The sequence below is a fragment of the Rhodococcus sp. 077-4 genome (assembly GCF_047782425.1).
In the GTDB taxonomy this organism is placed as follows: Bacteria; Actinomycetota; Actinomycetes; order Mycobacteriales; family Mycobacteriaceae; genus Rhodococcoides.
Window position 1 is genome coordinate 511,178 of record NZ_JAJPWC010000001.1, and the last position, 53,662, is coordinate 564,839.

A 53,662-nucleotide genomic window follows, 5' to 3' on the forward strand; every position below is an offset into this window, starting at 1 on the left:
ACGGTATCCCCGCCGAGCCCGAGAAAGTTGCCCATCGCCCGCACCCCAGCCCACTCGATGTGACCGTCAGTGGCCTTTTCGGCAGTCAATGGCACATCGAGTGGACCTTGGGCGGTCGTGTTCGAGGGCATTCGACCTGTGTGTTGAACGCAGCAGTGTTCGAGGTCCCAGTTAATCCACAGGGCGTGAGTTATCCACAGGGCAGTTCGTTTCCCCTCGTCATGTCCGATTCGTGTCGTGCGGGCAGCGCATCATCGTGTGTATGAAGCGGGGAGGCGCACGAATCGATGCGAAGGTGATCGCGGCCGCGTCGGATCGTGGATTGGTGAGGACGGCAAATCTGCTCGAGCTCGGGGTGGCGTCGAAGACAATTGTTCGACGCACCCTGCCGGACGGCATCTGGTCCCGGGCGCTGCCTGGGTTGGTGTTCCTGAAGAACCGCTCGTTGACGTCGATCGAACGTGCCACCGCAGTGTCGATCTATTGCGGGAAAGAGGCTGTCATCAGCGGTCGGGCTGGTTTGGCGTTGCACGGATTGGGCACGTCGGGGTCGTTCGAGGAGACGTTCGCGCTCATTCCGGAGTCGCAACATCGAAAGTCCGTCGGCTTCGCTGCGGTCGAGCGGACGTGGCGGATGCCGCGGGCGGAGATCAAATCGGGACTACGCGTCGCGCCGATCGTTCGATGCTTGTGCGATGCGGTTCGGCGCATGAGGAACGCCGAGCAGTGCATGGCGCTGATTGCCGGTGTCGTGCAGCGGGGAGCGGCCACCGTGGACTCGATCATGAAAGAGCTCGACGCCGGTAGTACGCGCGGGACTGCGATGCCGCGGCGAGTACTGCGGGAGTTGGCCGCCGGCGCGCATTCCGTTGCCGAAGCCCAGGCCCAGAAGCTGTATGCGCGCAGTGGACTTCCGCCGATGCAGCACAACGTCGCCATACACGACGAGAGGGGCAAGTTCCTGCTCGTCGCCGACAATTGGCTCGACGACGTCGCATTGGACTGGGAAATCGATTCACTCGAATACCACCTCTCGCCGGCTGAGCACAGGGCCACGCTGGAGCGGCGTGAGCGAGCACAGAATGCCGGTCTCATCGTGGTGACTCATCTCCCGAGCGATATTCGGGACGATCCGGAGCGGGTGCTCTCGGACCTGCGGGCTCGTTACGAGCAAGCGAGAGCGCGTCCGCGACCTGACGTCACAGTGCGACCGCGCGCGGACCCGTCCTATCGGCAATCGGGCTGATACACCCACACCATGTGTTGGCCGGTCTCGGATGCAGCCGCGATCGGTTGATGCTCGATCCTGTCCAGAACGAACCCAAGCCGCCTGGGTACGGCCTGACTTCTGAGATTTGCTGCATCACAATGAATTTCGACGCGATCGACGCCGTCCAGATTGAAGGCCTCCTGCATGAGGGCAGCGACGGCCTCGCTGATCACACCACGTCCCTCGGCATTGCCGTCGAGCCAGTAACCCAATTCCATTCCATGCGGGCCGATTCGGCGATGCATCCCGATCTTGCCCAGAAACGCACCGCCTTCGAGGTCGAAAATTCCGTAATCGAACATCTCCCCGGCATCCCACTGTTCGACGGCCTGTGCGATACGAGCGAGTTGAGTCGAAGGCTGTGTGGCTTCTTCGGTCGCCCATCCCATCCATGGCACGAGGCGAACGAGATTGCGGTCGATCACGTCGGCAATGGCAACGACATCGTCGGCCGATTCGCGTCGAATGACGAGACGGTCGGTGACAATCCGATCGGGAGGTTGGGTAACCATGGCGACAGTCTGACGGTCATCCGACGCATCTGGCGAGCGAATTTCCGTCCGCGCCGGCCACCTGCATGTCCACTCGATGTGCCATTGACCGGCGAAAAGGCCACTAGATGTCACATCGAGTGGGCGAGGGGGGCTGCGAGGGGATCAGGAAGCCGACCAGGATCGCCAGGACAATCGATCGATGATGATGACCGGACCCTCGGGTCGGTTGTTTCGATATTGACTGTATTTCGCTACCAAGGCGTCGGTGGCCGATGTGCCTTCGGTGCTGGAGGTTTCGACGATGTGGGCGTTTCCGTCGGCGCGGATCCACCAGAGTTGGGACCAGTCGTCGGTGTAGTGGTCGACGATGAGGCTGACGGCGGGGTCGGCGCGGATGTTGTCGAGTCGCTGGAGTTTCTGGGTTGTTTTGGGTTTCCAGTCGATGGCGGTGTAGATGCGGTCTCCGGTGGGGGCGACGGCGAAGACGATGGGTACCAGGTGTGGTGTGCCGTTGGGGTTGATGGTGGAGAGTTGGGCTCGGGGTGCGTCGGTGAAGCGTTGAACCTCGTTGTCGATCTTCACGTTCGTTCCTCGGGTTATGCGGATTCGCTGTGGGTGCTGTGTCGGATGATGAATTGTTCCAGTGCCGCAATGGACATGGGGCGTCCGAGTAGGTGTCCTTGGCCGAAGGTTACCCCCATGTCGGTGCAGATCTGGAGTTGTTCGGGGGTCTCGATTCCCTCGATGACGGTGTCTTTTCCGAGGGTGGTGGTGACGTCGACGAGGGCTGTGCAGAGTGTTGTCATGGCGCGGCGTCGGTGCAGGTTGTCGCTGTCGAGGTGTTGGGTGAGGGATTTGTCGATCTTGAGGGTGTCGACGGGGAGGGTGGCGAGTCGTTCGAGGGAGGAGAAGCCGGAGCCGAAGTCGTCGATGGCGATGAGGACGCCGTGGCGTTGGACGTCGCGGAGTTGGTAGTGGACGGCGTCGAGGTCGTGGAGTGTCTGTGATTCGGAGAGTTCGAGTGCGAGTCGTCCGGGTTCGATGCCGTAGGTCTCGACGACGTCTATGACGTCGGTGGCGAGGGTTCCGGTGGCGAAGTGGGCGGGGCTGATGTTGACGCCCACTTGGAGGTGGATGTTGCGGCATTGCCAGTCGGCGATCGCGTGTGCGACCTCTGCGAGTATCCACGAACTCAGTGGGACGATGAGGTCGGCGTCTTCGGCGAGGGGGATGAAGGTGTCGGGCATCAGCAGGCCGAGTTCGGGGTGGTTCCATCGGATGAGTGCTTCGGCACCGACGACGGATCCTGTCGCGAGTTCGACTATGGGCTGGTACACCATTGTCAGTTCGCGCTCGACCATGGCGATGCCGCGTAGTCGTTCGATGAGTTCGAGTCGGGTGCGATTGGTGTGATGCAGTTCGTCGGTGAACACGTGATGTTCGTTGCGGCCGACGGCTTTGGCTGCGTGCATGGCTGCCGCTGCGTTGTGGACCAGTTGGGTTGCGCTGATGTCGGCGTCGGTGCTGGAGGCGACTCCGACGCTGGCTGTGAGGGTGAGTTGCCGGTGTCCGAGTACGAAGGCGGGCTCGAAAATGCTCGCGAAGCCGGCGGCCAGGGCGCGCGCGGCTATGGAGTGGCAATCCCGCGCGATGACGACGAATTCGTCACCGGTGAGTCGGCCGATGGTGTCGCCGGGTCGGGTGGAGGCGGTGAGACGGTCGGCGATCATGCACAGCAGTTCATCGCCCTGTGCGGGGCCGAGGGCATCGTTGAATTCTCGGAATCCGTCGATATCGACCAGCAGGACGCTGAAGTGGCGGTGTGCGCTCCGGCCGTCGAGCTCGACGGCGATGAGGGTCAGGATTTCGTCGCGGTTCGGCAGGCCGGTCAGTGCGTCCTGCCGCTCCGAGCCGCCGGCCGCCGCGGAGACATGGCGGAGCGGTGCGCCGTGCTCTCGACTCACTGTTCCCCCTCATGGCCGGATAGCCACCAGTGATACTAGCCAAAGAGTATGGTTTTCGCCCATAAACAGGGAACGTGCCCTTTTTATCCAGTATTAGATCACGTCGGTCGAGGTTTGTGGCCCGTTTGCGCGCCCTGTCGATATTCGTTCTTCGACGCTCCAGATCGCGTCGTCCACGACGTCGCTCAGTCCCAGTACCCACCGGGCCGCGGACCGACCCTGATCGAACAACGACTGAGCGACGGTGGTCAACCCGGCGGCTGCGGCGGCGGGGGAGTCGTCCCATCCGCTCACGGCCAACCGTGTCGGAACGTCGATTCCGGACGCGGCCACCGCGTCGAGCACGCCGAAGGCAAGTTCGTCGCTCATCACGAGCAGGGTGTCGATCATGTTGTCCTGCAGCAACACACGGGCGGCACGGTTGCCTTCTGCGCGGGCGTTGTTAGTGGTGAACAGCGTAGGTACCGTCGACCAGTCGATGCCGAGGCGTACACACGCATCGCGGTAGCCCTCGAGTCGGGCTCGGGTCACCGGCATCGAGATGTCCGACGCGTCCGCGCCACGCACGATCGTCGATTCGCGTCGGGTATCAGGCCTGAGCGCGACGATCGCAGGGTGAGAACGGCCGCTCGACGCGGCGGTGGCCACAGCGTCGGCGGCTGCTCTGTCGTCGATGGCGATCCAGTTCAGGCCGGGGTGCCGGGGCCCGCCTTGGACGCATGTCGGTCGTCCGGTGTCGACCAGAACGTCGAGCAGGGGGTCGCCGATTTCGGTGGTCCACACGACGTACCCGTCGACCTGCGCATCTCGGATCCGCGCTATGTCGTTGTCGCGGTGCAGGTTCGGCAGCATCATCAGTGCGGTGTCGGCGTCGAGGCACGTTTCGGCGATGCCGGACAGAAAGCGTCGAGCCTGGGGATCTTCGAAGGCGTAGGTGAGCTTTTCGCCGAGGACGACCCCGATGCTGTTGTGCCGTCCACTGCGCAGCGACCGCGCTGTGCGATTGGGCCCGGCGTACCCGAGGGTGGCCGCAGCCGCGTGCACACGGCCCCGGGTAGCAGCCGACACTCTGCTCGGCTGGTTGTAGGTGTAGGAGACGCTCATGGTGGAGACGCCGGCGGACGCTGCGACGTCTGCCATGGTCACCCGGTTGTTCACGGGCCCACTGTAACGCGTCGCGAGCAACTGTGTAACGATACACAACATGTCGTCACCCTTCCCGAAGCTGTTGGTGCTCGCGTCGGCAGCATTCATCTACGTCACGGCGGAAACGCTGCCCGTGGGGTTGCTTCCGGAGATATCCGGTGACCTCGGTGTCGGCGAATCGGCAGTCGGCCTCCTGCTGACCTTCTATGCCTACGGTGTCGCCGTGATGACGATGCCGTTGATCAGGGTCGTACGAGAATGGCCGCGTCGACGCGTCGTCGTCATCACCGTTGCTGCACTGGCACTCTCGCAGCTTCTCTCCGCGGTGTCTGTCGGCTATCCGATGTTGGTGCTGTCTCGAATGCTCTGTGCTGCAACGCACGGGGTGTTCTGGGCCGTCGTTGCCCCCGTCGCCGCGTCGCTTGCGCTGCCCGGTAAGCAGGGCAAGGCCATCGCCACGGTGTACGCCGGTACCTCGCTGGCACTGGTCGCCGGCAATCCACTCACCGCGGCCATGGGCCAGTGGTTCGGATGGCGCATGGCTGCAACACTTCTCGGCATCGTTGCCGCAGTCATCGCCGTAGCACTGTATTTCGTGCTCCCGGCACTACCGGTCACCAAGGCTACCTCCGAGACCACAAAGACACCGCGGGTGCTCGACGGCACCCTGGCTGTTCTGTGTGGAGTGACGTTCCTGGCCGTCCTCGGTCATTTCGCCGCGTACACCTACTTCTCGGTGATCGTCGACCGTGCCATCGGGTCGGCGGGCACCACCCTGACCTCGATGTTGATGCTGTACGGCCTGTTCGGAGTGATCGGCATCTGGGTGATCGGCAGAACGTACGATCGGTGGCCTCGACACTCCACCATCGCCGCTCTGGGCGCGGTCGCTGCTGCGGTGGCAATACTCTGGTGCACTCTGAGTGGAGCGCCGGGAAGCTGGGCCTTGTTCGCCGTAGGGGCAATTGCGTTGTGGGGGTTGGCATTCACCACCCTTCCGGTGTGCATTCAATCGGCCGTGGTCAGAGCGGCCCCGGCCGATGCGGACAAGGCGTCGGCGATCTATGTCGTTGCCTTCCAGCTGGCGATCGCGACGGGCGCCCTGGTGGGCGGCGTGTTGATCGACCTCAACGGCATCGTGGCCGTCACCGCTGCTGCAACGGCTCTCGTCGTGGCTGCGCTGATCGTGGTGGTCATGGCACGCAACACCTTTCCGAACAGTCATGCACACGAGCCGGTGGCAACAGCGGCACGCTGACCGTTGAGGGGCCCCGCAGGATAAGGTCAGCACGCGACGAACGAGGGAATCCGGTGCAATTCCGGAGCTGGCGCGCAACGGTGACGAGCGAGAGCTCGAAGTCCGAATGCTCGTACGTCGCGATCGACCTCCATCCGCGGCTCCGCGACACGAGCCCTCAGCAGGAAGCTCTTCACGATGCGCACCACTCTCGCCGTATTAGGCGCTGTCTCCATCCTTGTCCTTGCCGGTTGTTCGTCCACCACGACTCCCGACGCGACCGCCCCGGCCAGCGGCAACTATCCGCTGACCATCGAAAATTGCGGCCGCGACGTCGTCGTCGACGCCCCGCCGCAACGTGCGGTCTCGTTGAATCAGGGTGCGACGGAAATTCTGCTCTCGCTCGGCCTCGCCGACCGTATGGTCGGCACCGCCACCTGGACCGATCCCGTCCGCGCGAACCTCGAACCGGAGAACGCGAAGGTCCCCAGGTTGGCGGACAACAAGCCCTCCCTCGAGGTGGTGCTGGACGCCGAGCCAGACTTCGTCACCGCTTCGTTCGGGGGGACGCTCGGGCCGGGAGGCGTCGCTGACAGGGACCAGTTCGAGACGCTCGGCGTGCCGAGCTACCTCTCGCCCACCGACTGCAACGGCAAGACGGACGACAGCGTCAACTCCGACGGCGCGCGTACGACGCCGCTCGAAATCGAGACCGTCTACCAGGAGATTCGCGATCTCGCGGCCATCTTCGACGTACGCGAACGCGGTGAGCAATTCATCGATGAGCTCCAGGATCGCTTCGCGAAGGCCTCCGGAGCCGTCCACGCCTCGGGGGTGAGCCTGGCTTACTGGTTCGCCGACACGGACACCCCGTACATGGCCGGGTGCTGCGGATCGTCGGGCATCATCACCAACTCCGTCGGTGCCGAGAACATCTACGCCGACACCACCGATGAATGGCCACAGGTCAATTGGGAAAGCGTTGCCGATCGCAACCCCACTGCCCTCGTCCTCGCCGATCTGAGCCGGCGAAGCATCGCCGGCGACGCTCTCGACAGCAAGATCGCCTTCCTCGAATCGAACCCCGTCACCAGTAGGCTGACCGCCGTCGAGGACGAGCGGTACATCGTCGTCAACGGCGCCGACCTCAACCCGTCGATCCGCACGATCGACGGGGTCGAGAAAGTTGCTGCTGCTCTGCAGAATTGGGGACTGACCACCCCATGAGCCGGACCGATCGCGGGTTACTGATCCCGCTTCTGCTCGGTGGCCTCGTGGTCTTGGTGCTCTCGATCGGCGTGGCCGTGACGATCGGCCCGGCCAGCGTGTCGGTGTCCGATGTGTATCGAGTGATACTGGAGCACATCGGATTCGGTACGGCAGGGGTGAGCCGGATCGAGGACGGAATCGTCTGGGAGCTGCGGCTACCACGCACGCTGTTGGCGGCCATCTGTGGTGCCGGCCTGGCCCTGTGCGGAGCCATCATGCAATCGTTGCTGCGCAATCCTCTGGCCGACCCGTTCGTGCTGGGTATCTCGTCGGGCGCGTCCACCGGTGCTGTCGTGGTCGCCGTGCTCGGAGTCGGTGGTGGAGCACTGTCGCTGTCCACCGGAGCATTCGCCGGCGCGCTGCTCTCGTTCGTTCTGGTCATGCTGCTCGCCGCCGGTGCCGGCGGTGGTAACGATCGCGTAGTGCTCGCCGGAGTAGCTGGGACGCAACTGTTCTCGGCTCTGACGTCGTTCATCGTCATCTCCTCGGCCGATGCCGAACAAACCCGGGGAGTGCTGTTCTGGCTGCTCGGCTCCTTGAGCGGTGCCGACTGGACAGATGTGGCACTGTGCGGGGCTGCGGCACTGCTGGGAATGGTGGTGTGCCTGTTCAACACCTCTGCCCTCGATGCGTTCACCTTCGGACACGACGCGGCCGCGTCCCTGGGCGTCCCGGTGAAATGGGTGCGAATACTCCTGCTGATCATCACCGCATTGATCACGGCCGCCCTCGTCAGTGCCGCCGGGGCCATCGGATTCGTAGGCCTGGTACTCCCGCACGCCGCCCGCTTCCTCGTCGGCGCGAGGCATCGAAGACTGCTCCCGACGACGGTGGTGATCGGGGCGATCTTCATGGTCTGGGTCGACACCATTGCCCGAACAGTGTTCGCACCACAGGAGATTCCCGTCGGCGTGGTCACTGCCCTCATCGGGGTGCCGGCCTTCGCGCTGATTCTCTTCCGGCTCAGGAGATCCCGATGACATTGCACGCCAGAGACATCCGATGGACCCGCGGTGGACACCCGATCCTCGACGGCATCAGCTTCGAGCCCGAGCCCGGCGAAACCATAGGCCTGATCGGCCCCAACGGCTCCGGCAAGTCGTCGCTGCTGCGCATCCTCGCCGGCATCGTGCCCCCCGACAGCGGTGAGGTCTTGCTCGACGGAGACAACCTCCGAACACTGCGTCGACGACGCATCGCCAGACGCGTGGCCATGGTCGATCAACACTCCGACACCGACGTCGACGTCAGCGTCCGCGACGTCGTCCGCCTCGGCCGAATCCCACACCACGGCATCCTCGGCGGCGACGCATCCGACGACGACGCCGCCATCGCCCGAGCACTCACCGACACCGCCATGGCATCGAAAGCCACCCGACGATGGCACACCCTCTCCGGCGGCGAACGCCAACGAGTCCAAATAGCCCGAGCCCTCGCCCAACAACCCACCGAACTCCTGCTCGACGAACCGACCAACCACCTCGACATCCAACACCAACTCGACATCCTCACCCTCGTCGCAGGACTACCCCTGAGCAGCTACATAGCCCTGCACGACCTCAACCTCGCCGCCATGTTCTGCAACCGCATCATCGTCCTGAACAACGGCGCCATCGTGGCATCGGGAACCCCGCGTGACGTGATCACCGAACACCTGGTGCGCACGGTGTACAACGTGCACGCCAGCGTCACGAATGACGACGACTATCCACAGGTGACCTACCGGCGCCTGTGACCACCCACCGCCCGGAGTCCACTCGATGTGCCATTGACCCCCGAAAGGGCCACCAAATGTCACATCGAGTGCCGGCGGAAGGGGTTGAACCCGGTGCGCGGATACGGAATCTAGAGTTGCCGCAGCTTCTTCTCGAATGCGTCGATGCGCGTTGTGTCCTCGAAGAAGTCTTCTTGCGAGACGATTTTTCCCCAGCTCGTGCGTACCAGGAGCACGGTGCGGTTGCTGTAGAGCTCGGTTCCGTCGGGCGCGTGGGCTCGGTCGTCGAAGCGCACGAGAAGGGTCATGCGCCAGGGTGCGCCACCGCTGTAGATTTCGGTGATCTGGCCTTTGATTCCGGCGGCGACGAAGTCCTGGAAAAATCTTTCGATGGCTGCGCGGCCGCGGTGGGTGCCCGACCAGCGGCTGTCACCATCGGCGAACTTGAGCACTGCGTCTCGGTGGAAGGACGACAGCAGCGGACGGTAGTCGCCGTTGTTGAGTGCTTCGATGTCTCGCTGAAGCTTGAGGGTCAGCGCTCGCATGAGCAGGAGCTTGAATGCGAAGGCCGTCGAGATGCCGGCGAGAAATCTCAGTTGCATGCCAATACGTTTGCCTACCGTTCACCGACGTGTCAATCGAGTCCGAGGTTCCTGAGCCGATGAGTGATCGTGTGCAGGTCGCGTTTCCGGCAGTCGGCGCTGTCGGTCAAGTGTGTGGGTTGTCGGTCCCGGGTGCCCTGTGCGGGTAGGTCGAGCAGCGATACAGACGTCGCGATCGGGGGAAATTTCATCCGGTCCTGCAGGCGCTCCCTGCCTCGTCGTGGACAGCGACGCGACGGTCGCAACGCCACTCGCGCTGCGGCCCGAACTCGTACTCTCTGCGAGAACCTCGTTGGGCAAGCTGCAGGCCGTGTCCGAGAGCACGGCGCGGTGGCGATCGGTCGGAGCATCGTGGACGATCGACTCTATGCGAGATGTGGACGAGCGATTCGTGGACTTCTGGCGCGACGCCGATGACAGCGATCCCGTTCGGGTTCGGACCGAGATGGACGAATTGCTCACCACTGCAGATTGTTCCGATGCTCGGGCTTTGTTCGAGCGGGCATCTCTGGAAGACTTCCTGGGCGCAGAGTCCGCGGCCGTTCCGCTGTACGAAGCATCGTTGGCGCACGGTCTGGACGTGGACAGGGAGAACCGGGCTCGAATCCAACTGGCGAGCTCGCTCCGCAACATAGGACGGCACGACGACGCTCTGAAAATTCTCGACGGGTTCGAGTTTTCGAACGACTATGTCTCTGCGCGAAACGCATTCGTCGCTCTGACCCTGTGGGACATGGGTGATCGTGCTGGGGCGCTTCGAGGCGCCCTACAGGCAGCAGACCCGGCACTGGGGAAATACCGTCGAGCCATCGGGGCCTATGCATCGGAGCTGTCCAACGACGAACAACCGTGAGAACGGAACAACTGCGTCGTCGGCGGCGTTCTTCGGTGCAGTTCGTGCAGGCTCATCCGACGACCCAGGGGGAACGATGACCGGAAGCTCCTTCGATCCACACGCGCTGCTCGAGCAGAGCCGAATCGGCGTCCTCGCCACCATCAAGGCCAGTGGACTGCCGCAGCTGTCGCCGGTCACGCCGTTCTACGACCGGGCAGCGGGCACTATCGCAATTTCGGTCACCGAAGGGCGAGCGAAAACGGCAAATCTACGCCGAGATCCTCGCGCTGCACTCGAGGTGACCAGTGCCGATGGGACAGCATGGGCAACGGCGGAAGGCACCGTCACCCTGACCGGTCCGGGGACGTCGACGGACAGCGCCGAAGTCGAGGCACTGGTCGACTACTACCGCGCCGCGGCCGGTGAGCACCCGGATTGGAACGAATACCGATCGGTCATGGTTGCCGATCGACGAGTGCTCGTGACCATTGCCGTGACGCACGTCTACGGCCAATCGATCGCCTGACGCCGCGCCCAGTCCACTCGATGTGCCATCGACTGCCGAAAAGGCCACCAAAAGTCACATTGAGTGCGCAGCCTCCAGCGGTCAGGTGAGCTGATAGACGTCCAGTTCCACGGAGTGGGGCAATCGTTCGCCGGTTCCGACGAACAACCGTTCGTTCATCCACTGCAGTCTGCTTGCTGACGAGGACAGTCTTGGTTGGCTCCGGAAGTACATGCGGTCCGCCGGGACGTGTTGTCCGCGGATGAGTGCGGCCATGTCTTCGTCGGCACCGCTTCGTATGCCGATGTTGTGGACGGAGATTCGTTCGCCTGCATCGGTCTCGAGTGCATATCTGGCGTCGAGTTCGCTGAGGGTGCTCGTTCGAAGAATTTGGTGGTCCGCACCCCCGGACAGCACTCGACCTCGCAAGTGGGGGCCCTCGACCGTGCCGCCGAGGATCGGGACGATGCGGCGGTGCCCATCAGACACCTCGCCCAGGTCGATCGGCTCGCCCACTGTCACGGACAGGTGTGCGACGAAGGTCAGTTCGGGCCGCACGTCAGTTCGTTCTGTCGGCAAATCCGTCGGGCAGATCCGCCGGCGCGACGGACACGATTGTCTCGTCGTCGACGCCGACGTTCTCGAACAGTGTGATGGTGGCGAATTCTGGGACCACGTAGATGGGGTAGGTGGGTCCGGCGTCGCGGTAGGCGCGCATCTGATCGAGGTGATCATTCTGGTACAGAACGGTTTTGGTTCCGTCGAGTTCGATCCACTGCGGGAAGAAGATTGTGCCGTGCAGGCGTCGCTTGCCGGGGATGACATTGACGACGACGGAGGTTCCGGTGGGCTCGTTCCAGGAGATCTTGTAGACGTCGTCGTCGAGCTGAACGAGGTCGACCTCCTGATCCTTGACCCACCGTCCACCGACCATGCCGGTGTGGATTCGGTAGTCGATCGTCGTCGCGTTCTTGACGTACATCTCGTACTGCCAATTGTTCGCGTAGGTGTAGATGAAGCGGTGGCCGACGATGCCGCTGAGGTCCTGAGTCGGGATCGGGTTTTCAACTGTGGTCTGGTCGCTCATAGAGTTATTTTGTCACAAAATTATGTTTGCAGCAAAACTATCTGTGCGATCATCGGACGGTGCATTCCACAGCAAGCGAACTCGCTCGACAACTGGGACCGCTGCGGCGTTCGCTGCTCCGCGCTACCCGAGAAGCCGCGCACCTGCCCGACATCCCGGATTCGCACGTCGAGGTAATGCGTGCCCTCGTAGACAGGCCGTCGATGAGTCCGGGAGCTCTGGCTGCACACCTCAACCTCGCCCGATCCACGGTCAGTAACCTGATCAAAGCAATGGTCGACGCGGGGCTCGTCGAACGATCGGTCTCATCGGATGACCTCCGTGGTGCCGCCTTAGCGGCATCGCCGAAGGCGCTGCGCCTACTTTCCGACTACGACGCAGCCAGCTCGAAGGTCCTCTCGGATGCATTCGACGAACTGACGGAGGACAGCCGTCGGACACTCGATGCGGCACTCCCGGCGTTTGTCGCCCTCGCGGCAATCTTGTCTCGCCGACCGTCTTGATTGCGCCTGTCGTCACTCCCGTAGTCCACTCGATGCGACATTGACTGCCGAAAGGGCCACCGAATGTCACATTGAGTAATCGAACATCTATGACGTCGACGGCGGGCGGGCAGCAGCATTCATGTCGCGCACCAATCGAGGCGTTCGCCTCTGCCCGACAGTGGACAGCCAACGACGTGCGGGATAAGAAAGTCGAACGACGTAGTAGTTGACGAACTCGATGACCCCGAAGAGCCAGACGGCGACGACGGCGACACCTGCTGCGACCCCGTCGGGTAGCCACACGATTACTCCCGCCAACCCGCCACCCAACAATGCAATGTTCGCGATCCGGAACGCTCGGTACCCCGCACGTACGGGAGCAGGCATGGGGTGACGCTCGACCCAGGACCGGGCCATCAGCCAATAGGCTCCGGCCTGCACAAGCACAAACAACAAGGGGACAAGCGCGGACCACAAGGCCAGACGGTCCTGCCCATGGTCGAGTCTCGGCAGCGCCATGGTGAGCGCAATCGTCAGGAACACACTGGCGGCCGCCAACTCGCCGAGCCCGAGGGACAGATATCGACGGCGCAATGCCTCGCGTCGAGTGGCCCGCATGCCGTCAGATTACCTAGCGTCCGGTAGCCGGCCCGCATCTACAGTCCACTGAATGTGTCATCGACCCCCGAAAAGGCCACCAAATGTCACATCGAGTGGACCGGGGGGCTTGAGTGGGGCGGGGGGCTTGAGTGGGGCGGGGGGCTTGAGTGGGGCGGGGGCTCGAGTGGGGCGGGGCGCGGGCGGGAGCAGCGACTATTGACTACGTTCGATCGGTATCCACAGTTCCCCCGATCCCGAGGTCCAGTCGGGTGATTTTTCGGTGATGGTGAGCAGTTCCGGTCCTGGGATCACTTCGTAGGGGTTGGAGGGGAACCATTCGCTGAAGGCGTCGGCCCAGAGTTGTTGGAGTGCGGGGGCGAGTTCGGTGTTGCTTTGCGTCTCGAATACTGCCCAGGTCGATGCCGGGACCGCGAGGGTGTTCCATTCGGGCGGCGCGGGTGCTGTGCTGGCGACGGCGAAGTAGTAGTCGAAGAGGCTGCCGTCTTCGCGTTCGGGTTCGAAGCCGTCGCTGACGAAGAGGATTTCGGGTAGTTCGGGTAGGTCGGCGAGTGTGCGCAATTCGTCGCCGGTTCCGGGGGCGAGGCTTCGGTGGAATTCGGTCATCGCGGTGTTCTCGCCGCGAAACCGGAGTGGGATTCGGGTCGATTTGCCGACGATGTGGAATGCCGGCAGTGCGACTATCCGGTATCGCATGGTGCTCCGTCCTTCGATGGTCAGGTGAAATGTCACCGCTTGTCTGGAACAGAGGTTGGCTCCGGGCCGGCGGGCCTGAGATGGTGTGATGCCGTGCAGGTCTCGGAAGGCGCGGGTGAATGCGTCGGCGGTGTAGCCGTACTTGGATGCCACGTCGAGCACGCCTGTACCGTCGAGAATGTCCGCTGCAGCCAATGTCATTCGGCGTTGTCGGATGTACAGCGACAGCGGTAGTCCGGCGAGTGCGGAGAACACCCGACGGAAGTGGTACTCGGAGGTGAGGGTGATCCGAGCCAGATCGGCCGTGTCGATCTGGCCGTCCAGATTGTCCTCGATGTAATCCAGTGCTGCGTTCCATTTGTCGAGCATGTGCCGGTGACCTTCTTTCGTTCCGATCGAAACGATAGGACCGGGAAGGTGTGGATTTCTCGACTTCCCGTGCCGCGAAAAGTCGGATTCAGATCGTACGTAGGTGACGCTGCCTCCGCTGTGAACGCATGCGGCCGAGTTCGTCCAGCGCAGAACGAGATCGAGCATCGGCGGGGCGGTAGACGATCAACCGTAAGTCCGGGTCGCCGAGTGGCGTCAAGACATCGAATGTCACGGTCACCGGCCCGACGAGTGGATGCCGCATGGGTTTGTCCCCCCGACTGCGCACCGATACTTCTCGGGACTGCCAGTAGCGGGCGAACTCCGTGCTCTCTCGCTCGAGTTCTGCTATCAACGCCGCGAGTTCTCCGTCGTGCGAATGGTTGACCCAGGCGGCACGCAGATCGGCGACTGCACCGCGGACCACGTCGTCACGCGCGTCGTAGAAACCCTCGAACCGACTGTCCAGGAAACACATTCGCAGGACGTTTCGATCGGCGACGGGACGTTCGTCGATGTCGAGCAGCAGCGCCGCCATGGTCTCGTTCGCGGCCAGTATGTCGAGTCGATGATTGAGCACCATTGCCGGCAGCGGCCCGATATCGTCGATCAACGCCCTGATGCCGTCGGGCACCTGCTCGGCGGTGGGTCGCTCGGGTGCACGATGACCGGCGAGCGTGAACAGGTAGCCGGACTGATCGGCCGACAGCTTCAATGCAAGCGACAGCGACTGCACCACCTGAGCGGACGGCCGAACATCACGCGCCTGCTCGAGCCGAACGAGATAGTCGACGCTCACCCCGGCCAACGTCGCGACTTCCTCTCGCCGCAGACCGGGCGTGCGTGATGCCCCGATCCGTGGTGGCAGGCCCACATCCGACGGGGCGAGCGCCTCGCGTCGGGCACGCAGAAATGCCGCCAGTTCGTGGCGACCGGCCTGCGGGGGCGTGCTGTTCACCTCGTCCAGGGTAGAGCAGTTCGGCGCGATCAGCCTGGTACCGCGCGTCCCAGGATGGTCACGTCCTTCCCGTTCATCGACGGGATTGCGACTGTGAGCAGGACAGAGTCACCGAGGAGAGGAACGACACGTGCCGCGCATGGACCACTACCGATTGCTCGGACGCTCCGGCCTGCGAGTTTCGCCATTGTCATTGGGAGCCATGACATTCGGCGATGCCTGGGGGTGGGGTGCCGACAAGAAGGACTCGAAGAGAATATTCGACGCCTATCTCGACGCCGGGGGCAATATGGTCGACACCGCAAACATCTACACCGACGGCCAGTCGGAACGGTACCTGGGCGAGTTTCTTCGGGGGCGTCGTGATTCGGTCGTCGTCGCGACCAAGTATGCGGCGACGCGTGATCCGTCGGATCCGAATGCCGGTGGTGCAGGCAGAAAAAGTCTTCGCGGATCCGTCGACGCGAGTCTGAAGAATCTCGGCACGGACTACATCGATCTGCTGTATCTACACGCGTGGGACGGTGTGACGCCGAGCGATGAGGTCATCGCATCGCTCGGTGAGCTGGTCCGTTCGGGAAAGGTTCTGTATCTGGGTATTTCGGATACACCGGCGTGGCAGGTGGCACGCATGCAGACCGTTGCCGACGTTCGTGGCCGGCCCTCGTTTGCGGCACTGCAGGTGGAATACAGTTTGATCGAGCGAACCACCGAACGGGAATTGCTGCCCATGGCAGCAGAATTGGGACTCGGCGTCATTCCCTGGGCACCTCTGGGCGGCGGAGTTCTGACGGGGAAGTACACCGCCGCAGACCTCGTGACGTCGGGTTCCGACTCACCGGCGGGTACCCGACGCGATCATGCGCAGGCGAACGGAACACTGACTCCGCGGGGACTCGCAATCGCGGACACGGTTGTCGACGTCGCTCGCGAACTCGGTGTGACTCCTGCTCAGGTGGCACTGGCGTGGACGCTTCACAAGCCGACCGTCGTCAGCTCGTTGATCGGCGCACGCACCCTGGAACAGTTGCAGCAGAACATCGCTGCTCTCGAGGTCGAGTTCGAAGAATCCCAACTCGAGACACTGCACGCCGCCAGCGCTGTCGACCTCGGGTTCCCGCACGAGTTTCTGATGCGCCCCATGGTGCGTGGTGTCACGACCGGCCGCACCTCCGTTCGGCCCCGTCCTGACAGGACGTGGTGAGCCCGGCATCATGACCGTGGAGCACGACGGTAGGTCAGGGGATCACCGTCGTCGACGAGTGTGAATCCGGCACGTTCGAGTACCCGACGCGACGCACTGTTCGCCCGGTACACCTGCGCAGCCATCGGGAGGCCATCCGTGAGATCCTGAGCCAGATCGAGGAGTTCGCCGGCGTAGCCACGACCCCACTGGGTCGGATGCACCCAGTAGCCGACCTCGACATGGTCGGACCGTCGAATCAGGCTGAGCAGACCGATGCGTCGTGGTTCCCCGTTCATGCCGACGTACCACCTCGGTACGTCGGGCTCCTGGTCGTCCGTCGCGCTCAGGGCGCGAGTGAACCGCTCATCGAAATAGGTTCTCGTCCAGGGAATTCCGTCACCCACCCATTGGACGACGTCTGCATCCGATGCCATCGAGTAGAGAAAGTCGGCATCGGACGGCACAGCAGGGCGCACCTGAATACGCGTCACAACTCGTGGAACTGGGAGGTCATGTTCCCACCCGCGTCCCCGGTGTTGACGGTGCCTGCTCTCTCGAACAGCAGTGCAGAGACTTCTTCTACGGCTTTGGGGCAGTGCTCGACTCCTGCCGGCACGACGAAGACGTCACCGGGGCCGAGAACGACATCGCGGTCACGCAGCTGAATGATGAGTTCTCCGCTGTGGACGAAGAACATCTCGTCGGTGTCGGGGTGTGTGTGCCAGACGAATTCGCCGAGTAGCTTGACCACTTTGACGTCGTAGTCGTTGACGCTGACGAGTCGGTGGGGTTGCCAGGGCTCGTCGATCATGCTCAATGCGTCTGCGACATTACGCACGTCATCGCCGGTTCTGCCGCTGTCGATGCTCATGGGGGGTGCCCTTCGTCGTCGGTCGAATCGGCTCTGAGAAAATTCTATCCGCGCAGGGATCTATCAGCAGCCCTGCGTACCCATCGCAAGAAGATTCACTCGTTGATCATTTCCCGGACGGGACCGAGGTGCACGGCTCGATAGACTCTGTCTCGCAGGAGGTTTGCATCTCGATCGGTCAGTGTGTGGTCGAGTGGTCGCAGCGTCATCCGGATCAACGCGTTGACCTGACCGGGTGCAAGACCGAGTCGATGACGGGTGGGTTCGGATAGGTCGTCGAATGTCGTCACGTCGAGTATCTCGACGGATTCGAGCAGGCCGCTGTCGGTATCCAGCGCGGTTCGAACGACGTCGCCGAGGACGTCCCCGTCGGTGCTCTCATGCACGACGACCGAGATATCGCGACGGATGGGCGGCATCATGGAGACGGGGCGCCACGGCTCGAGGTCGAGCATCTGCCTTCGAATACGCAGATCCTCGGCGCGAAGCAGACGGATGTCGTCGATTCCCTTGCGCAGCATCAGCGCGCGATCCAAACCCATCCCGAGCGCCAGGCCGGACCATCGATACGGGTCGAGCCCGCTGCGCTGCAACAGATCTTTCGACACGAGGCCGCACTCGGCGAGCTCCATCCAGGCGTCGCCGATCAGCACGTCGATTTGATACCCGCCGTGTGTGTACGGATGTTGCGCCGGTAACGCCCTCCATTCGGCGTTCGGAAGGACGGATCGGACGACGGAATCGATCATGGCCATCAGGTCGTCATCGGTGAGGTCCGGGTGAGATGCCAACCGCCACAAATCGACCTGATGAGGTGCCCCGACATGGGTTCGGTCGATGGCATCGCGCCGATACACCAAGCCGGGCAACACGAGGAGCTGATCGAGATCGGCTGCACTGTCGATGCTTTCGAGCACCCAGGGCATATATGCGGATGTGTGACTGCGCAGCATCACCTCGGGACCGATGTATCGGGAGTACCGTCGGTCACGCGTCACGGCAGTGGCTTCGAATCCAAGCTTGTCGTAGTTCTCTCGGACCGGCACAACGGGACTGAGTCGCAGGGTGCGGGCATCGAGATTCCACAGCGCCGTCAGACCGTCGACCACGTCGGTCGACAAGAGCTGCATCGCATGTGGTCCCTGGTCCGGATCGGTCAGGTCTCGTAGCGAGAGTTGGTATATCAGTTCGGAATTGGACAGGTAGCTGCTCATGGGTGTCCTCGTCTCGTTCGGCGGGTAGTTGACCCCTCGACCGATCGGACGCCTGGACTCTCAGCAGCGGTGCACTGGACTGCCCTGACGACCGGTACACGGCCGAGGGTAGCCAAAGGGCAGTACGATGCGCATGACCTGGACGGTACCGGCGCGAGCAGTTGGCCGCCATCGATTTTTCGTTGGGACAGCTGGCCACATCAATCTGGTCATCGTGGCCAATGCGCGCCGCGCTCGCTCGGGCGGTAGCAATCGGTGCATCGTCGGGCGGAGTTCTGCGCCTTTATTTCGGTTGGGCGCGATCAGGATTCGCTGCTGGATGGGAGCGACGATGCCGAACGTAAAGTGCGATCAGTCCGGACAGCACGACACACTGCGCGAGCATGAGCGGTAAGGGTAAGAAAATCAGATCCCAGCCCGACGCCTTTGCCCGCGTCGACCATATGACGACGGCAACGACGCCCGAGCTGGCCGCGATATGGCCGACGGCCATGAGCACACTCGGAAGTTGTCGCGTCGAAGGAACCAGGACGCCGAGGCCGACCACGGCACCGAGAAGCCCTGCCACGATGCCGACCACAGCCGGTAGGACCACCATGACCTCGACGAGCGGTCCGGGCTCGATCACTCCGATCGTCGCCAGGTACACGGCGACGTAGAAACCGATGGACACTGAGCAGACGACCGTGACGGTCGAGATGCAGACAAGTGCTCGCACAGAACACATTCTCACCTGATCGTCACCAATGCCAGGCGTCGCCCCCGACGTTCTGGATCGTTCGTTGCAGGACTCGAATGGTGGTCACGAAGTCGGCTTGACTGATGCCGTTCATGCGTTCGTCCTGCAACATTTGTTGGACGTCGGCACCGCGCCGGAACTGCTGCTCACCTTCCGGTGTGTAGTTCAGGCGCGAATTCGATTCCACGATCCAGCCTTTGGTGCGCGCGGAGTCGATGGCGTCGACGATCGCCTGGGGAGTGTCGTTGTGGCCGATCTTTTCGATCGTCCGGTCGCGATCGGCTCCCGCGGGGTGTAGTGAGATTTGATGGAGGAGCCACCATTCGGGCTGCGTTACGCCGATCTCGCGGAGCGCACCGCGAGTCCGTGCTCGAATGGCTTCCCCGGCGCGTGCTGTCCAGAATCCGATCGGCTGACGCTCGGGCGGTTGCATCGGTCTTGTCGTTGTCATGAAGCAGACCATAAAACCTGAACATAACTTCAGGTCAAGAGCGAGGCAGGATCAGTGCTACCGACACCAGCGCAGCGCTGACGGCAAGTGGGCCAACCGAGCCGAGGGTGGAGCCGTAAGCCCATCCGCCGAGGGCCGGTCCTGCGGCGGCACCGATATTCAGGCTTGCCGTTGCGAACGAACCCGACATCGTCGGGGCGTCGACGGCTGTCCGCATCACCTGGCTGACCAGGATGCTTCCGAGGGCGAACGAGAGACCACCCTGGACGAATGCAAGCAGTAGTACAACCGTCGGGAACTGTGCCAGTAACGCGAAGCAGCACCAGCCGCCGAGAAGCGCCGGCCCGCCGATCGCCGTGATTCGGGAGGCGTAGCGATCCCCGTACCGGCCTGCGGACCACACCCCACACAGGGCGCCGGCTCCGAAAAGGGCAAGCACCAGCGGAATCGAAGCTGGATGCAAGTCCGCACGGTCCGTCACGACCGGAGCCAAATAGGTGAACGAACAGAATGTGGCACCGTTGATCAGAGCGCACAGAACGAGGACGCGGATCAGCGAACGATTCTGCAAGGCAGCGCATTCGGCCGTCAGCGAGGTATCTGCTCGACGGGTCCGGCGGTCAGGTGCGGCGATTGCCACGGCGATCAACGCGGGCACCGAGAGCAACACTATTGCCCACAGAGCCGCGCGCCAGTCGAGAAGAGTTCCGACCAACGTGCCGGCCGGTACGCCGAGAACGAGTGCGAGTGTTGTGCCGGCGAGGATCATCGCGACTGCCCGCGAGATCCGGTCGGGTGTCACCAACGCCGCGACCGTGGCCAAGGTGACCGCAAGGAAGCCGGCGTTGGCGAATGCTGCGACGATCCGAGAAACGAACAACACCACGTAACTGGTTGTTGCTGCACCGATTACGTGCATGGCAATGAAGGCAGCCAAAAAAGCCGTCAAGGCGAGGCGGGGTGGTAGGCGGCGTGACGCGACAGCCATCGAGGGGGCACCCACGATCATGCCGACAGCGAAGGCCGATGTCAGCATTCCCGCAGCGGGCACAGTGGTGTCGAGGTCGGCGGCAATATCGTTCAGCAGGCCGGCCAGCAAGAACTCGGAAGTCCCCTGGGCGAAAACTGCAGTGGCAAGCAAGAATACGAGCGGTGGCATGAATGTGCTCCGAATGTGCGACGGGTCCGGGACAGTTGGACCGGCACACGGGTGCTCACCGAGAATGGCGTAGTCGAGCGCGTCTGGATTCTCGAGCTACCGGGGTGCCGGTAGCTCTGATCTGGATGCCTCGGGCGAACTCACCGACACACCGTAACGCGAGTTCTCCGCCGATGCCACCGACTTCTGTTCGGCTCTCGTGAGTAGAGTCCCGAACGTGGACAGCCCATCAGGGAAGATGCTGGTAGCGGTGCTCGCCGCTGTCGGAGCGTCGACAGGCGCTGCCGCAGCGGTGGTCTGGCATGTCGGCATTGCCGGTCCACCGGAATCGGACGTGATCTACATCCGCCCGAGTTGGTTCCCAGTGACGCTCTATCTGGTCGCAGCAGGGGTAGCGATCGGTCTCGTAGCTGCCTCGTTCCTCGTCGATTCGGGTCTGCGCATCGTCCGGGACCGTGAACGCAGTCGCATCCACCTGTTCGCATTGTTGATCGTCCTGGGTGCGGCACTGGGAGCGGGCAGTGCACTCGCCTGGACGCATTGGCCACCGCAACCAACCGAAGCTGCGTCGAATTGGTGGTGGGAGCATCCGTTGAGTATCGAGATCAACTCGCCTCCTGCAGCTGACTTCGGCTGGACGTCGATTGGTAGTTCAGTTTCGGAGACCTACGTCTCGGACACCTATATCTCGGACACCTACGTCTCGGACACGTCGTACATCACCCGAGTCGACGAAGCATCGCCTTTCACCCCCACCATCGACGATCCGTGGTTGGTGTTTCCGGTCGGCGGCGCACTTGTTGCTGTGTTGGCAGCATTCTCTCTGTCACTGCGGGACTTTCGATTGGCCGTGGTGTCGCGCTCGGACCAGGACACTGCGTAGCGAGGACCGACCTATTCGTCGGTGCGGAGTTGGTCGACCAAGGTGAACAGCCGTCCCAGATAGTCGCTGTGGAAGACCTCCGTGGCACGGATCTTGGCGTCTCCGTCGAGACCGAATTGCAGGTTGACCAGTTCGACCCCGATGGCGACGCGTCGGGCATCGAGATTTTCGAGTTCGGCGGCGAGTGCGTCGACCTTGGCAACCGGAGACAGTTCGTCAGTCATCCCGGAATCGTAGAGCTCATCCCACTGCGGCGAGGAATTCGCTGTAGAACAGCCCGAGTCCCAGCGCCGACGCGATGGCTGCGAACAGCCACAGTCGGATGATGACCGTCGTTTCCGCCCAGCCGCCCAGCTCGAAGTGGTGGTGAATCGGGGCCATTCGGAACGGCCGCTTGCCGGTGCTCTTGAACGAGGCGACCTGGATGACGACCGACGCAACTTCGGCGACGAAGAGCGCACCGAACACGAGGGCGATCAGCTCGGTTTTGCTCACCACGGACAGGCCCGCGAGCAGTCCGCCGAGGGCGAGTGAACCGGTGTCGCCCATGAATATCTTGGCCGGAGCTGCGTTCCACCACAGGAATCCGATGCAGGCACCGGCCGCAGCAGCGCACACGACGGCGAGGTCGAGGGGATCGCGAACCTGGTAACAGCCGGCAACGGGGTTGGTGGAGCACGACTGCCGGTACTGCCAGAACGTCATCACCGTGTATGCGCCGAGGACGAGGGTCATCGATCCCGCCGCCAACCCGTCGAGACCGTCGGTGAGATTGACCGCATTGGACCACGCGACGATGAGGAATACGCAGAACAGCACGAAGACGATCGGGGCCATCGTGAAGAACGTCGATTGGCGCACCAGTGAGAGTTCGACGTTGCCCGGCGTCAGCCCGCTCGCATTGCGGAACTGCAGCGCCAATACGGCGAAAATCACCGCTGCACTGATCTGACCGACGTATTTGCCGGTTGCCTTGAGGCCGAGGCTTCGTTTCATGCGGAGCTTGATGTAGTCGTCGAGAAATCCGACGATGCCGAGAGCTGTCGCGAGCCCGAGAATCAGCAGCGCCGATGCCGACGGCCCATCGCCCCCCATGGCCACGAGGTGTGACCCGAGGTAGCCGGCCCACAGACCGACGATGATCGCCACGCCGCCCATCGTCGGCGTCCCTCGCTTGGCTTGGTGGCTTGCCGGACCTTCGACACGGATCTCCTGGCCAAAGCCCTGCCGGGTGAAGAGGGCGATCAGAAATGGGGTCAACAGAATCGAGACCGCCAACGCGATTCCACCGGCGACGAGAATGTTGATCATGCGTTGAAGCCCACTCTTCCTCTGTGCTGCTGTTCCCAACCGGTGCTACCGAGCACCGCGGGATACTGTGCCAAACGAATCGGCAAAAGTCGCATTGCGTGACGAAGGCGTTACTCACGATTGGTACGCGCTCGGCGGTACTCCCACCAGCTCGGTGAACTCTCGGGTGAAGTGGGCCTGGTCGAACCACCCGTACCGCGCGGCCAGATCTGCCAGAGGACCCGAGTAGCCGTTGTCGAGATCGCTGAGGGCATCGTGAATCCGGTACCGCCCGAGTACCCACTTGGGCGTCGCGCCGACATAGCGCTCGAACAGTCGCTGCAGGCGCCGAGTCCCGATGCCACACCGCTGTTCCACTTGTGCGACGCGAATCAGCGTCCGGTCGCTCAGCATCGCCGCGATGATCTCCAGAACGGTCTCGTACTCCGGTTCCACGTCACCGGCGTAGGGCGCAAGAACCGAGTCGACGACGGTTCGGCAATGGTCTGTCTCGAGGTGTCCGCCCAGCTCGGCCAGTGCGCCGACGGTCTCGGCCCGAAACGGGGTCGGGTGGGCCACCGGTACATCGCGCAGGCTTCGTGCCACCGTTCCGGTGAAACTCGCGTAGCCGCCGGGCCGGAACTTGACGCCGAACACCCATCCGGACTCGGCGAGTACGACGTCGAATCGGCGCGTGAGCACACCCGTCACGACCACCGGATCGTCGACGCCATCGCGGGTCCAACCATGTTCGACGCTCAACGTGCACGCAGGGTGAGGGAGGGTCGAGCTGCGGTAGGACGTGCCCGAGGGCAGATTCCACTGCAACTGCCAGTAGTTCTCGACCCACGGTTCGAGGTACGTGGCACACGGCAGGCGCACGAGGTCGACGTATTGCGCCAGCTGATCCGGCCGCAGGACGCCGGCCTGGGTGGTTGTCGCGTTTTTCCTATCCGGCACGGGCGTCAGTGTAGGAGTCTGGTCCGACACCCACTGTTGAGGAGAGAGACCATGACCGAGTCACCTGTGGCCACGCTGAAGATGGTCACCCTGGACTGCGCAGACCCCGAGGCCAGTGCGACATTCTGGTCCGCGCTGTTGGGCTGGACCGTCGTCCATGCGGAGAAGGATTACGCGATGCTGCAGGGCCCGAGCAGTGCGCTCGGATTCGGACGCATCGACGACTACGTGCCGCCGGCATGGCCCAATGTGAACGGCACCAAGCAGTTTCACTTCGATCTGGCGGTCGAGGATCTCGATGCCGCAGCGTCGGCGGCCGTGGAACTGGGTGCGAGGCTGCCCGAGGACCAGCCGGGCGAGACGTGGCGCGTGCTGCTCGACCCGGCCGGGCATCCGTTCTGTCTGACGAATGCCGCGAACTGGGGTTGACTCGTCTAGCCTTCTTGCCGTGAACCCCCGCCTCGCAGCAATCGAGATCGTCGTCGCCGATATGGCCGCAGCCTTGGCCTTCTACCGCGTTCTGGGACTGGACATTCCGGCAACTGCCGATGCCGAGCAGCACGTGGAAGTGGACCTCGGCGGCGTTCGCCTGCTGTTCGACCTGCCGTCGACCATCGCTTCGTTCGACCCGACGTGGACGCCGCCCACCGGAGGCCACCGCGTCGCGCTCGCCTTCGATTGCGGGACACCCGAAGGCGTCGATGCGGCATGGGCGGCGGTGACCGCAGCGGGGTACACCGGACACCTGCAGCCCTGGGATGCGTTCTGGGGCCAGCGCTATGCCGTCGTCCACGACCCCGACGGCACCACCGTCGATCTGTACGCGAACGTCTGAGTCGTCAGTTCGCCGGAGCGATGATCTGGATCAGGTTGCCGCAGGTGTCGTCGAACACCGCCGTGATCACCGGTCCCATCTCGGTGGGTTGCTGAGTGAACCGAACGCCGAGGCCGATCAGCCGATCGTATTCTGCTGCAACGTTGTCCACCGCGAACTGCGTGAACGGGATGCCGTCTGCGTACAGCGCGTTCTTGAACGGCGCGGTCGCGGGATGACCACTGGGCTCGAGCAGCAACTCGGTGCCCTCCGGATCATGCGGCGAGACGACGGTGAGCCAGCGATCGGGGCCGCCCATGGCGACGTCGTGCTTGACGACGAAGCCGAGCACCTCCGTGTAGAAGGTCAATGCCTTGCTCTGATCGTCGACGAACACGCTGGTGATGTTGATTCTCATGCCGGTCCTTCGCCCGTCGGCCCGCCGGCCAGTTCGACGGCGATGTCGAGGTGACCGAGATGACGGGCATATTCCTGAAGTACATGAAAGCAGATCCAGATCAGCGTCGGCTGCTCGTCGCTGAATCGTCCACCCAGAGCTGCCAACTCGTCCATTCGATGTGAGCCGAGTACCTCGTCGGTGAGCCGCGCACCGTCGTGCAAACGGGCCAGTAGTGCGTCGGCGTCGACGCCAACCGGCACATGCCACGAGCCGTCCTTCTCGTCACCCCACGGCGCGTCGACTGCCCTACCGAGAAATCCCCAGACGAACCAGCGCTGCTCCATGTGCACCAGATGGGTGAGCATCTGCAGCGGTGTCCATTCCGACGGCACCGTCGTGGCGTTGAGGGCATCGTCGCTCAGCGCAGTGATGCGTCGAACCAGCTCGTCGCGGTAGAACGCCAGGTACTCGCGAACCAGGTCGGCGGGATCGGAGAGAGCGGAGTTCGGTTCGGGAAAGACTGTCAGCTTGGCCATGGTCTCACTCGTTCTTGCGTTGTTCGCGGGCGATGCGGCGCTGCTCCTCGGCGCGGGCGCGGCAACGGCGCAGGAACTCCTCGTCGCTTTCCTGCGACTGGGCCACGGCGCGGCCGGGTTTGGCGTCGTATTCGGGATAGGCCGACGCGGTACGCGGTACGCCGCTGCCACCCCAGATGCCGCCGTTCTCGGGCCGGCCGACGATGAGCCACGCAATCGACCCGGCGAGCGGTAGAACGATGACGAGCAGCAGCCAGACGATCTTCGGGAGGTGGCGGATTCCCGAATCGTCCGCGGTGATGACGTCGATCAAACAGAAGATCGACAGCAGCATGATCAGCAGGCCGAGGTAGGGCACGGGCAATCCTCCAGGGTCGAAAGACCGTGCGGTCGGTCTTCGCCGACCATCAGATCATTCGTTGTAGCGCGGATCAAGTGCTCTGAACATCGGGAGTCGTGGCTCAGCCGAAAACCAGTAGCGCAGCCAGCGTCAGCATCATCACGCCGATGCCGAGGTCCAGAATTCGCCAGGCCGCCGGTCGTGCGAACAGTGGACCGAGCACGCGCGATCCGTATCCGAGAGCGGTGAACCACAGCACGCTACCGAGCATCGCGCCGACGGCGAACCACCACCGCAGTTCACCCGGCTGCCGATTGCCGATCGAACCCAGAAACACCACCGTGTCGAGGTATACGTGCGGATTGAGCCAGGTCAGGGCCAGGCAGGTGGCGACGGCGGCGATCAGCGAACCGCCTCCGTGTACCTCGGCGGTCATGGTGGATGGGGTGCGCGCGCGGTTCAACGCCATCAGTCCGTACACGAGGAGAAACAGTGCGCCGAGGACGGTGACCACGCGCAGCGCGACGGGGTATCGGTCGACGAGCGCGCCGATACCCGCCACCCCGGCCAGGATGAGGACGGCGTCGGAGAGCGCGCACACTGCCACCACCGGCAGTACGTGGCTGCGTTGCAGGCCCTTGCGCAGGACGAATGCGTTCTGCGCGCCGATGGCGACGATGAGAGAGAGTCCGACGCCCAGTCCGGTGAGGGTCGATTGTGCGGCGGCAAGCGAGGTCATGACTGCAACGCTAGGAGTGGGGTCCGGTTAGGTCCAGCGAATGTATTTCAGGAACAATTAGCGTAGCTTCATCTGATGGAGATCGAGCAGCTCAGAGCCCTGCGGGCGGTGGTCGACGGCGGAACCTTCGAAGCTGCCGCTCGGGCGCTGTACGTGACGCCGTCGGCGGTGAGTCAGCGCATCAAGTCGCTGGAGCAGTCATTGGGCCGAACTCTGGTTCAGCGCAGCAAGCCGGTGGTGGCGACCCAGTCCGGTATTGCAGTGCTGCGTCTTGCGCGTCAGATCGACACTCTCACCGATCAGACTCGCGCAGAACTCAGTGACGACGGTATCGCCGCGCCCATTTCGCTTGCCGTCAATGCGGATTCGATGGCGACCTGGGTGCTGCCTGCACTTGCTCCACTGGCGGATACCACCACCTTCGATCTGCATCGACAGGACCAGGACCGCACCGCACAGTTGCTGCACGACGGAATCGTTTCCGCTGCAATAACATCGGTCGCCACCCCGGTGCGTGGTTGCACCGTTCGACGCCTCGGTGCGATGCGCTACCGGCCGTCGGCCACCCCGGAGTTCACCGACCGGTGGTTCGGTGCTGGGGTGACGGCCGACGCATTGCGGAACGCACCGGTAGTCGTGTTCGACGCCGACGATCGGTTGCAGGACAACTACTTACAGCGTTTCGGCGTCGAGCCGCACGAGCCGCCGCGTCACCTGGTTCCTGCCTCCGCCGATTACGCGCGTGCCGTCGATCTCGGTTTCGGATGGGGCATGATTCCCGATCTGCAGGCCCGCGACACGCTGAAGTGCTTCGACGACAACGGAATCGAAGACGTCCTGCTGTACTGGCAGCAGTGGTCACTGTCGTCTGCCGCACTTCAGCGCGCAGCCGACGCCGTCGCAGCGGGGGCAGAGCGAATGCTGCTGTAGGTCATGCGGGGCTGTCGTTCGGGACGATCTCGGGCAGCCCATCGCCGACGGGATCGAGAACGGCCGCCGATCGAGCACCCCACCGCTCGTGGGCCGACTGTCGCGACATTCCGATTGCTTGTCCGAGCGTCGCCCACGTTGCGCCCTGAACCCGCAGTACCACAACGGTTTCGATGCCGTCGAGGCCCGCTGCCAGTTGCACGCGCAGGCTCAACAGATGCCATGCGATGCTCCGTCGTGCGGGGAGATCCGTCGATTGCTCGGCCTCCCATTCCGGGGTGCCCGGCAGTGGACCGGTGCCGATGATCTCGTCGGCAATGCGTCCGGCCTCGGTGGCTGCTGCCGTCACGACGGCCCGCGTTGCAGCGGTGATATCTGCCTCGGTTGCGAGGGTGATGGGATCCATGACTACCTCCTGTGTCAGGGCAAGCCTGACAGCAGGTGAACCTGTTGTCAAGAGTTACCTGACATGGGGTCGGTGAGGGGCGAGCCGATAATCGCTGTACCCGATGAGTTTCCGTTGCTATTTTTTGCCCATGACCATTCGTTATCACGTGACCTCGGTGCTCAACCGTGAGTCGATTCGCCGGCACGGCCTCGACTGGCGTCGAATGGGTGCCGCTCGCGGTATTGCCGGTAGCCACCGGCCCGAGCAGGAAGGTTGCTTTCTGGCAGCCGATGCGGGAGAACGTGATTGGTTCGTCGGCATGAACAACACCGGTGGACCGGTCGACGTCTGGGAAGTCAGTGGCGTCGAAGACGACGATCTCCGGCAGTCGCCGGAGAACTTCTACTTCCGCCCGGGTGTCATTCCGACATCACAGATCCGATTGGCGCAGAAAGACATCGAGCCCGAGCGCTAGAGCATGCTCAGCACCCGGTCGATGGATTCGATGGCCTGGGTCAGCTCGGCTTCGGTGACGGTCAGTGCGGGGCGGAATCGCACTGCAGCATCACCGCAGCCGAGGGCCAGTACATGTTCCTCGGTACGCAACAGCTCGATCACTCGGTCGCGCGTGGAGGCGTCGGGCAGGGAGAAGGCGCACATCAACCCGCGGCCACGGACCTCGGACACTGCTGGGTGTCGAGTTGCCAGCTCCTGCAACATCTTCAGCAGTACGCCGCCGAGTTCGCCTGCCCGTTCGATGAGGTTCTCGGACTCGACGACTTCCAGTATTCGACGCGACCGCACCATGTCGGTGAGGTTGCCACCCCACGTCGAGTTGATGCGGGAGCTGACGGCGAAGACGTTGTCGTCGATATCGTCGACGCGACCGCCGGCCATGACGCCGCAGACCTGTACCTTCTTGCCGAAGGCGACGACATCCGGGACGACATCGAGTTGCTGGAATGCCCATGCGGTACCGGTCATTCCAGCTCCGGTCTGTACCTCGTCCATGACGAACAGGGCATCGAACTCATGGCAGAGGTCGCGCAACTTCTGCAGGAATCGAGGCCGGAAATGATGGTCGCCGCCCTCGCCCTGGATGGGTTCGATGATGGCGCAGGCGATGTCGTGCGGGTTGGCCTCGAACGCCGCCCGCGCTGCTGCCAGGGAGGCGTCCTCGAGTTCGTCCATCTTCGCGTCGGATCTGATGAAGGGTGACGGGATGCGGGGCCAGTCGAACTTCGGGAAGCGAGCGACCTTGTTCGGGTCGGTGTTGGTGAGCGACATCGTGTAACCGGAGCGTCCGTGGAACGCATGCTCGAAGTGCATCACCTGTGAGCCCAACGACGGATCTATGCCGTTGCGCTCGTTCCAGCGTGACTTCCAATCGAACGCGACCTTCAACGCGTTCTCGACCGCCAACGCGCCGCCTTCGACGAAGAACAGATGGGGCAGCCGAGCGTCGCCGAGGACCCGGGCGAACGTGTCGACGAATCGAGCCATGGGGACGGTGTAGATGTCGGAGTTGCTCGGCTTGTTCATCGCTGCCTGCATCAGATCCGCCCGGAACTCCGGGTCGTCGATCAGGGCGGGATGGTTCATGCCGAGCGCGTTGGACGCGAAGAACGTGAACAGGTCCAGGTATCGAGTGCCGTCCCTGGCGTCGACCATGGTGGACCCGGTCGACGCATCGAGGTCGAGGACCAGCTCGAAACCGTCGGCCAGTAGGTGCTCACCGATCACCTCGCGAACCGTCGAGGCGTCGATGGTCGCTCCTGCGCCCTGTAATACTTGCGTCATAAGGTCGAAGATACGCGTTAATATTCCGTAAGCAAGTCCATATGGCAGGAAATTATACGGTTGAGACCTCGCTCGGTAGGCTGATCTCCGACGGTTCGGTTCTCTCCACGGAAGGTGTACGCGCATGTCTGCATCCATCACCCACGACGAGTTGAGTGTGCGCACTCGCGCCATCCTCGACCGGCTGGGTGCCACGATCGCGCTCGACGCCCCTGCAGGACCGGACTCGATCACTGCGCGGTCGCCCATTACCGGCGGGAATCTGGCGTCGTTGGCATCGGCCTCGGTGGTCGACGTCGAGAGCGTCATCGCCGACGCGCACACCGCGTTCGTGTCGTGGTCGCAGGTGCCTGCTCCAGTGCGCGGTCACGTGATTCGCGAACTCGGCGAACTGCTGCGGGTACACAAGGAGGACTTGGGCGCATTGGTGTCCATCGAGGCGGGCAAGATCGTCTCCGAGGGGCTCGGTGAAGTGCAGGAAATGATCGACATCTGCGACTTCGCCGTCGGACTCTCTCGTCAGCTCTACGGCAACACGATCGCCACCGAACGGCCCGGGCACCGCATGATGGAGCAGTGGCATCCCCTCGGGGTCGTAGGCGTCATCACAGCGTTCAATTTCCCTGTTGCGGTGTGGAGTTGGAACACCGCCCTCGCGCTCGTCGCGGGAGACACGGTCATCTGGAAGCCGTCGGAGAAGACGCCGCTGACCGCCGTCGGAGTGCAGGCACTCTTCGAGCGCGCCGCCGCCGCTGCCGGAGTGGACCCGAAGATCGCTCAGCTGGTGATCGGTGACCGCGCGTCCGGTGAAGCGCTGGTGGATGATTCGCGGGTTGCGCTGGTCTCGGCAACCGGATCGACGAGAATGGGCCGGGCCGTCGCCCCTCGCGTGGCGCAGCGATTCGGCCGGGTGTTGCTCGAGCTCGGCGGAAACAACGCAGCGATCGTCACGCCGTCGGGCGATCTCGATCTGACGACGCGTGGTCTGGTGTTCTCGGCAGCGGGGACGGCCGGCCAGCGCTGCACCTCGCTCCGACGCGTCATCGTGCATTCCTCCGTCGCAGACGAGCTCGTCGGCAAGCTGGTTACGGCGTACGAGACGCTCTCCATCGGATCTCCCTTGGACAGCGACACTTTGGTGGGTCCGCTCATCGACGCCGGTGCGTTCTCCGGGTATCGGAAGGCGCTGGAGGTGGCGGTGTCCGACGGCGGAAAAGTGGTCGTCGGGGGTGAGCGGGTGAACGTGGTCGACGAATACTCGTACTACGTGCAGCCCGCGATCGTGACGATGCCTGCGCAGACCGACATCGTCAAGCACGAGACCTTCGCGCCCATCATGTATGTGCTGACGTACGAGACGCTCGACGAGGCCATTGCACTGCACAACGATGTGCCGCAGGGTCTTTCGTCGTCGATCTTCACCACCGACCTCCGCGAAGCCGAACGCTTCCTGTCCGCTGCCGGCTCGGACTGCGGCATCGCCAACGTCAACATCGGACCCTCCGGCGCCGAGATCGGCGGTGCCTTCGGCGGTGAGAAAGAAACCGGCGGCGGACGCGAATCCGGTTCGGACGCATGGAAGGCCTACATGCGGCGTGCCACCAACACGGTCAACTACTCCAACGAACTGCCCCTGGCGCAGGGAGTGAAATTCGGCTGACGGCATGATCGGCAGTATGAAAGTACTGTCGATGCTCTTCGCCGGCTTCGTCGTCGGCTATGCGATCAGCGATATCGGTCCGTTCGACTCCCTGCTGAGCCGCACGGCCCAATTCGGTTCATCGGCAACGATTGTCAATGGGCTGACCGTCCTCGCTCTGACCGCCGCTCTGGCGAGCGTCGTGTTGGCGCGTTCGAGTGCACGGGGTGTGCTCGTCGTGGCGATCGGAGCAGTACTCGTCGTCGTCTTCCGGGCAGTGGGGATGGTGACCGGAATGTTGGGCGACTGGTCCGGTGCCGTGAGTGCCGGAGTGGTGCTCGGCGCGTCCGCCGTACTGGCGGGACGAGATCGCGGCGCGCAGGCATCGCTTGCCGTCGCCGCTATCGGTGCGGGTCTTCTCGGCAATGCGCTGGATGCGCTGCTGCAGGCCGACGACGGTCCCGTCTTCGTGTGGGATGTTGTCGGTGCCGAGGACGCGGTGGCTCCGGAGCGGGCAATTGTCATGGTGATTGCGGCATCGGGTGCGGCGCTCGCGCTGTTCCTGGCGTTCCGTGACAAGGAAGTTCAGCGGTGCGAGACCCGTCGAACGCTGCTGGTCGGTCTCCCACTGACTTTCCTCGCCGGCGTCCTGAGCTGGATCGCCGGCGGCCACGACGCGCGGAGCGTCGAATGGCTCTGTGCACTTGCCGGTATGACGGCTATCGCGCTGCTGGCGTCGTTCGTGCTTCCTGGTCGAGACGGGCTCGTGCTGTTGGTGCTCTTCGCATCGTCGGTGATCGGCTCGGTGGGATTCGGCGCTGAAGATTCTCTTCAGTTGGCCGTCAGTGTCGTGTCGCTGATCGCGGGAGCGGCGATCGGCTACCGATGGCCGCAGATGTACGTCGGATTGGGTGGGTTGCTCGTCTTGGCCGGTGCAGCTCTGATCGAGGGCTATGTCGCGCTGCCGACGGTGTCGCAGTTCGTTCTGCCGTTCGTCGTCTCATATGCGCTGGTGTCCGTGCTGTCGACTGCGCCGGGTTCGCTGGCCATCGCGTTGCCCGCGCTGTTCACCATGACTCTGCCGGTGACGATGTATGCCGCAAGCTCTCAGATCGCCTCTACGTACGACCGCGCAGTGGGCACTCGCACAACCGAGCCCGACCACCTGATGCTGTCGGTGGCCGGGCTCGTGGTCGTTTCTGTGGTGACGGTTGCCTGCGCGATGTTGAAGCGCAGGCCCACCGTCGTGAACGGTAATTCGTGATGGGCTACGAAGTACCGGTCAACTAGGGCGTGGGTACCGCCGTCGTGGTCGGAACCACTGTCTCGGGTGCTACTGCGGTATCGGTTGCGGTCGTGGTGACGCAGATCGGCGGTGCGCCCTCGACGGGAGTCTCACCTTCGACCGGGATCGTGCACTCGGGGGTGGTGATTGCCGGTGCCGGTGCCGGTGCTTCCACCGCGGGAGCCGGTGCAACCGGAACCGGAACCGTTGTGGTCACGACGGGTGTCGAGGTTGCCGGGGTGGTCGTGGTGGTGGTCGAAGTCGGAGTCGGAGTTGCCGAGGTGGTCACCGGTGCGACGATCGTCTGGACCGCTGCGCGACCGGCCTTCTCCTGCACCTCTTTGGTCTCCACCGGTTCTCCTCTGTTGGCCTCTTCCAACAGCTCGGTCAGCCAGGCTGCGGCGTACTGAGCCGAGGTCAAAGGCTTGCCGTTGGCGGCATCGGCGTCACGCCAGTAGTCGAAGTGGTGTCCCGAGCCTGGCCCGAGGGTCAGTCCGTAGGGGTCGTTCATCACAACCGGGATGGTGTTCTGGTTGGAGGAGAGGAAGCCGGTGATCTCGCGAAAGATCTTCTGCGGCAGGTAGACCAAATCGATCATCTGACCCGTTTCGATCGGCTCCTGTTCGCCGTCGACCTTGGCAGCGACGGGTGTGGTTGCCGCGCCGGGCTTGTAAGTGGGTTCGGAAACCTTGATCAGCACGTCGAGGAATGTCTCGTCGCTCTGCATCCAATTGGGCTGCGAAGCAATGTCGTTGAAGGCGTTCACTGCGATGCGGCCCAAGGCGAGAGCCAAATCAGCTCCGGTAGCGGGCGTCAACTGCTCCTTTTCCAATGCGTCGGCGTTGACTTGTCGGCCGACATTGGCAGCGAGATGAAGCAGCGACGTGTTCTTCGGCATTGCGCAGGTGAGGTCACCCTCGGAGCAGAAAGATGCGACTCGGCCGTCGAGTGCGCCGAAGCCACCCGAGGTTCCGGGCAACGCGCCCTGGCCTGAGACTGCAGTGCTGCCGTTCTGGTACTTGGTGTCGAAGCCGTCGGGATTGCCGAACGGATTGTCGGCACCGGGGAACGGGCCCTCTCCGGCGACGCGGCCTGCATCGGCGAGAATCACGACCCCGACGACCTGGGAGGGGTCGATGATGCCGTACTTGCCGTCGGCGGGCACGGTTTGGTTGCCGATTTCCATAGCGGTCCGGCGGGCCACGTCTGCACCCTCGCTGTAGCCGACGATGGCGAAGCGGGTCTTGGGGCAGGACGCGGTGATGGACTTCATGATGGTCTGCGAGTTGGTGACACCGGTTTGCACGGCGCTGTCGTAGCTCGCCATATTTGCGGGGTACTCGACGTAGACAGCCGCGTAGGAGTCCGGAACGACGTTGCCGTTGTTAGGAGCTCGCACAACCTGGTCGATCCAGTCGCTGGAGTAGTCACCGGACATCGCGGCAGGCAGTCGTTGGCCATCGGGGGTGGTGAGCCACTTGACGCCCTCGCGTGGTGTGTCGTTGCGTCCGCCGATGGCGATGCTGACCATGTCGTAGCACGTTGCCGTCGACACCAGTTCGATGGACGCCTCGGTGCTCGTGGACGGAGCCGACCACGGTGCGGCAATAACCACTCCTGCACCGAGTGCTCCGATTGCGAACGCGCTCAGCGCAACGCGCACACGCTTCGACTTGCCAACATTCATGTTCTCGATCCCCATCATGTCCGCCCGAACCGATCCCGACTGCAGTTGGCAGTGGGCTACCCGGCATTTCGTCGGCTGGGTCGTTCGCGTTACAAATCGCATCACTTACCGTCGTGCGCATGGCCTTCCACAATCGAATGACATCGACGGTATTCGTCCTGACCGACGGATCGAGGTGCCTCGTGCGTGAGGCAGTGGCCTCGGACGTCGAGTCGATCGTGGCTCTGCTGGTCGACGACCCGCTGGGCGCAACGCGCGAATCCTCCGACGACATTGCCGCATACCGCGCTGCGTTCGAGGATATCTCGTCGGATCCTCGAAACCTGCAGGTCGTGGTGGTGCACGAAGACATTGTGGTGGCGACGCTTCAGTCGACGGTCATTCCGGGGCTGGCTCGCGCAGGTGCTCTGCGCGCTCAGATCGAGGGCGTTCGGGTCGCCGCGGCCTGGCGTGGTCGAGGACTCGGGGCGGCGTTGATCGGGTGGGCGGTTGCCGCGGCCGAGCGTCAGGGCTGCGCGTTGGTGCAGTTGACGTCCGATGCCAGCCGGGTCGACGCCCAACGCTTCTACACCCGTCTCGGCTTCACTGCCTCGCACGTCGGGTTCAAGAAGCAATTAGGAACTACCACCTAGATACCCTGGGGGGGTAGGGTAGGGATATGAAGTCAGGACGGCCGGAACTCGACGCACCCACCAAACTCGTCGGATTTTTCGTCGGGATCGCTTTTCTGTTCCTGGCGGCACTGTTCGTCGGCGACAAGATCGGTCCCGACGCGCAGGCGACCGTGGCCACTCCGCACGGCGGTCACGCCACGCATGACGAGACGGCCGAGGTTCCCGCGGGGCTGCAAGCGACGCAGGACGGATACGCCCTCGAGCTGGAGCAATCCGTCGTCGAATCGGGCCCGACCGCGGCGGTGAACTTCACCATCCGGGGACCGGACGGGGCACCGCTCACGAATTTCGACGACATGCACACCAAGGACTTGCACCTCATCGTCGTTCGACGCGATCTGACCGAATTCCAACACGTACATCCGACGCGGAACGCGTCGGGAACATGGTCGACGGCTCTCGATCTCACCCGGCCCGGACCGTACCGCCTGTTCACCGACTTCACCCCGGCCGGCGGCGAGAACATCACCCTGGGAGCGGAGCTGACCGTTCCCGGCGACTATCGCCCGCAGCCCCCGAGTACACCGAATGTGACATCGAGGGTCGACGGCTACACCGTCACGCTGGCCGGCGCAGTGACTGCGGGCGAGAACTCCATCGTCTCTCTGACGATCGAGCAGAACGGACGCGAGGTCACCGACCTCGAGCCGTACCTCGGCGCATATGGACACCTGGTGGCCCTCCGTGCCGACGACCTCGCCTACCTGCACGTTCACCCCGAGGACGGGCCACCCGGCCCGACGGTCGACTTCGGCGTCGACGCGCCGACCGCGGGAACATATGCGCTCTATCTCGACTTCCAGCACGGGGGCGTCGTGCACACGGCCGCATTCATCATCGAGGTACAGGAGGGACAGGCATGAGCCAGGAAACCGAACTGATCCTCGGCGGCATGACGTGTGCGTCGTGCGCCAACCGAATCGAACGAAAGCTCAACAAGCTCGACGGGGTCTCGGCGACGGTCAACTACGCCACCGAGAAGGCCCGCGTCACCAGTGACGGCGTGGCCACCGAGGACTTGATCGCGGCAGTCGAAGCCGCTGGATACACAGCCACTCTGCCCGCCGCCGAACCCACGGTCGAGCCTGCCATTGATCCGCTGAAGCAGCGGTTGATCGTCTCGGCGGTGCTCAGCGTGCCGGTGATCGCGATGGCAATGATTCCGGCGTTGCAGTTCACCAACTGGCAGTGGCTGTCGTTGACTCTCGCTGCGCCCGTGGTCGTGTGGGGCGCGTTGCCGTTCCACCGCGCGGCATGGACCAATCTGCGGCACGGCACGTCGACCATGGACACCCTCGTCAGCATGGGAACCCTTGCTGCGCTGGGTTGGTCGCTGTATGCGCTGTTCTTCGGTACCGCCGGAACACCCGGTATGACGCATCCGTTCGAGTTCACGATCGCGCGAACGGACGGGGCCGGCAACATCTACCTCGAGGCCGCGGCGGGCGTGACCACCTTCATCCTGGCCGGACGGTGGTTCGAGAGCCGATCCAAGCGTCAGGCCGGTGCTGCGCTACGCGCGCTGATGGACCTCGGTGCCAAGACCGTAGCCGTACTGAAAGACGGAGAGGAACAACAGATTCCGATCGAGCAGTTGACCGTCGGTGATCTGTTCGTCGTCCGTCCGGGCGAGAAAGTCGCCACCGACGGCACCGTCGAGAGCGGCTCCTCGGCTGTCGACCGCTCGATGCTGACGGGCGAATCGGTGCCCGTTGAGGTCGGCGTCGGCGACGCGGTGGTCGGTGCGACGCTCAACGTCGGAGGCCGAATCACCGTGCAGGCGAGACGAATCGGCGCGGATACTCAGCTCGCGCAGATGGCGAAGGCCGTCGAGGACGCGCAGACCGGCAAGGCCCAGGCGCAGCGGCTGGCCGATCGGATCTCGGGAATCTTCGTGCCGATCGTCATCGCGATCTCTGTCGCAACACTCGGATTCTGGCTCGGTGCAGGCAGTTCTGCGGCCGGCGCGTTCACGGCTGCGGTCGCAGTGCTCATCATCGCCTGCCCGTGCGCGCTGGGATTGGCCACACCGACCGCGCTGATGGTCGGCACCGGACGGGCTGCGCAGCTCGGAATCCTGATCAAGGGCCCGGAGATTCTCGAATCCACCCGCCGCGTCGATACCGTCGTACTCGACAAGACCGGAACCGTCACCACCGGCGAGATGACACTGCGTTCGGTACACGTGGCCGACGGCGAGGACGAGGGCGTGGTCCGAGCCGTGGCGGCGTCGTTGGAATCGGGTTCGGAACATCCCATCGCGCGTGCGATTGCGGGGTCGACCTACACCATGAAAGTCGAAGAGTTCACCAACCTGGAGGGACTGGGCGTGCAGGGCGTCGTGGACGGTCGCGCCGCGGTCATCGGGCGTCGCTCGCTCTTGGCCGACTGGTCGATGCCGCTGCCCGCGAATCTCGCCGACGCCTTCGAGGCCGCCGAACGTCAGGGACGCACGGCCGTCGCGCTCGGCTGGGACGGCATTGCCCGCGGGGTGCTGGTGGTCGCCGATTCGGTGAAGCCGAGCTCGAAGCAGGCCGTCGCGGAACTGCGGGCGCTCGGCCTCACTCCCGTCATGCTGACCGGCGACAACGAGGCCGCCGCTCGCACGATCGCCACCGAGGTGGGAATCGAGAAGGTCATTGCCGGCGTACTGCCGTCGGGCAAGGTCGATGCCGTCCGTGAACTGCAGGCGTCGGGCAAGGTCGTGGCGATGGTCGGAGATGGTGTCAACGACGCGGCCGCGCTGGCCACGGCCGATCTGGGGCTTGCGATGGGAACGGGCACCGATGTGGCGATCGAGGCCAGCGACCTGACGCTGGTGCGTGGTGATCTGCGGGCCGTCGGCGATGCCATTCGGCTCTCGAGGCGCACGCTGAGCACCATCAAGGGCAACCTGTTCTGGGCCTTCGCGTACAACGTCGCTGCCGTACCGCTGGCTGCTGCGGGCCTGCTCAACCCCATGCTCGCGGGTGCTGCGATGGCTCTGTCCTCGGTGTTCGTGGTGAGCAACAGTCTGCGATTGCGCAGGTTCCGTTCCTCGATGTGACTCGTTGGTAGCAGCGAACGGCTTGCTAGTACAGGATGGAGACATGTCCGACGCACACGATGTCCCCATCCGCGACGAATCGATTCGATTGGGTCAATTTCTCAAGCTCGCCAACCTCATCGAATCCGGTGCCGAAGCCAAAGGCGTGATCGCCGACGGCCTGGTCAGTGTCAACGGGGATGTCGATCTGCGGCGCGGACGGCAGTTGCAACACGGTGATGTCGTATCGGTCCAGGGTGGGCCCTCGGCCCGCGTGAGCAAGGAAGAGGCACTGTGAAGGTCGGTAAGAGCGGGCTGCCGCGAAACGAAGTTCCCGGGGCATTCGATGTCGGCGCGAAGGCGTACGACCGACTCGTCGGAGCGAACCCCGGCTACCACGAGCACCTGGTCAAGTCCGCGCAGCGGTTGCGCATCCCCGATCTCGGCGCTGGGTTGCGTCTTCTCGATATCGGCTGTGGCACAGGCGCTTCGACCGCCGCACTGCTCGAGGCAGCTCCGCACGCCGAGATCGTCGCGGCCGATGCGTCCGCAGAAATGCTCGAGGTCGCGCGGAGCAAGGACTGGCCGGCGAACGTCACGTTCGTGCATTCCCGTGTGGAGGACCTGGCCGTCAACGGGGTCGACGGACCGTTCGACGCAATCCTCGCCGCCTACCTGATACGAAACGTCGACGATCCAGACGCCGAACTCAAATCGCTTCTGGCCCTGCTACGTCCGGGCTCCACCATTGCGTTCCACGAGTACTCGGTACACGATTCTCTTCGCGCCAGGATCTCGTGGAACGTGGTGAGCTGGGGCATCATCATTCCGCTCGGTTGGCTCGCGACCCGTGACGCGACGTTGTACCGGCACCTGTGGCGCAGCGTCGTGACGTTCGACGGTGCATCGGCCTTCATGCGCCGGATGCAGCGCGCCGGCTACAGCGGCGTGGCCCGAGAAACGATGACCGGATGGCAGAACGGTGTGGTGCACACGTTCCTGGGCTCTCGTCCTGCGGAGGAAGAACGTTGACCGACTCCAAAAAGGTCACCCACGCTGCGGCGCAGGGATATTCCGATGCCGGGCAGCTGGCGGACGTTCCGCATGTAGTGGTGGTCGGCGGTGGTATCGCAGGTCTGAGCGCCGCCACAGCGTTGGCCGAGCGCGGGGTGAAGGTCCATCTGGTGGAGCGGGAGAGCTACCTCGGTGGCCGTGTCGGCGGATGGAACACGACGCTGGAGGACGGCTCGCCCGCGACCATGAGCCGCGGCTTCCACGCGTTCTTTCGGCAGTACTACAACCTGCGAAACCTGCTGCGTCGCACCGATCCCGAGTTGGCCAGGTTGCGCCCGGTCGACGACTATCCACTGATCGACGGCGACGGCAGGATCGATGGATTCAAAGGTCTGCCGGATACTCCGCCGCTGAACGCATTCGCGTTCGTCAAGCGCAGTCCGACGTTCCGGTGGAAGGACCTCACCGACCTCAACGGAATTGCCGCTCTGCCCCTGATGACGGTGAGTGTGCCGAAGACGTTCGAGGAGCTCGACACCACCCCGGCCGCAGAGTTTCTCCGCAACATCAACTTTCCCGAGGCAGCACGGCACCTGGCGTTCGGCGTGTTCTCTCGGAGCTTCTTCGCCGATCCCGAGAAGATGTCCGCCGCCGAGCTGGCGATGATGTTTCACATCTACTTCCTCGGATCCTCCGAAGGGCTGATCTTCGACGTTCCGCGTGACCCGTACCCGCAAGCGCTGTGGAACCCGTTGGGGGAGTACCTCACCGGACTCGGCGTCGACATCAGGACATCCACTCCGTGCGGTGAGATCACCCGCGGTGGACTGCGGAAGTTCCGCGTCGACGCAGGTGGCGTCATCGATGCCGACGCGGTGGTACTCGCCACCGATATCGCCGGTCTGCAGCGGGTGCTCGAGCAGTCACCCGAGATCGGGACGCCCGAGTGGCGCAATCAGGTTGCGGCGCTGCAGAACACACCGCCATTCTTGGTGCACAGGGTATGGCTGAGCAAGGCCGTCAACGCAGACCGGCCCGCCTTCATCGGCACCGGTGGCATGCCGCCGATCGACAACATCAGCGTGCTCGAACGATTCGAGGACGAAGCGGCGCAATGGGCTGCCCGCACCGGCGGCTCCGTCGTCGAACTGCACGCCTACGCCGCCGAGGAATCCGAGGAGGTCACGCGCGCGCAGTTGATGGATCGAATGCACGAGATCTATCCGGAAACCGCCGACGCAGACGTGATCGCCGAACGATCCGAATGGCGCGACGACTGCCCGATGTTCGGCCTCGGCGCATTCGCCGAACGCCCCACCGTCCGTACCCCCGAGCCCGCTCTTGTTCTTGCGGGCGACGGCATTCGCATCGATCTGCCGGTGGCACTGATGGAACGCGCAGCGACCACCGGGCTGCAGGCTGCGAACACTCTCCTGGCGAGTTGGGGAATCACCGGTCACGACATCGAAACAGTGCCGACGAGTGGACGATTCAAGATGTTCGACGCCATCGAGAGACTCATGAACAGGTGAGTGGCGTGAGCATCGAGGTCGACGATCTGTCGCGTCCGGCCGTGCACGCTTTGCTCACCGAGCATCTCGTCGACATGCATGCCACCTCACCTGCCGAGAGCGTGCACGCCCTGGATCTCTCGGGTCTGCGTGGGCCGGGCATCAGTGTGTGGACGGCTTGGCAGGCAGACGCATTGATGGGTATCGTTGCGCTCAATAATCTTTCACCCGATCATGCTGAGCTGAAGTCGATGCGGACCTCGGCGTCGGCGCGAGGACGAGGAGTGGCGTCGAGTCTGCTCGAGCACGCAGTCGGCAACGCGAGGCAGCGTGGGTTCGCGAGGATCAGTCTGGAAACGGGAACCCAGGACTACTTCGCTGCCGCCCGCAGACTGTACATGCGGCACGGGTTCGTCGAGTGTCCGCCGTTCGGTGACTACGTGGTCGATCCGTCGAGTGCCTTCTTTTCGTTGACCCTGTAGAGCTTTCGCTGATGAGGGCCGGTGCCGAGTGCTCGGTGCCGGCCCTCATCGTCAGGCTGCGTGTTGTGTGTGCGGGTAAAGGTCGTCGTCGAGAGGCTCGGCTCGACACTGATCGAGCAGGTCTGCCGTCGAGCATTCCCCGCTGTTCGTGTCGACACCTACCACCGTGCGCCACCAGCGCTCACGGGCCGTCGATTCCGTCCACACCACTGCCTCGGATTGCATAGTGCATCACCTCGATCGTGCTCGTGCCGAATTGGTCCTGTGCGTCTCGAATCAGGTCGTCCCCTGCTCGATGGACGTCTGCTCGCCGGTGAGCTCGCGGTGCGCAATGTCCACCTTGCGCGGCTTCGCGCGTTCTGCGAGGGGGATGGTGATCGACAGGACGCCGTTGTCGTACGACGCGGAGATGCGCTCGGTATCGACACCGTCACCGAGGGAGACCTGGCGGCGGAACGTCCCGGCGAATCTCTCCGAGGTAATCCACTGCACACCAGTGCTTTCCGGTGCAGAGCGATGGGCGGTGAGCGTCAAGGTGCCGCGATCGACGTCGACATCGATCGAGCCCGGGTCGACACCCGGCAGGTCGGCACTGAGTACGTAAAGATCGTCGACCTTGTACAGGTCCATCGGCATGAATCGCGGGGCGCGGTCCGAACCGGAAGAGGCACCCAGCATCGCCGAGGTGAGGGAATCGACATCACGGAACGGATCGAAACGAAGCACAGCAACCACCTCCTGTACCCAGATGCGCTCGCCCCTGTGGCGAGTCGCTCCTCAACTGTGCAGAACAGAATTTAGCACTCTCGGCTGTCGAGTGCCAAGGGTGATTTTGTGCATTTCGGAGATTTTCAAGAGCCAATAGTGCTGTGCTGCAGCGGTGGTCGCGCTCGGGCGCAGCTTCTCCAATACTTAGCCCTTGCGCTAAGTATGGTGCGAGCGATAGTGTGCCTTATGGCTCAGTATTCGACGGTTCTCGACGACGTGTTCCAGGCACTGGCCGACCCGACCCGGCGAGCTGTGTTGAGCCGCTTGGGGTCCGGATCGGCCACGGTAGGGGAACTGGCCGAGCCATTCGACATGACCCTGCCGTCGTTCATGAAACACATTCACCTGCTCGAGCGCAGTGGCTGGATCCGTACCCGAAAGGTCGGCCGAGTGAGAGCGTGCACGCTCGAGCGAACCAACCTGGAGGCGGCCGATCACTGGCTCGACGAGCAACGGTCCATCTGGGAATCCCGAACGGACCGCCTCGAACACTTCGTCACCCAATCGGACCTCGAGTCCCACGAAAGAGAGTGAACACCAATGACTTCGATGGATCCTTCTCTCGACCTGACCATCTCCCGCGTCATCGCGGCACCCCGCGCATCGGTGTGGAGCGCATGGATCGACCCCTCGAAGTTCGAGAAGTGGTGGATCCCCGCGCCCGCGCTGTGCCGTGTGGACGGCTGGGACCCGACACCCGGCGGAGCCTTTCGAACCTCGATCAGTGAATCCGGTGGCGAATTCGCGCCGCACATCGACGGATGCTTCCTCGCCGTCGACGAGCGTGAGCGCATCGTGTTCACCAACTCACTCGTCGAAGGCTGGAGGCCAGCCCCTCAGCTGTTCATGACCGCAGTGATCACTTTCTCCGACCACCCCGACGGAACCAACTACCAGGCACACGTGATGCACCGGAACGAAGAAGACCGAAAAATGCACGAGGAGAACGGCTTCCACGATGGTTGGGGAACCGTCATCGCACAACTGGCCGGGTTCGTCGAAAGTTAGGTAGTCACAGGTCCCACGTCGTGCGGAAGCCCGATTCGGCCGAGCGGTCCACCAGTTCGACGTGTGCGCCGATGCTGTCGATCCGGTGATAACTGAACGGCCGGCCCAGCGGACAGGCGTCGAACACAGTCGATCCGACGCCGGCCAACGCGGTGCGGTCGAGATCCATGTTCTCGGACCAGAACCCGAGGTGATGGAAACGTGGGCCTGCTGTGCTGTCCCACGGGCTGCCCGGTGGTCCCTCGATCAGCTCGAAATGTGGAGCGTCGGCGGAGAACACGATGCGATACGTCCAGTCGCCCAGCGTGCCCGTTCGTGGCTGACGCCAACGCGCACCGGCCGTCGCCGACAGGTCCGACATCGCTGCGTCGAGATCCTGCACGGCGAAGCACACGTGATAGAGCTCCACTCAGGCCCGGCCTGTCGAGCGGAGTTCGTAACGGCGTTCGGCGTAGTCGAGATCGTCCTTCCACAGTCGTGCCGCGGTGAAGTTCATCGCGGGCCGCAGGAGACCGGATGCTTTGCGGGCCATCTGAAATCCTGGACGATCCGAGCTGGCGATCGTGGCCTCGATGACGGCGGTACGTGGGGTGCCGTCGGCGGCCGGGGCCAGTGGCGTCGCATGCGTTTCGACGACGCTTCCCGCTCCCTCGCCGTCGAGGATGCGCATCACGATGGTGCGGGGGCCGGGGCACACGAACTCGGCCCGCACCGGCACTCCGATGCCGCGACTGACGCGAAATGTCACGTCGACCAAGAAGCGATCGTCTTCCTCGGGGACATCGATCTCGGTGGGCGCGCTGACTACTTTCAGTCTCGCGAACGAGTACGGGTGGAACCACGCACCGTGCCAGGGATCGAGGCGATTGGCGATGATGTCGTCGGGCTCGCACTTGCCGACAAGGGTGACCACGCCGGCGATGGCGGTCGAGGCGGGTGGCCGAATCGGGACCACGGGTACGGGCGTCGGCTCTTCGCCGCCGAGCTCGTCAAGCCGAACCCACACCAGAACCCCGTCGTCGAATGCCGGAAGCGGACGCCAACCGGCCTTGCCCTTCGGCCCGAGGGCGAGACCGTGCCAGCGACAAACCAACGCATCGCACTCGATTTTTGCGGTATCCAGTGCCGCCCCGAGATGCGGGCATGCCCCGGGACCGATGTGCACCTTGCCGGCGGAGTCGCGCCAGGCAACCAGTTCGGTGGTCCCCACGTAACGGCCGAACGGCTTGTCGGCCTTGACGTCGCGACTGGCGGCGAACACGAACCAATTGCCCGAGGTGCGCGTCTTGGCACGCTTCAAAGCGGACTCGATGACCTGCGGATTCGCACCCTTCCACGTGGGCTCCTGCTTGGCCCAGGACTCGGACGGCAGCGGCTGTAGTGGCATCGTCTTCGGCCAGCGTCGTCGTACTGCATCCAGCGCGGTCATGATGGCTCCCCACATTCGACAATTACGTTCGCCGTCCATTGTTCCCGGTGATGGGTGTTGCTCGCTCGTATGTACTCAATGTGACGTTCAGTGGCCTTTTCGGGGGTCAATGTCACATCGAGTGGACTGGTCGGGCGTCGGCGCGCCGTATCAGGCGATTCCGAACCGGCGCAGGGCAGCGGTGGTTGCGGCGGCGGCGATCACGATCACCACGAAGGGCGCTTTTCGCCAGGCGAGGATTCCGGCGACGGTGACGCCGATGGGGGCGGCGAAGCCCGCGAAGTCCTTGCCCACGAGGAGGGTCGAGGTGGCGATGAGTGCGACGAATACGACGGCGACCGAGGTGGCCATGACGCGGTCGATGCGTGGCGAGATGGTGATTCGCGAGCGCAGTGCGGGGCCGACGAGTCGGAGGGCGAAGGTTCCGACGGCCAGCGCGATCAGTGGAATCGTGAGGTTCATGCGCGTTCTTTCTGCGCTGCGGGCGCCGTGGAGAGCAGGGCGGGCACCACGGCGATCAGGGAGAGGAGCACCGGAAGTCCACTCGGCAGAACCATCGACGCGATCAGGGCGATACCGGCTCCCACGAGGGCGGCGTTGCGGGTGGCTCGGTCTCGGAGTGCGGGCATGATGAGGCCCAACAGGATGGCGGGAAATGCTGCGTCGAGCCCGAGTGCGGCGGTGTCGGTGATCGCGCCACCGCCCAGTGTGCCGATCGCGACTCCGATGTTCCAGGTGAGGAACAGTCCGATTCCGCACAGCCAGAACGCTGTTCGACGGCTCGCTTCGTCTTCCTCGGCGAGGCTGAATGCGACTGCCTCGTCGGTGATCAGGTGGGTACCCAGCAATCTCTTCAGTGGCGACACGTTCTGGAAGACGGAGCCGATGGAGAAGCCGAGAGGCACGAGTCGGGTGTTGGCGAGCAACGCGCTCGCCACGGCGGCGATGGGATTGCCGCCGACGGCCAGGATTCCCACGAAGATGAATTGGGAGGAGCCCGCGAAGACCACGAGCGACATCACCACCGGTAGCCACAGGGGCAGGTCGGCGGCGACGGTGATCGCACCGAACGAGGCTCCGACGAGGGCGTCGGCCAGACAGACCAACGCGATGTCGCGGATGTTGACCCCTCGAAGGGTTCGCCATGTCGAACGCATGATCGTTATAGTGGACGATGCTAAGCTGTTCGTCAAATCAAACGAACGTACCGATGGAGTGAACGAATGGCGGATACCGGTCCACCGATAGCTGCCATCGCTGCCGCTCTTCAGCAGGAGCGACGACGCGTTGGCCTGTCTCTCGCGGAAGTTGCGCGTCGGGCAGGAATCGCGAAGTCGACACTCTCGCAACTCGAGTCGGGTACAGGCAATCCCAGCCTCGAAACCCTGTGGGCGCTGAGCGTCACCCTGGACGTACCGTTCTCCAGATTGGTGGAGCCGGCGAAGCAATCGATCCGGCTGATTCGCGCGGGGGAGGGGCCGAGGTTCGCGTCGGACAGAGCGGATTACATGGCGACGCTGCTGGCGTCGTCTCCACCGAACGCGCGACGCGACATCTACCTGATCACCGCCGATGTCGGCGAGCCCCGGCGGTCGGATCCTCACTCGCCCGGTGTCGTCGAACATGTGGTGCTGTGCGCCGGCCGAGCAATGGTGGGTCCGACGGGTGATGCCGTCGAACTGGCTCCCGGTGACTACGTCGCTTACTCCGGCGACATGCCGCACATCTTCGAGGCGTTGGAGCCGAACACCATGGCTGTGCTGCTTTCCGAACACAGCTGACCTGCGGGGGAATAGTCCGCGGGCACTCCTCGTTGGACTCTTTCGACGGCGTTCGCTTGGCAAGCCCCGGGCCTCACCCCATTTGTCGCTTCGAGCGACCACTCGCCGAGAGGCGTTTGCAGCGGACGTCGTCCCTCAACTTTTCCTACGTGCGTTTACAGTCAACCGTTTTCGCGCGCGGTTCGTATTGCCTCGAGCCGACTGCTCGACCCCAATTTGGTGATGGTGCTCGAAAGATAGTTCCGGACGGTTCCGGTACTGAGGAACAGGCGTTCGCCGATTTGCCTGGTGGACAACCCCTCCTCGACGAGTCGCAGCACGTCGAGTTCGCGATCGCGCAACGGGTTCGGTCCGGCGCGCAGGGCTTCGGCGGCCAGTGCCGAGCACCTTGATGGTGCCGCCGTCCGGTTCGGTGAGTCCGAGGATCATGTCGATCGTCGTGCTTTTTCCTGCGCCGTTCGGTCCGAGAAACGCCACGACCTGCCCGCGGGGAATCGAGAAGTCCAGTTCGCGAACGGCGCGAAACGTCGATCCCGTCGAGTCGCCGAACGACTTGTGGACACCGGAGGCGCGCACCGCGAGTGCTGCATCTGTGCCCACCGCCTCGGCGCGAGTTGAATTCTGCGTGATCATCGGCAATTCCCTTCGCTCTTCGTCATCGATCCTCAGCCGTATTTTTTCGGGCCAGATCAGACTTTTCACGCGACGAAAGCGCAGGTCAACGGGAATTCGAAGGTCGTTTCGAGCGTCACCAAGAACTGTTGACAAGTGTCATATGCATTGCCCAACCAGTGTCACGTCCGTGCCTGGATGCTGGCGGCGGGATCGACGCCCTCGGTGGTAAACCACACCGCGTGCGCGGGGCGTGAATTGATGCGGAGGGCGTGAATCCTCGTAGGGTCGAGTGTGGGGAACGACCTACGCGAGGTCGGATTCCATCGGAAAGTGTTGCGTTGCTCTAGTTCCCTGGAATGAGCGCAGTGATGTTCGCGGAGGTCTGCTCGTCGGTGGCGGTCGTCTCGTCGAAGTAGCGACGAAAAAGCATCCGCATCGATTCGATGACGTCGATGTGCTGCTGAAGAATCTTGTCGAGAGACCGATCAGTGCCGGTGGCCAGGCGCAGGAATTTGGCTTGTAAATCCTGGGCAGACTTGAGGTCGCCCCAGGATTTGACCTCGGTCAACAGGGTTGCTTGAGCTTGCATCTTGGCGAGGTGTACGAGGTAGGCAGCGCATGCCGCGTCGCATTTCGCGGCGACGTCGGGGGGAATGGTGATGGTGCCGGCGTCTGCCTGGGCGTTGAGGTCCTGCCAATGTGCGATGAGGTCCGGCCTGGCTTCGGTCACGGTTTCTGCGTCTTTCAGTCGATGGATTTAGCTGGGGAGTTCTGAGTCGAGCCCTGCGACCAGGGAGTTCAGCTCCACGCACGGTGCGTACAGCGGGTTTTGGACCAGCGCACTGGTGATGATTGTGGCTCTGATCAATTCAGGCCCGGCTGCGAAAGCGACACCGCAGTTTCGGGACGCGTCAGCAGACAGTTGTTGGTACTGGGTGGCGTCACGCGTTCCCACTCGAACGGGTTGGAGTCGGTCGAAGTAACTCGGATCGTCGATGTAATCGATGCTCTCCAGTCCGACGAGTATCGAGAAGAAGTACTCACTGCTCGGACGTTGCGTCTCCCAGCTGCAGATCTTGAATCCGTTTTGATCTCTTCCGAAGACCCCAGACTCTTTAGTAGCGACGTTCAATCCGGCTCGCTCGATTGCCTCGTCGGGGATGGTGCATGGATCCCAAGGCGTCGGTGTGGAACTCGAGGTACCGGTCGCACTCGATATCGTCTCGGCAAGTGCATCACCATCGGTGGCGCTAGAGCAGCCTGCGAACAGCAGAAGTGCCGCAGTTGCCGGTATCCATCGACTCGCCCTACCCATTGCCCTCACCCATTTCTCGCGAACGTCTACGTTCTTGGACGCAGGACGGGCCTCGTCGGTTCCCGAACTTCCGCCTCGACCACGGTCAGCCGAGTTTGCGTCGGGCGAGGTAGGGCTGGCCCCCGAATATTGTGTAGTGCGCACGTCACTGTGTGGCGGTCGGAAAGCGGCTTCGATGACTGTATGACTCGAAGGCAAGCAGTTGCGATCCAACTGAACAACGTGCGCAAGGTGCATGGCGAAGACACTCGTGCGGTTACAGCTCTCGACGGCGTATCGATGGACTTCGAGCGGGGGAGTTTCACCGCGATTATGGGGCCGTCGGGTTCTGGCAAGTCGACGCTCCTGCATTGCGCAGCGGGCCTCGATCGCCCCACCAGCGGCAGTGTCACACTTGCCGGCTCCGACATAGCAGCCTTGGGCGAGAAGGCGCGGACCGAATTGCGTCGACGGCACGTGGGATTCGTTTTCCAGGCTATCAATCTGGTGGGCTCGCTGACCGCGGCGCAAAACGTCGAATTGCCGGCGCGATTCGCCGGTCGCCGCGTTCCAGCGCACGAGGTGACGGCAGCGCTGGCCGAAGTAGGGCTCGAGGACCGCGCGGCGCATCGTCCCGCTGAGATGTCCGGAGGTCAACAGCAACGTGTTGCGCTGGCGCGTGCTCTGATCACCGGCCCGGATGTGCTTTTCGCGGACGAACCGACCGGTGCCTTGGACACTCGTGCTTCGAAAGATGTTCTGTCACTGATGCGATCGCTCGTCGATGATCAACACCAGACCACTGTGATGGTCACCCATGACCCGCTCGCCGCCTCGTACGCGGACAGGGCGATCTTCTTGAAGGACGGTCGCATCGTCGACTCGCTGGAGATCGAACGCGGACGCCCGGAGAACGCTGCTGTCATCGCGGCCCGGATGACCGGACTGGAGAAGTGATGCTCGCTCTGGCCAACCTTCGCACGCAGTGGCGCAGCCTCCTGGCCGCGGTGTTGGCCACCACGTTCGGAGCCGCCTTGATCAGCGCCGCACTCATCGTCTACGACTCCTCACGCCCGGTGGTACAGCCGCGGCTCGAGGGTGCAGCCGTCCTTGTGCTACCTGCGCAGGCCGAGAACGAGTTCGGTAAAGAAGCCGACTTCATTCCATGGAGCGCAAGCCGCGCTCGGCAGATTGCCGACGATCTCGGCACCGTGCCTGGAGCGCAGGCTGTTGTCATCGACAGGTCGTTCTACGCCCAGCCGTTCATCGACGGTGCGCCGGTCTTCGACGAGGGAGCAAAGGAAGCCGGACACGGATGGTCGAGTACGCAGCTGACGCCGCAGCAGCTGACATCCGGTGTAGCGCCGGCACATTCTGGCCAGGTCGTGGTTCCTCATTCGTTGGGAATCGATGCCGGTCAATCGGTCTCGGTCAACCTTGCGGCAGGGTTGACCACTTTCACTGTGTCGGGAACATCTGCGGGATCGGGCCTCTACTTCACAGATGACGTTGCAGCACAGCTGAATCCCGGTGTACGCGCTATCGGCATCGTAGCGGCGCCCGACGCAGCAGTCGAGGAACTCGCCATGACGGCCAAAGAGCGGCTCGGTGATCGGGGCCGGGTTGCTACCGGTGCCGATCGCGCTGCTCTGGAGCCCGAGTTCGTCTCGCACCGACGGAACTTGGGAAGTCAGCTCATCGTCGCGATGTCCGTACTGGGCTTGTTCACGACTGTCTTCGTTGTCGGATCGACACTCGCGCTGGCGACGTCCGAACGCCGGCGTGAGATCGGGTTGCTCAGGACTGTCGGCGCTTCATCGGGACAAGTTCGGCGCATGGTACTCGGTGAGGCAGCCGCGATCGGTCTCGTCGGTGGCCTGGTCGGTGCCGCGTTCGGCGTCGCCGCAGCTCCGGCACTTCGGACGCTGCTGTTGATGCTCGACGTTCAACCTCCGGACTTCACTATTCGTATCTCGTTGTGGCCCTTGGCCATCACCGTAGGTCTTGGAGTTGTCGTCGCAGTGTCCGGAGCCTGGGCGGCCGCCAGAACCGCCACCAAGGTCGCTCCCATCGAAGCGCTGCTCGCCGCTGCAGTAGAACGACGTCCGATGACGACGACACGTTGGATCGCCGGACTTGTCGCGCTCATCGGAGGTGTGGGTGCGACGGTGTTGACGGCGACCACAGGATCCGACAGCAGAATGGCCACCGCAATGGGTGCAGCGATGCTGTTGATTCTCGCTGCGTCGCTGCTCGTACCGGTGCTGATCGGGCCGATCGCAAGCATTGTGACGTGGCCTCTTGTTCGTCGATCCCATTCGGCAGCAACGATGCTCGTCAGAGCGGAACTAGCCACCAGTACGCGTCGTGCAGCTGCTACCGCTGCCCCGGTCATTGCTGCCGTCGGCTTTGCGGTGTTGCTGAGCGGAATGGTGCAGACAATGGCCGCGGCATATCCGGCCGAGCAGACCGAGCAATTGCGCGGCCTTGCGCTCGTGACGTCCGATGGGACGGCGGGGCTCAGCGACCAGGTCGTAGCCGAAACAGTTGCCGGCGCAGCTGGAACGCGAGCAGGTCTGCCGACCCGAGTATTCGTGTCGGGTGCGAAGGGGGAAGTGACTGTCGTGGACGCGGTGGGCAGCCTCGACGAGCGGTACGCCGCACCCGGTCAGGCGGTGCTCGACGAGCCGACGGCGAAGTTGTTCGGGGTCGAAGCCGGTCAGGCGGTGTCGGTTACGTTCCTGGACGGCAACTCCGAGTCAGTGGTGGTGTCGCAAGTGCTTCCACTCGACCCGCTCGTGGGTCGTTCGTGTTGCCTCGCGCATCGGTTCGCAGTCATGATCCATCCGCACTGACCGATATCGTCTTCCTGCCGGAAAGTCAGGCACCGACACAGCTGACCGCTGGTGCAATGGTCGAGGATGCCCACAGCTTTGCGCTGCAGGACTATATGGTCGACGCGCGCCTCACCAATTGGCTTGCGACGGTGTTGATTGCGATGACGGTGGGATACAGCGGTCTCGCGATAGCGAACAGCATGGCAATGTCGGCGTCCCGTCGCGGGCCAGACATCGCTGCCCTGAAAGGATCCGGGGGCACTGACCGCCAACTGCTGGCGATGGCGGTCGGTGAGACTGCCATCGTTGTGGCAATCGGTTCTGTACTCGGCCTGATCGTCACGGTGCCGCCGCTGTATGGCATGGCGGCCGGCTTGTCGCAGGTGACGGGAACCGAGGTTGGCCTGCATGTCGCCTGGCCCACTGTGTTGTCGGTGGTCGCAGGCTGTTCGGCTCTCGCTTTGGCGGCGACGGTGGCAGTGACCCGACGGGTGCTTCGGGAACGGACCGAGTAACTGGGTCGGGCGAAAGCTGTTGCTCTCTGTCAATTCTCGGAAGTGAGCGCGACGATTTTGGCAGATGTCTGCTCGTCGGTGGCGGTCGTCTCGTCGAAGTAGCGACGAAAAAGCATCCGCATCGATTCGATGACCTCGATGTGCTGCTGAAGAATGACGTCAAGGGAGCGATCGGTGCCGGTGGCTTTCTTCAGAAACTTATCGCGCAGGGCTTCGGCGGACGGCAAGTTGCCCCAGTCTTTGGCTTCTGTCAAAGCGATCGCGTCGATCTGCATCTGCTCTAGGTGCGCGAGGTAGGTGACACAGGCCGCGTCGCATTTGGCGGCGACATCAGCGGGGATGGTGATGATGCCAGCGTCGGCTTGGGCATTGAGGTTCTTCCAATGCGCGAGCAGGTCGGGTTGGGAATCAGCCACGGTTTACGCCTTTCGGTTGCTGGAGTCAGGCGGGAAGTTCGGAGTCGAGAATGGCTACCAAAGCGTTCAGCTCGGTGCACGGGTCGTACGGCGGCGTGTCCACCTGCCCCGCTGTGATCAGCGTTGCCCTGATCAACTCAGCTCCGGCGGTGAAGGCGACACCGCAGTTGCGCGACGAGTCGGCAGCGAGTTGCTGATACTGAGTGGCGTCGCGAGTGCCAACCTGAACGGGTTCGAGTCGGTTGAAATAACTCGGATCGTCGACAAAGTCCAAGGTCTCGAAACCGACAAAGACTCGCACGTAATACTTGCTGCTCGGCGGCTGGCTTTCCCATCCGCAGATCTTGAATCCGTTTTGATCTCTTCCGAAGACCCCCGACTCCTTGGTAGCGACGTTCAATCCCGCTCGCTCGATGGCCTCGTCGGGGATGGTGCATGGGTCCCAGGGCGTCGGGGTGGAAGCCGAGGTACTGGTCGCACTCGACGTCGCGTCGGCGAGAGCGTCGCCTCCCGTTGTGCTCGAGCACCCCGCGACCAGCACAAGTGCACAAATCGCCGGTATCCATCGACATGCCCTGCGCATTGCCTCACCCATTTCTCCCGAACGTCTACGTTCTTGGACGCAGCACAGCCCTCGTCGGTTCCCGAGCGCGCCGAACTCAGGACGATCTGTAGCTGTGACAGGGTTGCCGTCGTGGAGGCTTGCGACGACGGTGCCGTGAATTCGACTGCGGTGGTCGTCGAGACGGGTATTTACGGAGATGTGGATCGGACGTACCGGGACGGCGAGATCTGCGGTTCGTATTGCGAGGGCGTGCCCATCGGTGTCACCGTCCCGTGAAGATACTCTCATCGGGATCGTGGTGGCTGCGGCGTTCGGAACCGGCGGGCCGTCGTTGACCACCATCGTCATGGGTGCCGTCGACGCGATACTTCCCTGAAGTCCTGCGGGCAACGCACTGACAGATCCGCCTCCCTTTGGCATGGTGGAGGGATGCAGCGGCGCGTGGGCGAGAGTTGGTCCGCGGGACCGGTCTCAGGGGTAACCCCTGGGTACATCACGAAAATCGAGCACTGCGTCCGAAGCTGGTCTGCACGCTCCGCGTGCTTGGCAGCTCCGAGGACGAAAGATTTCGGTCGCCCCGCGCCGTTGCATGTCACAGCACCGCACCTGATCGACACCCGCGCATGACCGAACGCGAATTGACGCCATGGTCCGCCGCAGCACTGGCGCGGTTGGCCGCTGATGCGGAGTGGACGCGTTCCGGTCTCGAGGTGGCGTTCGCACGTCTCATCCCTGACAAGGCAACGTGGTTGGCCGACCGCGTCCTGAACTTGTATCCGAGTCCGCCGTTCGACGAGGCGTCGATCTTCGTTCTGCTGCGCGATCTTCCGTTCATTCCGGAGCCGTCGGTATCCGCGCAGAGACCGACGCGTAACAGCGTCAAGCCGTGGCGATTCGAGGTGCCGCGCTACGAAACCACCGGTCAGCTCGCGCAGTCACTCGACCTGACCGTTTCCGAGATCGAATGGTTCGCCGACCAGCAGGGCAGGCTGCGCACCGCGCCGTTCCCGTTGCAGCACTATCGATCTGCTCGGCTCGACAAGCGTCAGGGCATCCGCTTGCTGGAAGTGCCGAAGCCGCGTCTGCGGGAGATTCAACGAAAGATATTGCGCCGCATACTCGATCGTATTCCGCCCCATCCTGCCGCGCATGGATTCAGGAAGGCGCG

66 protein-coding genes, 1 pseudogene and 1 riboswitch (1 of these 68 only partly in view) are annotated in these 53,662 nt (G+C 63.4%); of the genes and pseudogenes, 30 read left to right on the forward strand and 37 right to left on the reverse strand.

Features of this window, described 5'->3' with window-relative positions; translation table 11 throughout:
- Positions 1 to 262 precede the first annotated feature (262 nt).
- A complete protein-coding gene (locus ACNEOT_RS02465; protein WP_415971838.1) occupies positions 263 to 1,246 on the forward strand; it encodes a hypothetical protein in 984 nt (327 codons plus the stop codon).
- Here the strand turns inward: ACNEOT_RS02465 and ACNEOT_RS02470 are convergent.
- From ACNEOT_RS02470 to ACNEOT_RS02485, 4 genes are all read right to left on the reverse strand, one after another.
- Positions 1,228 to 1,782 carry a GNAT family N-acetyltransferase gene (locus ACNEOT_RS02470; RefSeq protein ID WP_415971840.1) on the reverse strand — a complete coding sequence of 185 codons (555 nt, stop codon included), beginning with the start codon at positions 1,780 to 1,782 and terminating at the stop codon, positions 1,228 to 1,230. The genes ACNEOT_RS02465 and ACNEOT_RS02470 overlap by 19 nt on opposite strands.
- Positions 1,783 to 1,926: 144 nt before the next feature.
- Positions 1,927 to 2,346: a TIGR03668 family PPOX class F420-dependent oxidoreductase gene (locus ACNEOT_RS02475; RefSeq protein WP_415971842.1), complete on the reverse strand. Its 420-nt coding sequence runs from the start codon at positions 2,344 to 2,346 to the stop codon at positions 1,927 to 1,929.
- A 14-nt stretch (positions 2,347 to 2,360) separates the two neighbouring features.
- On the reverse strand, positions 2,361 to 3,728 hold the full coding sequence (locus ACNEOT_RS02480) for a putative bifunctional diguanylate cyclase/phosphodiesterase (protein WP_415971844.1): 1,368 nt from the start codon (positions 3,726 to 3,728) through the stop codon (positions 2,361 to 2,363).
- A 93-nt stretch (positions 3,729 to 3,821) separates the two neighbouring features.
- A complete protein-coding gene (locus tag ACNEOT_RS02485) occupies positions 3,822 to 4,886 on the reverse strand; it encodes a substrate-binding domain-containing protein (RefSeq protein WP_415971845.1) in 1,065 nt (354 codons plus the stop codon).
- Positions 4,887 to 4,932: 46 nt separating this feature from the next.
- On the opposite strand from ACNEOT_RS02485, the gene ACNEOT_RS02490 reads away from it, so the two are divergent.
- The 4 genes from ACNEOT_RS02490 to ACNEOT_RS02505 all read left to right on the forward strand — a co-directional run bounded on the left by ACNEOT_RS02490 (position 4,933) and on the right by ACNEOT_RS02505 (position 9,115).
- Positions 4,933 to 6,132, forward strand: coding sequence for an MFS transporter (locus ACNEOT_RS02490; protein WP_415971847.1), 1,200 nt, complete (start codon positions 4,933 to 4,935; stop codon positions 6,130 to 6,132).
- A 45-nt stretch (positions 6,133 to 6,177) separates the two neighbouring features.
- Positions 6,178 to 6,242, forward strand: a riboswitch (cobalamin riboswitch).
- Between the two features lie 67 nt (positions 6,243 to 6,309).
- A complete protein-coding gene (locus ACNEOT_RS02495; protein ID WP_415971849.1) occupies positions 6,310 to 7,338 on the forward strand; it encodes an ABC transporter substrate-binding protein in 1,029 nt (342 codons plus the stop codon).
- On the forward strand, positions 7,335 to 8,360 hold the full coding sequence (locus tag ACNEOT_RS02500; protein WP_415971851.1) for a FecCD family ABC transporter permease: 1,026 nt from the start codon (positions 7,335 to 7,337) through the stop codon (positions 8,358 to 8,360). The genes ACNEOT_RS02495 and ACNEOT_RS02500 overlap by 4 nt, the downstream gene beginning before the upstream one ends.
- Entirely contained in the window at positions 8,357 to 9,115 is a 759-nt protein-coding gene (locus ACNEOT_RS02505) for an ABC transporter ATP-binding protein (protein ID WP_415971852.1), read from the forward strand. The genes ACNEOT_RS02500 and ACNEOT_RS02505 overlap by 4 nt, the downstream gene beginning before the upstream one ends.
- A gap of 110 nt (positions 9,116 to 9,225) precedes the next feature.
- On the opposite strand, the gene ACNEOT_RS02510 is transcribed toward ACNEOT_RS02505, so the two are convergent.
- Positions 9,226 to 9,696: a nuclear transport factor 2 family protein gene (locus ACNEOT_RS02510; RefSeq protein WP_415971854.1), complete on the reverse strand. Its 471-nt coding sequence runs from the start codon at positions 9,694 to 9,696 to the stop codon at positions 9,226 to 9,228.
- 220 nt (positions 9,697 to 9,916) lie between these two features.
- Between ACNEOT_RS02510 and ACNEOT_RS02515 the strand changes: the two genes are divergently transcribed.
- Both ACNEOT_RS02515 and ACNEOT_RS02520 read left to right on the forward strand, forming a co-directional pair.
- Positions 9,917 to 10,549, forward strand: a complete 633-nt coding sequence (locus ACNEOT_RS02515) for a tetratricopeptide repeat protein (RefSeq protein ID WP_415971855.1) — start codon at positions 9,917 to 9,919, stop codon at positions 10,547 to 10,549.
- A 76-nt stretch (positions 10,550 to 10,625) separates the two neighbouring features.
- Positions 10,626 to 11,057 (forward strand): PPOX class F420-dependent oxidoreductase, encoded by a 432-nt coding sequence (locus tag ACNEOT_RS02520; RefSeq protein WP_415971857.1) that lies wholly within the window; start codon positions 10,626 to 10,628, stop codon positions 11,055 to 11,057.
- Between the two features lie 81 nt (positions 11,058 to 11,138).
- Here the strand turns inward: ACNEOT_RS02520 and ACNEOT_RS02525 are convergent, their stop codons facing one another.
- Both ACNEOT_RS02525 and ACNEOT_RS02530 read right to left on the reverse strand, forming a co-directional pair.
- Entirely contained in the window at positions 11,139 to 11,594 is a 456-nt protein-coding gene (locus ACNEOT_RS02525) for a DUF3237 domain-containing protein (protein ID WP_415971858.1), read from the reverse strand.
- Position 11,595: 1 nt separating this feature from the next.
- Positions 11,596 to 12,123, reverse strand: a complete 528-nt coding sequence (locus tag ACNEOT_RS02530; protein ID WP_415971860.1) for a phenolic acid decarboxylase — start codon at positions 12,121 to 12,123, stop codon at positions 11,596 to 11,598.
- Between the two features lie 59 nt (positions 12,124 to 12,182).
- Here ACNEOT_RS02530 and ACNEOT_RS02535 point away from each other — a divergent pair, with 59 nt between their 5' ends.
- Entirely contained in the window at positions 12,183 to 12,626 is a 444-nt protein-coding gene (locus ACNEOT_RS02535) for a MarR family winged helix-turn-helix transcriptional regulator (protein WP_415971861.1), read from the forward strand.
- Between the two features lie 87 nt (positions 12,627 to 12,713).
- Here ACNEOT_RS02535 and ACNEOT_RS02540 read toward each other — a convergent pair whose 3' ends face one another.
- From ACNEOT_RS02540 to ACNEOT_RS02550, 3 genes are all read right to left on the reverse strand, one after another.
- On the reverse strand, positions 12,714 to 13,226 hold the full coding sequence (locus ACNEOT_RS02540; protein WP_415971862.1) for a hypothetical protein: 513 nt from the start codon (positions 13,224 to 13,226) through the stop codon (positions 12,714 to 12,716).
- A 195-nt stretch (positions 13,227 to 13,421) separates the two neighbouring features.
- Complete coding sequence (locus ACNEOT_RS02545) at positions 13,422 to 14,291, reverse strand: AraC family transcriptional regulator (protein ID WP_415971864.1); 870 nt, start codon at positions 14,289 to 14,291, stop codon at positions 13,422 to 13,424.
- Between the two features lie 88 nt (positions 14,292 to 14,379).
- Positions 14,380 to 15,249: a helix-turn-helix domain-containing protein gene (locus ACNEOT_RS02550; protein ID WP_415971866.1), complete on the reverse strand. Its 870-nt coding sequence runs from the start codon at positions 15,247 to 15,249 to the stop codon at positions 14,380 to 14,382.
- A gap of 139 nt (positions 15,250 to 15,388) precedes the next feature.
- Here ACNEOT_RS02550 and ACNEOT_RS02555 point away from each other — a divergent pair, with 139 nt between their 5' ends.
- A complete protein-coding gene (locus ACNEOT_RS02555) occupies positions 15,389 to 16,453 on the forward strand; it encodes an aldo/keto reductase (protein WP_415973626.1) in 1,065 nt (354 codons plus the stop codon).
- Between the two features lie 8 nt (positions 16,454 to 16,461).
- Here the strand turns inward: ACNEOT_RS02555 and ACNEOT_RS02560 are convergent, their stop codons facing one another.
- The 6 genes from ACNEOT_RS02560 to ACNEOT_RS02585 all read right to left on the reverse strand — a co-directional run bounded on the left by ACNEOT_RS02560 (position 16,462) and on the right by ACNEOT_RS02585 (position 20,869).
- Entirely contained in the window at positions 16,462 to 16,926 is a 465-nt protein-coding gene (locus ACNEOT_RS02560; protein ID WP_415971868.1) for a GNAT family N-acetyltransferase, read from the reverse strand.
- A complete protein-coding gene (locus ACNEOT_RS02565; protein WP_415971869.1) occupies positions 16,923 to 17,306 on the reverse strand; it encodes a cupin domain-containing protein in 384 nt (127 codons plus the stop codon). Before ACNEOT_RS02565 ends, ACNEOT_RS02560 begins: the two co-directional genes overlap by 4 nt.
- A gap of 95 nt (positions 17,307 to 17,401) precedes the next feature.
- Positions 17,402 to 18,520 (reverse strand): hypothetical protein, encoded by a 1,119-nt coding sequence (locus ACNEOT_RS02570; protein ID WP_415971871.1) that lies wholly within the window; start codon positions 18,518 to 18,520, stop codon positions 17,402 to 17,404.
- A gap of 283 nt (positions 18,521 to 18,803) precedes the next feature.
- Entirely contained in the window at positions 18,804 to 19,238 is a 435-nt protein-coding gene (locus ACNEOT_RS02575) for a hypothetical protein (RefSeq protein ID WP_415971873.1), read from the reverse strand.
- A 22-nt stretch (positions 19,239 to 19,260) separates the two neighbouring features.
- The gene (locus ACNEOT_RS02580) at positions 19,261 to 19,710 is read right to left on the reverse strand and encodes a MarR family winged helix-turn-helix transcriptional regulator (protein WP_415971875.1); all 450 of its coding nucleotides are present in this window, start codon (positions 19,708 to 19,710) and stop codon (positions 19,261 to 19,263) included.
- A 34-nt stretch (positions 19,711 to 19,744) separates the two neighbouring features.
- Positions 19,745 to 20,869 carry a Cmx/CmrA family chloramphenicol efflux MFS transporter gene (locus ACNEOT_RS02585; protein ID WP_415971877.1) on the reverse strand — a complete coding sequence of 375 codons (1,125 nt, stop codon included), beginning with the start codon at positions 20,867 to 20,869 and terminating at the stop codon, positions 19,745 to 19,747.
- Between the two features lie 217 nt (positions 20,870 to 21,086).
- On the opposite strand from ACNEOT_RS02585, the gene ACNEOT_RS02590 reads away from it, so the two are divergent.
- Positions 21,087 to 21,752 carry a hypothetical protein gene (locus ACNEOT_RS02590; protein ID WP_415971878.1) on the forward strand — a complete coding sequence of 222 codons (666 nt, stop codon included), beginning with the start codon at positions 21,087 to 21,089 and terminating at the stop codon, positions 21,750 to 21,752.
- 11 nt (positions 21,753 to 21,763) lie between these two features.
- Here the strand turns inward: ACNEOT_RS02590 and ACNEOT_RS02595 are convergent, their stop codons facing one another.
- The 3 genes from ACNEOT_RS02595 to ACNEOT_RS02605 form a co-directional block, all read right to left on the reverse strand.
- On the reverse strand, positions 21,764 to 21,976 hold the full coding sequence (locus ACNEOT_RS02595; RefSeq protein WP_347871375.1) for an oxidoreductase: 213 nt from the start codon (positions 21,974 to 21,976) through the stop codon (positions 21,764 to 21,766).
- Between the two features lie 16 nt (positions 21,977 to 21,992).
- A complete protein-coding gene (gene mraY / locus ACNEOT_RS02600) occupies positions 21,993 to 23,063 on the reverse strand; it encodes a phospho-N-acetylmuramoyl-pentapeptide-transferase (protein WP_415971880.1) in 1,071 nt (356 codons plus the stop codon).
- Between the two features lie 114 nt (positions 23,064 to 23,177).
- Complete coding sequence (locus ACNEOT_RS02605; RefSeq protein ID WP_415971882.1) at positions 23,178 to 24,002, reverse strand: DUF6597 domain-containing transcriptional factor; 825 nt, start codon at positions 24,000 to 24,002, stop codon at positions 23,178 to 23,180.
- Positions 24,003 to 24,053: 51 nt separating this feature from the next.
- On the opposite strand from ACNEOT_RS02605, the gene ACNEOT_RS02610 reads away from it, so the two are divergent.
- Both ACNEOT_RS02610 and ACNEOT_RS02615 read left to right on the forward strand, forming a co-directional pair.
- A complete protein-coding gene (locus ACNEOT_RS02610) occupies positions 24,054 to 24,431 on the forward strand; it encodes a VOC family protein (protein ID WP_415971883.1) in 378 nt (125 codons plus the stop codon).
- Positions 24,412 to 24,837 carry a VOC family protein gene (locus tag ACNEOT_RS02615; RefSeq protein WP_415971885.1) on the forward strand — a complete coding sequence of 142 codons (426 nt, stop codon included), beginning with the start codon at positions 24,412 to 24,414 and terminating at the stop codon, positions 24,835 to 24,837. The genes ACNEOT_RS02610 and ACNEOT_RS02615 overlap by 20 nt, the downstream gene beginning before the upstream one ends.
- Before the next feature lie 4 nt (positions 24,838 to 24,841).
- Here ACNEOT_RS02615 and ACNEOT_RS02620 read toward each other — a convergent pair whose 3' ends face one another.
- From ACNEOT_RS02620 to ACNEOT_RS02635, 4 genes are all read right to left on the reverse strand, one after another.
- Positions 24,842 to 25,234: a VOC family protein gene (locus ACNEOT_RS02620; RefSeq protein WP_415971886.1), complete on the reverse strand. Its 393-nt coding sequence runs from the start codon at positions 25,232 to 25,234 to the stop codon at positions 24,842 to 24,844.
- On the reverse strand, positions 25,231 to 25,752 hold the full coding sequence (locus ACNEOT_RS02625; RefSeq protein ID WP_415971888.1) for a DUF664 domain-containing protein: 522 nt from the start codon (positions 25,750 to 25,752) through the stop codon (positions 25,231 to 25,233). Before ACNEOT_RS02625 ends, ACNEOT_RS02620 begins: the two co-directional genes overlap by 4 nt.
- 4 nt (positions 25,753 to 25,756) lie before the next feature.
- A complete protein-coding gene (locus ACNEOT_RS02630; protein ID WP_415971890.1) occupies positions 25,757 to 26,110 on the reverse strand; it encodes a PLD nuclease N-terminal domain-containing protein in 354 nt (117 codons plus the stop codon).
- Between the two features lie 103 nt (positions 26,111 to 26,213).
- Positions 26,214 to 26,831, reverse strand: coding sequence for a LysE/ArgO family amino acid transporter (locus ACNEOT_RS02635; protein ID WP_415971892.1), 618 nt, complete (start codon positions 26,829 to 26,831; stop codon positions 26,214 to 26,216).
- Between the two features lie 75 nt (positions 26,832 to 26,906).
- On the opposite strand from ACNEOT_RS02635, the gene ACNEOT_RS02640 reads away from it, so the two are divergent.
- Positions 26,907 to 27,761, forward strand: a complete 855-nt coding sequence (locus tag ACNEOT_RS02640) for a LysR family transcriptional regulator ArgP (RefSeq protein ID WP_415971894.1) — start codon at positions 26,907 to 26,909, stop codon at positions 27,759 to 27,761.
- Position 27,762: 1 nt separating this feature from the next.
- On the opposite strand, the gene ACNEOT_RS02645 is transcribed toward ACNEOT_RS02640, so the two are convergent.
- Entirely contained in the window at positions 27,763 to 28,167 is a 405-nt protein-coding gene (locus ACNEOT_RS02645; RefSeq protein ID WP_415971896.1) for a hypothetical protein, read from the reverse strand.
- 130 nt (positions 28,168 to 28,297) lie between these two features.
- On the opposite strand from ACNEOT_RS02645, the gene ACNEOT_RS02650 reads away from it, so the two are divergent.
- The gene (locus ACNEOT_RS02650) at positions 28,298 to 28,624 is read left to right on the forward strand and encodes a hypothetical protein (RefSeq protein ID WP_415971898.1); all 327 of its coding nucleotides are present in this window, start codon (positions 28,298 to 28,300) and stop codon (positions 28,622 to 28,624) included.
- Here ACNEOT_RS02650 and lat read toward each other — a convergent pair.
- The gene (gene lat / locus ACNEOT_RS02655) at positions 28,621 to 29,949 is read right to left on the reverse strand and encodes an L-lysine 6-transaminase (RefSeq protein ID WP_415971899.1); all 1,329 of its coding nucleotides are present in this window, start codon (positions 29,947 to 29,949) and stop codon (positions 28,621 to 28,623) included. The two genes, ACNEOT_RS02650 and lat, sit on opposite strands and share 4 nt — an antisense overlap.
- A 124-nt stretch (positions 29,950 to 30,073) precedes the next feature.
- Here lat and ACNEOT_RS02660 point away from each other — a divergent pair, with 124 nt between their 5' ends.
- A complete protein-coding gene (locus tag ACNEOT_RS02660; protein WP_415971901.1) occupies positions 30,074 to 31,609 on the forward strand; it encodes an aldehyde dehydrogenase family protein in 1,536 nt (511 codons plus the stop codon).
- Positions 31,610 to 31,625: 16 nt separating this feature from the next.
- A complete protein-coding gene (locus ACNEOT_RS02665; protein ID WP_415971903.1) occupies positions 31,626 to 32,852 on the forward strand; it encodes a hypothetical protein in 1,227 nt (408 codons plus the stop codon).
- A gap of 22 nt (positions 32,853 to 32,874) precedes the next feature.
- Here ACNEOT_RS02665 and ACNEOT_RS02670 read toward each other — a convergent pair whose 3' ends face one another.
- Positions 32,875 to 34,575 carry a cutinase family protein gene (locus tag ACNEOT_RS02670; RefSeq protein WP_415973627.1) on the reverse strand — a complete coding sequence of 567 codons (1,701 nt, stop codon included), beginning with the start codon at positions 34,573 to 34,575 and terminating at the stop codon, positions 32,875 to 32,877.
- Between the two features lie 104 nt (positions 34,576 to 34,679).
- Between ACNEOT_RS02670 and ACNEOT_RS02675 the strand changes: the two genes are divergently transcribed.
- From ACNEOT_RS02675 to ACNEOT_RS02705, 7 genes are read left to right on the forward strand one after another with little or no spacing between them, the layout of a single operon-like run.
- Positions 34,680 to 35,192, forward strand: coding sequence for a GNAT family N-acetyltransferase (locus tag ACNEOT_RS02675; RefSeq protein ID WP_415971904.1), 513 nt, complete (start codon positions 34,680 to 34,682; stop codon positions 35,190 to 35,192).
- A 26-nt stretch (positions 35,193 to 35,218) separates the two neighbouring features.
- The gene (locus tag ACNEOT_RS02680; protein WP_415971906.1) at positions 35,219 to 36,097 is read left to right on the forward strand and encodes a hypothetical protein; all 879 of its coding nucleotides are present in this window, start codon (positions 35,219 to 35,221) and stop codon (positions 36,095 to 36,097) included.
- The gene (locus tag ACNEOT_RS02685) at positions 36,094 to 38,280 is read left to right on the forward strand and encodes a heavy metal translocating P-type ATPase (RefSeq protein ID WP_415971907.1); all 2,187 of its coding nucleotides are present in this window, start codon (positions 36,094 to 36,096) and stop codon (positions 38,278 to 38,280) included. Before ACNEOT_RS02680 ends, ACNEOT_RS02685 begins: the two co-directional genes overlap by 4 nt.
- Before the next feature lie 43 nt (positions 38,281 to 38,323).
- Positions 38,324 to 38,557, forward strand: a complete 234-nt coding sequence (locus ACNEOT_RS02690; protein WP_415971909.1) for an RNA-binding S4 domain-containing protein — start codon at positions 38,324 to 38,326, stop codon at positions 38,555 to 38,557.
- The gene (locus tag ACNEOT_RS02695) at positions 38,554 to 39,291 is read left to right on the forward strand and encodes a class I SAM-dependent methyltransferase (protein ID WP_415971910.1); all 738 of its coding nucleotides are present in this window, start codon (positions 38,554 to 38,556) and stop codon (positions 39,289 to 39,291) included. The genes ACNEOT_RS02690 and ACNEOT_RS02695 overlap by 4 nt, the downstream gene beginning before the upstream one ends.
- On the forward strand, positions 39,288 to 40,805 hold the full coding sequence (locus tag ACNEOT_RS02700; protein WP_415971912.1) for an FAD-dependent oxidoreductase: 1,518 nt from the start codon (positions 39,288 to 39,290) through the stop codon (positions 40,803 to 40,805). Before ACNEOT_RS02695 ends, ACNEOT_RS02700 begins: the two co-directional genes overlap by 4 nt.
- A gap of 5 nt (positions 40,806 to 40,810) precedes the next feature.
- Complete coding sequence (locus ACNEOT_RS02705; protein WP_415971914.1) at positions 40,811 to 41,266, forward strand: GNAT family N-acetyltransferase; 456 nt, start codon at positions 40,811 to 40,813, stop codon at positions 41,264 to 41,266.
- Positions 41,267 to 41,542: 276 nt separating this feature from the next.
- On the opposite strand, the gene ACNEOT_RS02710 is transcribed toward ACNEOT_RS02705, so the two are convergent.
- Positions 41,543 to 41,992 carry an Hsp20/alpha crystallin family protein gene (locus tag ACNEOT_RS02710; protein WP_415971916.1) on the reverse strand — a complete coding sequence of 150 codons (450 nt, stop codon included), beginning with the start codon at positions 41,990 to 41,992 and terminating at the stop codon, positions 41,543 to 41,545.
- A gap of 228 nt (positions 41,993 to 42,220) precedes the next feature.
- On the opposite strand from ACNEOT_RS02710, the gene ACNEOT_RS02715 reads away from it, so the two are divergent.
- A complete protein-coding gene (locus ACNEOT_RS02715) occupies positions 42,221 to 42,568 on the forward strand; it encodes an ArsR/SmtB family transcription factor (protein WP_415971917.1) in 348 nt (115 codons plus the stop codon).
- Positions 42,569 to 42,574: 6 nt separating this feature from the next.
- Positions 42,575 to 43,042: an SRPBCC family protein gene (locus tag ACNEOT_RS02720; protein ID WP_415971918.1), complete on the forward strand. Its 468-nt coding sequence runs from the start codon at positions 42,575 to 42,577 to the stop codon at positions 43,040 to 43,042.
- Positions 43,043 to 43,046: 4 nt separating this feature from the next.
- On the opposite strand, the gene ACNEOT_RS02725 is transcribed toward ACNEOT_RS02720, so the two are convergent.
- From ACNEOT_RS02725 to ACNEOT_RS02740, 4 genes are all read right to left on the reverse strand, one after another.
- Positions 43,047 to 43,451, reverse strand: a complete 405-nt coding sequence (locus ACNEOT_RS02725) for a VOC family protein (RefSeq protein ID WP_415971920.1) — start codon at positions 43,449 to 43,451, stop codon at positions 43,047 to 43,049.
- Positions 43,452 to 44,471 carry a DUF5914 domain-containing protein gene (locus ACNEOT_RS02730; protein WP_415971922.1) on the reverse strand — a complete coding sequence of 340 codons (1,020 nt, stop codon included), beginning with the start codon at positions 44,469 to 44,471 and terminating at the stop codon, positions 43,452 to 43,454. It abuts the gene before it with no gap.
- Positions 44,472 to 44,621: 150 nt separating this feature from the next.
- The gene (locus ACNEOT_RS02735) at positions 44,622 to 44,933 is read right to left on the reverse strand and encodes an AzlD domain-containing protein (protein WP_415971923.1); all 312 of its coding nucleotides are present in this window, start codon (positions 44,931 to 44,933) and stop codon (positions 44,622 to 44,624) included.
- Positions 44,930 to 45,628, reverse strand: coding sequence for an AzlC family ABC transporter permease (locus ACNEOT_RS02740; protein WP_415971925.1), 699 nt, complete (start codon positions 45,626 to 45,628; stop codon positions 44,930 to 44,932). Before ACNEOT_RS02740 ends, ACNEOT_RS02735 begins: the two co-directional genes overlap by 4 nt.
- A 66-nt stretch (positions 45,629 to 45,694) precedes the next feature.
- On the opposite strand from ACNEOT_RS02740, the gene ACNEOT_RS02745 reads away from it, so the two are divergent.
- The gene (locus tag ACNEOT_RS02745; RefSeq protein WP_415971927.1) at positions 45,695 to 46,252 is read left to right on the forward strand and encodes a helix-turn-helix domain-containing protein; all 558 of its coding nucleotides are present in this window, start codon (positions 45,695 to 45,697) and stop codon (positions 46,250 to 46,252) included.
- Between the two features lie 161 nt (positions 46,253 to 46,413).
- On the opposite strand, the gene ACNEOT_RS02750 is transcribed toward ACNEOT_RS02745, so the two are convergent.
- From ACNEOT_RS02750 to ACNEOT_RS02765, 4 genes and pseudogenes are all read right to left on the reverse strand, one after another.
- On the reverse strand, positions 46,414 to 46,572 hold the full coding sequence (locus tag ACNEOT_RS02750) for a response regulator transcription factor (RefSeq protein ID WP_415973628.1): 159 nt from the start codon (positions 46,570 to 46,572) through the stop codon (positions 46,414 to 46,416).
- A gap of 1 nt (position 46,573) precedes the next feature.
- Positions 46,574 to 46,885, reverse strand: a pseudogene (locus ACNEOT_RS02755) (ATP-binding cassette domain-containing protein); the annotation flags it as partial.
- Positions 46,886 to 47,210: 325 nt separating this feature from the next.
- Positions 47,211 to 47,597, reverse strand: a complete 387-nt coding sequence (locus ACNEOT_RS02760; RefSeq protein ID WP_415971929.1) for a hypothetical protein — start codon at positions 47,595 to 47,597, stop codon at positions 47,211 to 47,213.
- 27 nt (positions 47,598 to 47,624) lie between these two features.
- Entirely contained in the window at positions 47,625 to 48,419 is a 795-nt protein-coding gene (locus tag ACNEOT_RS02765; protein WP_415971931.1) for a DUF3558 family protein, read from the reverse strand.
- Between ACNEOT_RS02765 and ACNEOT_RS02770 the strand changes: the two genes are divergently transcribed.
- From ACNEOT_RS02770 to ACNEOT_RS02780, 3 genes are read left to right on the forward strand one after another with little or no spacing between them, the layout of a single operon-like run.
- On the forward strand, positions 48,366 to 49,118 hold the full coding sequence (locus tag ACNEOT_RS02770; RefSeq protein ID WP_415971933.1) for an ABC transporter ATP-binding protein: 753 nt from the start codon (positions 48,366 to 48,368) through the stop codon (positions 49,116 to 49,118). The genes ACNEOT_RS02765 and ACNEOT_RS02770 overlap by 54 nt on opposite strands.
- A complete protein-coding gene (locus tag ACNEOT_RS02775; RefSeq protein WP_415971934.1) occupies positions 49,118 to 51,016 on the forward strand; it encodes an ABC transporter permease in 1,899 nt (632 codons plus the stop codon). The genes ACNEOT_RS02770 and ACNEOT_RS02775 overlap by 1 nt, the downstream gene beginning before the upstream one ends.
- A 56-nt stretch (positions 51,017 to 51,072) precedes the next feature.
- Positions 51,073 to 51,513 (forward strand): FtsX-like permease family protein, encoded by a 441-nt coding sequence (locus ACNEOT_RS02780; protein WP_415971935.1) that lies wholly within the window; start codon positions 51,073 to 51,075, stop codon positions 51,511 to 51,513.
- 29 nt (positions 51,514 to 51,542) lie between these two features.
- On the opposite strand, the gene ACNEOT_RS02785 is transcribed toward ACNEOT_RS02780, so the two are convergent.
- Positions 51,543 to 51,929, reverse strand: a complete 387-nt coding sequence (locus ACNEOT_RS02785) for a hypothetical protein (protein WP_415971936.1) — start codon at positions 51,927 to 51,929, stop codon at positions 51,543 to 51,545.
- A gap of 25 nt (positions 51,930 to 51,954) precedes the next feature.
- Positions 51,955 to 52,470, reverse strand: coding sequence for a DUF3558 family protein (locus ACNEOT_RS02790; RefSeq protein ID WP_415971937.1), 516 nt, complete (start codon positions 52,468 to 52,470; stop codon positions 51,955 to 51,957).
- A 647-nt stretch (positions 52,471 to 53,117) separates the two neighbouring features.
- Between ACNEOT_RS02790 and ACNEOT_RS02795 the strand changes: the two genes are divergently transcribed.
- Positions 53,118 to 53,662, forward strand: partial view of a reverse transcriptase family protein gene (locus ACNEOT_RS02795; RefSeq protein WP_415971939.1) — the beginning only. 727 nt of this gene lie beyond the right edge of the window; 545 of the gene's 1,272 nt are visible here — the first part of the coding sequence; its start codon is at positions 53,118 to 53,120; its stop codon lies off the right edge, out of view.

Coding starts and splice junctions, on each gene's coding strand:
- ACNEOT_RS02635 (WP_415971892.1), bottom strand. CDS start 26,831: ATGACCTCGCTTGCCGCCGCACAATCGACCCTCACCGGACTGGGCGTC.
- ACNEOT_RS02780 (WP_415971935.1), top strand. CDS start 51,073: ATGGTCGAGGATGCCCACAGCTTTGCGCTGCAGGACTATATGGTCGAC.
- ACNEOT_RS02490 (WP_415971847.1), top strand. CDS start 4,933: ATGTCGTCACCCTTCCCGAAGCTGTTGGTGCTCGCGTCGGCAGCATTC.
- ACNEOT_RS02555 (WP_415973626.1), top strand. CDS start 15,389: ATGGACCACTACCGATTGCTCGGACGCTCCGGCCTGCGAGTTTCGCCA.
- ACNEOT_RS02740 (WP_415971925.1), bottom strand. CDS start 45,628: ATGCGTTCGACATGGCGAACCCTTCGAGGGGTCAACATCCGCGACATC.
- ACNEOT_RS02670 (WP_415973627.1), bottom strand. CDS start 34,575: ATGGGGATCGAGAACATGAATGTTGGCAAGTCGAAGCGTGTGCGCGTT.
- ACNEOT_RS02625 (WP_415971888.1), bottom strand. CDS start 25,752: ATGGCCAAGCTGACAGTCTTTCCCGAACCGAACTCCGCTCTCTCCGAT.
- ACNEOT_RS02665 (WP_415971903.1), top strand. CDS start 31,626: ATGAAAGTACTGTCGATGCTCTTCGCCGGCTTCGTCGTCGGCTATGCG.
- ACNEOT_RS02580 (WP_415971875.1), bottom strand. CDS start 19,710: ATGACAACGACAAGACCGATGCAACCGCCCGAGCGTCAGCCGATCGGA.
- ACNEOT_RS02730 (WP_415971922.1), bottom strand. CDS start 44,471: ATGACCGCGCTGGATGCAGTACGACGACGCTGGCCGAAGACGATGCCA.
- ACNEOT_RS02735 (WP_415971923.1), bottom strand. CDS start 44,933: ATGAACCTCACGATTCCACTGATCGCGCTGGCCGTCGGAACCTTCGCC.
- ACNEOT_RS02500 (WP_415971851.1), top strand. CDS start 7,335: ATGAGCCGGACCGATCGCGGGTTACTGATCCCGCTTCTGCTCGGTGGC.
- ACNEOT_RS02570 (WP_415971871.1), bottom strand. CDS start 18,520: ATGAGCAGCTACCTGTCCAATTCCGAACTGATATACCAACTCTCGCTA.
- ACNEOT_RS02640 (WP_415971894.1), top strand. CDS start 26,907: ATGGAGATCGAGCAGCTCAGAGCCCTGCGGGCGGTGGTCGACGGCGGA.
- ACNEOT_RS02745 (WP_415971927.1), top strand. CDS start 45,695: ATGGCGGATACCGGTCCACCGATAGCTGCCATCGCTGCCGCTCTTCAG.
- ACNEOT_RS02565 (WP_415971869.1), bottom strand. CDS start 17,306: ATGAGCATCGACAGCGGCAGAACCGGCGATGACGTGCGTAATGTCGCA.
- ACNEOT_RS02540 (WP_415971862.1), bottom strand. CDS start 13,226: ATGCGGGCCACTCGACGCGAGGCATTGCGCCGTCGATATCTGTCCCTC.
- ACNEOT_RS02660 (WP_415971901.1), top strand. CDS start 30,074: ATGTCTGCATCCATCACCCACGACGAGTTGAGTGTGCGCACTCGCGCC.
- ACNEOT_RS02675 (WP_415971904.1), top strand. CDS start 34,680: ATGGCCTTCCACAATCGAATGACATCGACGGTATTCGTCCTGACCGAC.
- ACNEOT_RS02495 (WP_415971849.1), top strand. CDS start 6,310: ATGCGCACCACTCTCGCCGTATTAGGCGCTGTCTCCATCCTTGTCCTT.
- ACNEOT_RS02720 (WP_415971918.1), top strand. CDS start 42,575: ATGACTTCGATGGATCCTTCTCTCGACCTGACCATCTCCCGCGTCATC.
- lat (WP_415971899.1), bottom strand. CDS start 29,949: ATGACGCAAGTATTACAGGGCGCAGGAGCGACCATCGACGCCTCGACG.
- ACNEOT_RS02775 (WP_415971934.1), top strand. CDS start 49,118: ATGCTCGCTCTGGCCAACCTTCGCACGCAGTGGCGCAGCCTCCTGGCC.
- ACNEOT_RS02610 (WP_415971883.1), top strand. CDS start 24,054: ATGACCGAGTCACCTGTGGCCACGCTGAAGATGGTCACCCTGGACTGC.
- ACNEOT_RS02770 (WP_415971933.1), top strand. CDS start 48,366: ATGACTCGAAGGCAAGCAGTTGCGATCCAACTGAACAACGTGCGCAAG.
- ACNEOT_RS02715 (WP_415971917.1), top strand. CDS start 42,221: ATGGCTCAGTATTCGACGGTTCTCGACGACGTGTTCCAGGCACTGGCC.
- ACNEOT_RS02470 (WP_415971840.1), bottom strand. CDS start 1,782: ATGGTTACCCAACCTCCCGATCGGATTGTCACCGACCGTCTCGTCATT.
- ACNEOT_RS02685 (WP_415971907.1), top strand. CDS start 36,094: ATGAGCCAGGAAACCGAACTGATCCTCGGCGGCATGACGTGTGCGTCG.
- ACNEOT_RS02585 (WP_415971877.1), bottom strand. CDS start 20,869: ATGCCACCGCTCGTATTCTTGCTTGCCACTGCAGTTTTCGCCCAGGGG.
- ACNEOT_RS02465 (WP_415971838.1), top strand. CDS start 263: ATGAAGCGGGGAGGCGCACGAATCGATGCGAAGGTGATCGCGGCCGCG.
- ACNEOT_RS02510 (WP_415971854.1), bottom strand. CDS start 9,696: ATGCAACTGAGATTTCTCGCCGGCATCTCGACGGCCTTCGCATTCAAG.
- ACNEOT_RS02595 (WP_347871375.1), bottom strand. CDS start 21,976: ATGACTGACGAACTGTCTCCGGTTGCCAAGGTCGACGCACTCGCCGCC.
- mraY (WP_415971880.1), bottom strand. CDS start 23,063: ATGATCAACATTCTCGTCGCCGGTGGAATCGCGTTGGCGGTCTCGATT.
- ACNEOT_RS02615 (WP_415971885.1), top strand. CDS start 24,412: ATGCCGCGAACTGGGGTTGACTCGTCTAGCCTTCTTGCCGTGAACCCC.
- ACNEOT_RS02680 (WP_415971906.1), top strand. CDS start 35,219: ATGAAGTCAGGACGGCCGGAACTCGACGCACCCACCAAACTCGTCGGA.
- ACNEOT_RS02690 (WP_415971909.1), top strand. CDS start 38,324: ATGTCCGACGCACACGATGTCCCCATCCGCGACGAATCGATTCGATTG.
- ACNEOT_RS02650 (WP_415971898.1), top strand. CDS start 28,298: ATGACCATTCGTTATCACGTGACCTCGGTGCTCAACCGTGAGTCGATT.
- ACNEOT_RS02505 (WP_415971852.1), top strand. CDS start 8,357: ATGACATTGCACGCCAGAGACATCCGATGGACCCGCGGTGGACACCCG.
- ACNEOT_RS02545 (WP_415971864.1), bottom strand. CDS start 14,291: ATGCTCGACAAATGGAACGCAGCACTGGATTACATCGAGGACAATCTG.
- ACNEOT_RS02520 (WP_415971857.1), top strand. CDS start 10,626: ATGACCGGAAGCTCCTTCGATCCACACGCGCTGCTCGAGCAGAGCCGA.
- ACNEOT_RS02765 (WP_415971931.1), bottom strand. CDS start 48,419: ATGCACCTTGCGCACGTTGTTCAGTTGGATCGCAACTGCTTGCCTTCG.
- ACNEOT_RS02645 (WP_415971896.1), bottom strand. CDS start 28,167: ATGGATCCCATCACCCTCGCAACCGAGGCAGATATCACCGCTGCAACG.
- ACNEOT_RS02620 (WP_415971886.1), bottom strand. CDS start 25,234: ATGAGAATCAACATCACCAGCGTGTTCGTCGACGATCAGAGCAAGGCA.
- ACNEOT_RS02530 (WP_415971860.1), bottom strand. CDS start 12,123: ATGAGCGACCAGACCACAGTTGAAAACCCGATCCCGACTCAGGACCTC.